We start from the raw sequence: 54120 nt of genomic DNA, 5'->3' as shown, positions 1-54120 counted from the left end.
CACCAGTGCGCCGCCGACCGTGCCGGCACCGAAGGCGGCCAGGGCGAGGCCCCAGGGCGCGGCGCCGCCCAGTTCGTCCTCGGCCACCAGGGGCCCGTACACCGCCTCGGCAGCTCCCACGACCGCCACGACCACCGAGAACTGCAGCACGATGCTCCACAGCCAGGGCCGCCCGATGACCTCCCGCCAGCCTTCGCGCAGATCGGACAGCATCCCGCCGCCCGGCTCGCGGGGCGCGATGTGGCTCACGTCGAGGAAGGCGCGCAGCGCGCCGGCGAGGGCGAACGCCGCCGCGTCGACGGCGAGGACCCAGCCGGGGGCCGACCGCGGCGATCAGTGCGCCGCCGAGCGCCGCGCCGCCAATGGCGGCGCCGTGCATGGCCATACGGAAGAGGGCGAAGGCGCGGTTGGCCTGCTCGCCGCTGACGCTGGACAGGAGCATGCCCTCGGCCGCCGGGTTGAAGAAGGCCTGGCCCGCGCCGCAGAGGCCGGTCAGGAGCATCATCTGCCACAACTGCGGGTCGCCCGTCAGGACGAGGAAAGCGAAGGCGGCCTGGGAAAGGCAGTTGAGGGCGTTGGCGGCCACCATCACACGGTGCCGAGGCACCCGGTCGGCTATCGCGCCGCCTATGAGGAGGAACAGGACGAGCGGCAGGGTACGGGCCGCGGCCACCAGACCCACGTCACCGCCGTCCCCGCCCGCCTCGAGGACCGCGAACGCCGCCGCGATCAACGCACCATGGGTACCCAGGTTCGTGACGATCGCGGCGGCGGTCAGCAATACGTAGTTACGGCCTGCCCATTCGGGGCGGCGGACTCGGCGGGGAGCGGCGGCAGGAGATGTCACTTCGGGACTATCGCTGTCGTCGCCCGCCATTGCCAAACCGGTCGGGCGACAGATTCCGGCCAGGATTCAGTCGGCCAGCCGGACGGTGCCGAGGATCCGCCTGATGGTCGCGTCGGGCAGTTCGTCCTTGACGCCCTTCGAGGTGAACAGGCTCCAGACGGCGAAGTCACCGTTGGCGTTCTTGAAGGCGAAGGCGATCGACTTGCCGTCGGTGTCGCACTTCTCCTTCTTCTTGACGCCCGTGACGGTCGCGACGGAAACACTGCCCTTGAGCCCGGACGTGGCGGTGAACGGCGTGGCCTTGGAGATCTTGAACGTGCCGGTCTCCTCCTGGTCGAACCCGGCGAAGACCCACCCGGCGGCCACGTTCTCGGCCTCGGGGCCCGCCTTGCCGGCGCCGTTCGCACCCCGCGTCCCGGCCGCGCCGAGCACTCCGTTGTCGCACCAGTCGGGCTTGAAGTACGCCGGTGCCGACATCCCGATGAGGGGCTTGTCCTTGTCGTCCGTGAAGCTGATGCTCAGTCCGGGCGACTTCACTTCCCAATCCGGCGGTACGTCGAAGCGAGTGCCGTGTTTCGGGTTGGTCACGACCTTCCAGCCGGGAATCGTCGGCTCGCTCTCCTCGACCGAGCCGCCGCGCGGATTCTCGGCGGGGGAGGGCGGAGCGGTGGGTTCCTCGGCTGTGGTGGTGGGCGACGACGATGTCTTCTGGTCGTCTGCCCGCGTGGTGCCGCCGCCCTTGTCGTCGTCCTTTCCCAGGACCGCCACCCCGGCGATCACGGCCGCCGCGACGACGGCGGTGGCCGCGACGATCGCGACGACGGTGGTCTTCTTCCGGTTGCCGTCCGGCGGACGAGGACCGCCCGGCGGCATCGGAGGCGCGTACTGCGGCCCGGTCGGCTGCTGGTAAGGGTTGGGCTGCTGGTAACCGGGCTGCTGGTATCCCCCCGGCTGCTGGTGACCGGCCTGCGGGTATCCCGGCTGCTGATGACCCGGCTGCTGGTACGGGTTCTGATGCGCGTCCTGCGGGTTCTGCTCGCCCCCGGGCGGCTGCTGTCCTGGCCACATGGCCAGTAACGATAGAGGTGCGTGGCCGCAGTCGCCGCGTCCGACCCCTGAGGGGATGGCCAAGCTTGCCTACTCGCGGGTAACCTCGCGCTTCATGAGCGCAGATCAGATGTCCGTCGGCGACATGCTCGTCGCCACGGTTCCCATGGCCCGTACCCTCAACCTCGAGTTCCTGGAGACCACTCCGGAGCGCGCCGTGGTCCGCCTGCCGGACCAGGCCGACTACCACAACCACGTGGGTGGCCCCCACGCCGGCGCGATGTTCACGCTCGCCGAGTCGGCGAGCGGCGCCATCGTCATCGCCGCCTTCGGCGACCAGCTGTCGCGTGCCGTGCCGCTCGCCGTCAAGGCCGAGATCGGGTACAAGAAGCTCGCCATGGGCGTGGTCACCGCTACCGCGACGCTCGGCCGCCCGGTGGCGGACGTGGTCGCGGAGCTCGACGCGGGACAGCGTCCCGAGTTCCCTGTCGTGATCTCCATCCAGCGCGAGGACGGCGCTGTGACGGGCGAGATGACGGTCGTATGGACCCTGCGCCCCAACAGCTGACCTGCCCGTGTGACGGGTGCGACCGTCCGGACGCCGTCACGGGGTGACGAGGTGCGGGTAGGCTGCCCGCCGTGTGCCACGGGGGCGCACGGGGCGGACAGCCCGCACCTTTTTTACGACGACAGGAACCGGCGTTGCACATCACGGAGTGGCTCGAGACCATCCCGGCGGTCAGCATTTACCTCCTGGTGGGGGTCGTCATCGGGCTGGAGAGTCTGGGCATTCCGCTGCCGGGCGAGATCGTTCTCGTGAGCTCGGCCCTGCTCGCCTCGCAGCACGGCGACATCAACCCGTACGTCCTCGGCGCGTGCGCCACGGCGGGCGCCATCATCGGTGACTCGATCGGTTACGCGATCGGGCGCAAGGGCGGCAGGCCGCTGCTGGCGAAACTGGGCCGGAGGTTCCCCAAGCACTTCAGCGAGTCCAACATCGCGATGGCGGAGCGTTCGTTCGAGAAGTGGGGCATGTGGGCGGTCTTCTTCGGCCGCTTCGTGGCGCTGCTGCGGATCTTCGCGGGGCCGCTCGCGGGCGTACTGCGCATGCCGTACTGGAAGTTCCTCATCGCCAACGTCTTCGGCGGCATCCTGTGGGCGGGCGGTACCACGGCGGTCGTCTACTCGGTGGGTGTGGTCGCGGAGGCGTGGCTCAAGCGCTTCTCGTGGCTGGGCCTGGTGGTCGCCGTAGCGTTCGGCCTCACCTCGATGCTCGTACTCAAGAACCGCGCGAAGAAGGCCGCCGCTCAGGCCGCCGCTCAGGCGGAGACGCAGCCGGAGGCGGCAGCAGAGGCGCGGTCCGAGGCCGCGGACCAGACGGCGGCCGCCGCACCGGAGAAGGTCGGGGCGACGGCCGAATGACGGCTCCACGCCGCGGTTAGTCCGCCGGTCCGCCGGGCCGCTGGTCGGCGTGCGCCTCGCGGTGGCCCTTGGCCAGCTCCAGGTACATCGCGGCGTTCAGCTTGATGCCCTCGCGCTCCTCGTCCGTCAGCTCCCGCTTCACCTTGGCGGGTACGCCCGCGACGAGCGAGCCCGGGGGCACGCGCATGCCCTGCGGCACCAGCGCTTGCGCCGCGATCAGGGAACCGGCGCCGATGTGCGCGCCGTTGAGCACCGTGGCGCCCATGCCGACCAGGACGTCGTCCTCGACCGTGCACCCGTGCAGTACGGCGTTGTGCCCGACCGAGACACGATCGCCGACCGTGACGGGGAAGCCCGGGTCCACATGCACCGTGCAGTTGTCCTGGATGTTGCTGTCGGCGCCGAGGACGATCGGCCCGCAGTCGGCGCGCAGCACGGTGTGGTACCAGACGCTGGCGCCCGCGCCCAGCGCGACGTCCCCGATCACGACGGACGTCGGCGCGGCGAAGGCCGACGGGTCGATCTTCGGCTCCTTGCCGCCCACGCCGGTGATCAAAGCCTGCTCTGCCATCGCGTGCTCCTTGGTGCTTCTGTGCCGGTCGGTCGCGCCAGGGGAACCGTAAGCGACGCCCTCGGCTCCCAGGATGCCGGGTGGGGCGAACGTCACAGCAGGCCACGGCGGGGCGCCCGCGTCCCGCCGACTACCGTGTGCAGGTGCCGAAGAACAGAAACACGTTCTCTGCGTTGTCTGCGTTGTCTGCGTTCTCCGCCTGTCGTCGCCGCCTGGTGAGCAGCGCCGTGCACGGCGGCTGGCGCTGGCTCCAGCAGGCCGGAGCGGTCAGCGCCGAGCGTCCGGGGCGGCTGCGTTTCGGTGCGATCGGCACCGGAACGAAGCTCGCCTTCCCGCAAGGCACTGTGTTCGGTGAGCAGTGGATCCACCTCGGCGACCACTGCATCATCGGCGAACAGGTCACGCTGACCGCCGGCATGATGCCCGGTCTCGACCTCGGCCCGGACCCGATCCTGCGGCTGGGCAACGGTGTGGTCCTCGGCCGGGGCAGTCATGTCATCGCCGATACGACGGTGAGCATCGCCGACGACTGCTACTTCGGCCCCTTCGTGTACGTGACGTCCACCAACCACAGTTACGACGATCCCGACGTCCCCGTCGGCAAGCAGTGGCCCCGCATGGACCCGGTGGAGATAGGCCCCGGCTGCTGGATCGGCACGGGCGCCGTGATTCTTCCGGGCGCCCGGCTCGGCCGTAACGTCGTCGTCGCGGCGGGTGCGGTCGTACGGGGCGAGGTGCCCGACCACGCGGTGGTGGCCGGGGCGCCCGCCCGTGTCGTACGCAGCTGGGACGCGGCGAAGGGCTGGCAGCCGCCGCTGCGGACGCCCCCGCCCGTACCGATCCCCGAGGGCGTCACTCCGGAGCAGTTGCTGGCGCTGGCCGAGCTGGAGGCGGAGAGCGCCGAGTGAGCCGCTCGGTCACCCGGCGGCGATGGCCGTGTCCTTCCCGCCCGTACGCTGAGACACCCAACACACCTCGCGGCGGCGGCTGTTAGCGTCGGATTCATGCGCACACCTCTCGGAGACTTCGCCGGCGCGACCCCGGCCCCCGACTGCCTCGACCAGCTCACCGCGCCGGTAGCGGACGCCGTACGCGCATGGAACAACGACGTACCCGCCGACCAGCTGATCTACGTCGACACCGACCCCGGGATCGCCGACACGGCGGCCTTCGTCGAGCACTACGGCGCCGGGCTTCTCGACGCGTCGGCGAACTGCGTGGTCGTCGCCGGCAAGCGGGGCGGCGAGAGCACCCTGGCCGCCTGCGTGGTCCTCTCCCGTACGCGCGTCGACGTGAACGGCGCCGTCCGCAAGCAGCTCGGCGCGCGCAAGGCGTCGTTCGCCCCGATGGGCACGGCCGTCGGGGAGACCGGGATGGAGTACGGCGGCATCACGCCGATCGGGCTTCCCGCCGGCTGGCCGCTCCTCGTGGACTCCGCCGTCACCGGCGTCCCGTGGGTCCTGGTGGGCAGCGGCCGCCGCAGGGGCAAGCTCATCGTGCCCGGCAAGGCCTTCGCGGGCCTGCCTGGCGCGGTCGTCATCGACGGGCTCGGCGTCTGAGCCGGTCCGTCGCGACCGGGTCGTCCCTCAGCCGAGCCGGGGGATCTCGATCGCCGGGCAGCGGTCCATGACCATGTCCAGGCCCGCCGCGCGGGTGCGGTCGTACGCCGCCTCGTCGATCACCCCGAGCTGGAACCACACCGCCTTCGCGCCGATCGCCGCCGCCTCGTCCGCGACGCCGCCCGCGAGGTGGCTGTTGACGAACACGTCCACGACATCGACCGGGAACGGGATGTCGGCCAGCGAGGCGTACCCCTGCTCGCCGTGGACCGTCTCGGCCTTGGGGTGTACCGGCACGATGCGCTTGCCGTAGCGCTGGAGCACCTCGGCGACGCCGTACGCCGCCCGCGCCCGGTTGCCGGAAAGGCCCACCACCGCCCACGTGTCGCCGGACTGCGTGAGGATCTTGCGGATGGTCGCCGGGTCGCCGTACACGCCCTGCCTCCTGGAGTCGAAAGGTCACTGCTTGTGACCCTGACCAACAGGAGGTGTCGTACGGGCATTCCCGGGAGGACGCGCGAACTGTTCAGACGCGCGTTGTTGTTCAACGTTGTACTGATGTGTATCGTCGCGACGTGTGACTTGAACTTTCAAGTAATGCGCCCGTCCCCCAACAGGCAACAGGAGAGAGCCCCTCACATGACTCCCCCCACCAGCACCCTCGGTGTACCCGTCATCAGCAGTGCCGCAACCGGCCGTACCCCCTCGCTTCACGGCTACGACGCCGGCCTCCTCGTGCTCCGTCTCGCCCTCGGCCTGACCATGGCCGTGCACGGCGCGCAGAAGCTCTTCGGCTGGTTCGGCGGCGGCGGGATCGAAGGAACCGGACAGTTCTTCACCGCGAGCGGCTACCCGGCCGGTGAGGCGATGGCCGTCGTGGCCGGTCTCACCGAGACCCTCGGCGGTCTCGGGCTCGCGCTCGGCCTGCTCACCCCGCTGGCCGGCGCGGCCGTCCTCGGCACCATGGTCAACGTGCTCGCGGTGAAGTGGGGCGGCGGCTTCTTCGCCCCCGAGGGCGTGGAGTACGAAGTGCTCCTCACTGCGGGCGCCGCCGCGCTCACCCTGGCGGGTCCCGGCCGGTACGCCGTCGACCGCTTTCTGCCCGGCCTGCGCACCCACCGTCTCGCGTACGGCGTCACCGCCGTGGTGACCGGCCTGGTGGTCGCGGCCGTGATCCTGCTGATCCGGAAGTAGCCCGCCACGGCCTGCGCATAGGGTGGGCCGAATGCAGGAGCAGTACCGGACCGTCGCCCGCGCGGGCGTGCACGAAGCCGAGATCAACAGGTCGCGCTTCCTCTGCGCGCTCGCGCCCGCCGCCACCGAACGCGAGGCGCAGGACTTCATCGCGCGCGTCCGCAAGGAGCACCCGACGGCGTCGCACAACTGCTTCGCGTACGTCATCGGCGCGGACGCCTCCGTGCAGAAGGCGAGCGACGACGGCGAGCCGGGCGGCACGGCGGGCGTACCGATGCTCCAGATGCTGATGCGCCGCGAAGTCCGGTACACCGTCGCCGTCGTCACCCGCTACTACGGCGGTGTGAAACTCGGCGCGGGCGGACTGATCAGGGCGTACGGGGGAGTGGTCGGCGAAGCCCTGGACGCCGTCGGCACGATCACCAGACGGCGCTTCCGGCTCGCCACCGTCACCGTCGACCACCAGCGGGCCGGAAAGCTGGAGAACGACCTGCGGGCCACCGGTCGCGCGGTGCGCGACGTCCGGTACGCCGATGCGGTCACCATCGAGGTCGGACTGCCGGAGGCCGACGTCGAGCCGTTCCGCGCCTGGCTCGCCGACACCACGGCGGGCACGGCGGGGTTCGAGGTCGGCGGAGAGGCGTACGGCGACGCCTGAGACAGCCATGGCAAAACCGAGGTCCGTGGTGGGCGAGGTGCCGGGCGGCGCTAACGTGGTCGGTGCTGACAGTGCTGAGAGTCAGGTCCGCGCCGATTTGGGTGCGGGCTCAGGGGCGGAGGAAGTAAAAGTGCAGGTCGGAGCCGTCTCTTGAGGATTCTGCACACGTCGGACTGGCATCTGGGGCGCTCCTTCCACCGGGTGAACCTGCTCGACGCCCAGGCCGCGTTCCTCGACCACCTGGTGGCGACGGTCCGCGAGCGGGACGTGGAAGCCGTACTCGTCGCGGGTGACGTGTACGACAGGGCGGTGCCGCCGCTCGCCGCCGTCGAGCTCTTCGACCGGGCCCTGCACCAGCTCGCCGCCGCCGGTGTGCCGACGGTCATGATCTCCGGCAACCATGACTCGGCCCGCAGGCTGGGAGTCGGCGCCGGGCTCATCGACCGGGCGGGAATCCACCTGCGTACCGACCCCGCCGGTTGTACGACGCCCGTCGTACTGCGAGACGCACACGGCGACGTCGCCTTCTACGGGCTGCCGTATCTGGAGCCCGCCCTGGTGCGCGAAGAGTTCAAGGTGACCAAGGTGGGCCACGAGGCGGTCATCGGAGCGGCGATGGAGCGCGTACGGGCCGACCTCGCCGGGCGGCCCGAGGGCACCCGGTCGGTCGTTCTCGCGCACGCCTTCGTCGCGGGCGGCGAACCGAGCGACAGCGAGCGCGACATCACGATCGGCGGCGTGGCCTCCGTACCCGCCGGAGTCTTCGACGGCGTCGACTACGTGGCGCTCGGCCACCTCCACGGCTCACAGTCCATCACCACGAGGGTGCGGTACTCGGGCTCCCCGCTCGCGTACTCCTTCTCCGAAGCGGATCACCGCAAGACGATGTGGCTGATCGATCTCGGGCCCGGCGGGGAGATCGAGGCGGAGCGGCTCGACTGCCCCGTGCCGAGGCGGGTCGCCCGGATCCGGGGACGCCTGGAGGAACTCGTCGAAGACCCTTCCCTGGAACGTCACGAGGACTCCTGGATCGAGGCGACGCTCACCGATCCCGTACGTCCCACGGAACCCATGGCGCGGCTCTGCGCCCGCTTCCCGCACACCATCAGTCTCGTGTTCGACCCCGAGCGGGCCCCCGAGGACCCCCTCGCGTCGTACGCCCAGCGGCTCAAGGGGCGCGACGACCGGCAGATCGCGGCGGACTTCGTGGCCCATGTGCGCGGCGGCAGCGGACCGGACGAGCGGGAGCGCACGGTGCTGTACGAGGCCTTCGACGCCGTACGCGTGGACGACATGACGCGTGAGGTCGCCCGGTGAGACTGCACTCGCTGGACATCACGGCCTTCGGGCCCTTCGGCACCACCCAGGAAATCGACTTCGACGCGCTCAGCGCCGACGGGATCTTCCTGCTGCACGGACCGACCGGCGCGGGCAAGACGTCCGTCCTGGACGCCGTCTGCTACGCGCTGTACGGCGCCGTGCCCGGCGCCCGGCAGAGCCCCGGCGCCTCTCTGCGCAGTGACCACGCACCGCACGACCTGCCCACGGAGGTACGCCTCGAACTGACGGTGGGCGGACGGCGTCTGGAGGTCACCCGACGGCCCGCACAGCCGCGCCCCAAGAAGAAGGGCACCGGCTTCACCACGGAGAAGGCGCAGAGCTGGCTGCGCGAGTACGTACCCGACACCGGGTGGAAGGCGCTCAGCCGCTCCCACCAGGAGATCGGTGAGGAGATCACGCAGCTCGTCGGCATGAGCCGGGAACAGTTCTGCCAGGTGGTGCTGCTGCCCCAGGGCGACTTCGCGCGCTTCCTGCGCGCCGACGCGGAGGCACGCGGCAAGCTCCTCGGCCGACTCTTCGACACGCGCCGCTTCGCCGCCGTCGAGGAACGGCTCGCCGAACTGCGCCGCGCCGCGGAGCAGCAGGTGCGCGCGGGGGACGAGCGGCTCCTGGCCGTCGCACAGCGGATGGCACAGGCGGCGGGCGACAGCGCGGACGCGCGAGCCTGGCCCCTGCCCGACGCGCAGCCGGGCGAGCCCGGGCTCGCCGAAGCCGTACGGGAATGGGCCGCGATCGCGCGCAGCGGTGCGCGCGAGCGCCTGGACATCGCGGAGTCGGCGGTCGCCGCGGCGGGAAGCCGGCGGGCGGCGGCCCGGCGCACGCTGGAGGACGAGCGCGAACTGGCCGCCCTCCAGCAGCGTTACGCCGACGCGCGGCGGCGCGCCGACGTACTCGAAGCGCGGCGCCCCGAGTACGAGCGGCTGCGTGAGCGGCACGAGCGCGCCCGCCGGGCCGAGCGTGTCGCCCCGGCCCTGTCACTGCGCGACGACGCCGAGCGGGAGCACCGCGCGGCGAGCGGCGCCCGCGAGCGCTCGCGTGCCGAACTGCCGGCGGACCTCGCCGACACCGGAGCCGAACAACTCGCCGCGCTGGAACGCACACTGCGCCAGGACCTCGGGGGCCTCGAAGCCGCGCGCAGGGCGGAGCGGCGGAGCGAGGAGATCGGCCGGGAGCGGGCGGCGCTTGAGCGCCAGGCCCGCGACGACGACGAGCTGCTGCGGGACGCCGCCGACTGGCTGGGCGGCTGGGACGCGACCCGCCGCCGCTGCCAGGAGCGCATCGAGGCGGCGCAGGACGCGGTGACCCGCGCGGAACACCTGGCGGGCAAGCTGGAACCGGCCCGCCGCAGGCTCGACGCCGCGCGTCGGCGCGACGTACTCGCCGAGCAGGTCACGACCGCCGAGGACCGGCTGCGGGCAGTACGCGACGGGGCGGCCGCGGCGCACGAGAGGTGGCTGGACCTGAAGGAACGCCGGCTGCGGGGCATCGCGGCGGAGCTGGCGGCGGGCCTGCGCGACGGTGAAGCGTGCGCGGTCTGCGGCTCGCAGGAGCACCCGCAGCCCGCGCGGGCGGCGGCGGACCAGGTGGACCGTACGGCGGAAGAGGCGGCGTACGAGGCCCACACGAACGCCGAGGCGGCGCGTGGCAGGGCGGAGCGCGCGCTGGCAGCGGTACGGGAGGACCACGCGGCGGCCCGCGCCGAGGCGCGCGGCTCCGACGCCGACAGCGCGCCCTCGGAGGCGACGAGGCCCACCGCGCGGACCGGCGCCGGGGGCGCCGGCACCGCATCCCACATGGGGCCGGCATCCGGCTTCGCGGCGGCTGGCGCGGGCGCGGGGCCGGCCGGCGGGGCGGCCTCCGCTGCCGTGCCTTCCCCGACATCCTCGGTGGAAGACCCCACCGGGACGGCGGCCGCCCGGCAGGACGCGTCCGGAGCCCGAACCGGCGCGGCGGACGACCGTGGCGCGGCGGGCGCGGGCGCGGGGGCCGGAGACGGGGCTCGGGGGGCGTCCGGCTTCCTGGGCGGGGTGGCGGGCCGCAGCTCTGGACGGGACGGAACGGGAACGGCCGGCGTCGGCTCCGGCGTCGGCTCCGGCGTCGGCGTAGAGGCGGGCTCCGGCTTCCCGGACGGGGAAACTGGCCGTACAACTGGGCCGGACGGGCCGGGCCGAGAGGACGCCGGGGCCATGGAGGCCTCTCGCGGGGCGGGCTCAAGCTCCCCGGGCGGGGTAGCGGGCCGGTCCGCCGGGCTGGATGGGCCGACCGGAGACGGCGACGCCGGTGCGCGCCTCGAGGGCTCGCAGGAGGCTGGGCCCGGTATCCCGGCTCAGTACGCGGGACCGGCGGCGGAGTCGGACCCGATGGATGAGGCGTGTGACGGCTCGGCGTTCGGCGGAGGTACGGCCCCGCGCGCGGCCCGCCCTCGTGACGTGAGCGTCCACGAACTGGCCTCCCTCGTCGAGGAGTTGCGCCGCGAGCACGCAACAGCGCGCACCACCGCCGCCGGTCTGCACGCCGCCCGCGAGGCGCTGGACCGTGCCGAGCGCGAGTACGCGCGACGCGTCGACGCGCAGCAGCAGGCCGAGCGCCGGGCCGCTGCCCGTACCTCGCAGCGTGAAGCACTCGACCGCGAGCAGGCCTCCCTCGAAGCGGAGTTGACCGCCGCCCGCGGCGAAGCGCGCAGCGTCGCCGAGCATGCCGCGCTGCTGGAGCGCCGCGTTCGCGTGCTCGGTGAGGCCGCCGAGGCCGTGCGCGCGGTCGAAGCCACCGCGCAGCGCCTCAAGGAGGCACACGACCGGGTCGCCGACGCCGCGTTCAAGGCCGGGTTCGACACCCCGCACGCCGCGGCTCAGGCGCTGCTCGGGGAAGCGGAGCAGCGCGACCTCCAGCACAGGATCGACGACTGGCAGCGCGAACAGGCCGCCGTGGCCGACCGCCTGGCGGAGCCCGAGACCGCCGCGGCCGCCCGCCGGCCCCAGGCCGTACCGCAGCAGGCCCAAGCGGAATTCGATGCCGCCGAGCGTCAACTCCTCGACGCCGCCTCGGCCCTCGACGCCGCCCGCGAGCGCAGCGCGGCGCTGGCAGCACTCTCGCAGCAGGCCGCCGAGGAGACGAGGCGCCTGGGTCCACTCCGCGAGCAGTACGAACGGGTGGCGCGCCTCGCCTCCCTCACCGCCGGCACCTCCGCCGACAACGAACGCAAGATGCGGCTGGAGTCGTACGTCCTGGCGGCACGCCTTGAGCAGGTCGCGGCCGCCGCCACGGCCCGCCTCCAGCGCATGTCGTCCGGCCGCTACACGCTTGTCCACTCCGACGCCAGGTCCGGCGGCCGCGGCCGCTCGGGGCTCGGCCTGCACGTCGTCGACGCCTGGACGGGCATCGAGCGCGACACGGCGACCCTGTCCGGCGGCGAGACGTTCTTCGCCTCGCTCGCCCTCGCGCTCGGCCTCGCCGACGTGGTCACCGACGAGGCGGGCGGCGTACGGCTCGACACGCTCTTCATCGACGAGGGCTTCGGCAGCCTCGACGACCAGACCCTGGACGAGGTCCTCGACGTACTGGACTCCCTGCGCGAACGGGACCGCAGCGTCGGCATCGTCAGCCACGTCGCCGACCTGCGGCGCCGCGTCACCACTCAGCTTGAGGTCGTCAAGGACCGGCACGGCTCCGTGGTGCGCCACCGTACGGCCTTCGGTCAGCGGCTGAGCGCGCGCCGGGGCAGTGGCGAGGAGTAGACGACGCTGGTGGTGACCGAGCCGAGCGTGCCGATCCGGCCGGCCACCTCTTCCAGGTGCTTCATAGAACGGGCCGCGACCTTCAGTACGAAGCAGTCGTCGCCCGTCACGTGATGTGCTTCCAGCACCTCGGTCGTCACTTCGAGCAGGTCGTGGAACGGCTTGTAGTTGCCGTGCGGATAGCGCAGCCGTACGAACGCCAGGATGGGCATGCCCAGCCGCTCCTGCTCGACGACGGCCGTGTATCCCGAGATCACCCCGGCCTCTTCGAGCCGCCGCACCCGCTCCGTCACGGCGCTCGCGGACATGGACACGGTGCGCGCCAGCTCGGCGAAAGTGGCCCGGCCTTCGCGCTGCAGGGCTTCCAGGATGCGCCAGTCGGTGGCGTCCGGTGAATATCCGGTCATGCCGACGAGACAACAGGGAATCCACCGGCAGATCAAGAGAAGAGCCGGGGAATCTCACTTCAGCCGAATGATCAACGGCCGTAGATTTTCACCCATGACGACGACACCGCTCACCACCGCCCAGACCCCCGCCACCAGCACGAACGCCGTTCTTCGCGTCCCACCGGCCGCCCCCGCGGTGGCCGCCGCGTACTTCGCCGCCAGCCTCGCCTTCCACGCCGATGTGTCCGACGTCGCATCGGCCCTCGCGTCCGGTGAGGACCCCGGCTTCGTCCTGATCGACTCCCGCTCGACCGAGTCCTGGGACCAGGGCCACATCCCCGGCGCCCTCCACCTTCCGACTGCCATGATCCCCGCCCAGGCGGAGCGGCTCCTGGACAAGGCCGTGCCGGTCGTCACGTACTGCTGGGGCCCCGGCTGCAACGGCGCCACCCGCGCCGCCCTCGCGCTCGCCGAACTCGGCTACCAGGTCAAGGAGATGCTCGGCGGCATCGAGTACTGGATCCGTGAGGGCTTCGAGGTCGAGACCTGGGAGGGCCGGGAGCGGCGCGACGCCGACCCGCTCACCGCGCCCGTCGGCTCGGACAACTGCGGCTGCTGACAGCCGGTCTCACTGTACGACGTGACGCACGGGCCGCAGGAACCGCGCGTCCCGCGCCCCCACCTCGGCCGCCGGACGCGCCGCCCGCAGCACCACATCGAGCGCGGCGTCGCTGTCACACGCGTAATGCCCGCTCGCCCAGGCGGCGTTGGCCTCCACGACGGCCCACCGCCCGTCGACCGTACCGACGTCCACGACCACGGCGCTCGGCAACGGCGGCACGCCGGGCGCGAAGAGCAGCGCCGCGAAGTCCAGCACCTCACCGTGGAGTGCGTCCTCCTCCAGACGTACGACGTCGAGCGCGCCGCGCACCGCGTAGCGGCTGCCGGTGACGACCTCGCCGTCCAGCAGGTACAGCCGGTACTCGGCCGTGAACGCGACGATGTCGCTGACCAGCACCGGAGTGTCGTCGTCCACCGCGTCGGGGCCGGGCAGGCCACTGCCGTCCGGGTAGACGCGCGCCGGGAAGCTCTTGTCGTTCGGCGGCTTGACGAAGGCGGGACGGCGCAATGCGCGGGCCTCGGCGACCGTGGTGGACTCGATGCCCCGCCAGGTGAGTTCGTACGGCAGCTCCGCGAGCCAGCCCGCCGGGGCCTCCAACAGACCGAGCCCGAGCCCCCCGGCGACCGCGTCCGCGAACAGCGGACCGGCGTACAGCGAGCCGATCCCGCTCGGCCCGTCCGGCGCACGCCACTCACGCAGCGTCTCGCACCCGAGCCCACGCCGGCGGGCGGCGGCGGCAAGCGGCGTGACCGGTCGCGGTGACGCGCGGGGACAGGGCGAGCGTGTGTATGGGCGTGGGCATGGGGTGAGGGTGTCGCATCGTGGGGCCGCGCGGGTAGCGGTTTTTTGCGGGCGCGAGCCGCCGCGGTGGCATCGGCGGCGCGGCGGCATCGGGTGCGGCGCCCCGCCGCGTACGGCGCGGGCGTCTGCCTGCTCGGGCGGAGCCGAGAGCCCGAGGAAGAGTGACGGGCCAGGTCATCGACTCCGCGGGTGGTTTCCGGCGCGGGTGAGGGCGTCGAAGAGGGCGGACGCGCCTGCCGGGTCCGCTCCGGTGGGCAGGCCGCTGACCTGGCCGTCGCCGACCTCCACCACCCGCCACACCCCGTCCTCGCGCAGAGCGAGATCGGTCGTCACCCAGCGGCAGCCGAGCGCGCGCACGGCGGGGCGTACGGCGGCGAGGCCGGGAGCGGGCAGCTCGCCAGGGGAGTCGGGGTGCGCCGTGGTGAGTACGGACTCGCCGTCGACCCACCACACACGTGCCTCACCGCCCGGCACGAACGGCTCGTACTCCCGCACTACGAGGCCTCCCGCGAGCGAGCCCTCCTGAAGCTCGAAGAAGCGGCGTACGACGGCCGAAAGCCTCTGCGTGTCGGCAAGGGCAGGGACGAAGCATGCCTCGTCCCACTCGTGCTTACGCGATTTGACGAAGTCCTTGACGACGGCGGGACCGGGGCCCAGCGGAGCGGCGAGCGAGGCGAGTTCCGGTGGGGACGGCGGGGTTACCGGCGGCAGTGCGCGCCACACACTGCGTGGGGTGAGTCCCGCGAAGACGTCGTACCAGCCGGGGAGCTCATGCGCACGGCCGAAGTCGGACGGCGGCGTGAGCAGCTCACAGCCGCGCGCCCGCAGGCCGGCCGCCAGCTCCTCGTACCGCGCGACCGGGATCATCCATCCCCGGTACCAGTACGGACCGGTCCCGTGCGGCACCCGTGCGAGCGCCGTGCCCGTGTCCCCGGCGAGCAGGGCGTCATGGTCTACGAGCGCGACCTCCGCGCCCGTACGCCGCGCGAACGCCACCTCCGCGCCGAAGACCGGGTCGGGGCGTCTCGCTCCGAGCGGGTCGGAGCAGAAGAGAAAGCCGGTGCCCATGAGAAGGAACTCCCCGTCGTAATGGATGCGAGCCGCACGTTACGCGTGACGGCGGCCGGGGCCATGAGACTGGACCCGGCCGCCGTACCCGCGACGCGCGACGCGCGTTCGGATCAGAGCTTCGACAGCTCTTCCACCAGGTCGTCGAGGCCCAGCGAGCCCTGTGACAGCGCCGCCATGTGCCACGCCTTCGCGTCGAAGGCGTCGCCGTGCGCCTTGCGGGCGTTCTCGCGGCCCAGCAGCCAGGCGCGTTCGCCCAGCTTGTAGCCGATCGCCTGGCCGGGCATGGACAGGTAGCGGGTCAGCTCGCTCTCCACGAAGTCCGCCGGCCGCCCGCTGTGCATGCCGAAGAACTCCTGCGCCAGCTTCGGCGTCCAGCGCTCGCCCGGGTGGAACGGCGAGTCTGCCGGGATCTCCAGTTCCAGGTGCATGCCGATGTCCACGATGATCCGCGTGGAGCGCATCATCTGCGCGTCCAGATAGCCGATCCGGCGCTCCGCGTCGCCGAGGAAGCCCAGCTCGTCCATCAGCCGCTCCGCGTACAGCGCCCAGCCCTCGGCGTTGGCGCTGACCATGCCGACGGAAGCCTGGTAGCGGGACAGCCGGTCCGCGACGTGCACCCACTGCGCGAGCTGCAAGTGGTGTCCGGGAACGCCCTCGTGGTACCAGGTCGACGTCAGGTCGTACACCGGGAAGCGGGTCTCGCCCATCGTCGGCAGCCAGGTGATGCCCGGGCGTGAGAAGTCCTCGGACGGTGTGGTGTAGTACGGCGCGGCCGCGCTGCCGGGGGGCGCGATGCGGGACTCCACCTTCCGTACTCGCTCGGCGAGTTCGAAGTGCGTACCGTCGAGCGCTTCGATCGCCTCGTCCATCAGGCCCTGCAGCCAGGCCCTGGTCTCCTCGACCCCTTCGATGTGCGTACCGTGCTCGTCGAGCCAGGCCAGCGCCTCCCACGGGGTGGCCGCGCCCGGCCGGATCTTCTCCGCCTCGGTCTTCATCTCGCCGAGCAGGCGGTGGTATTCGGACCAGCCGTACGCGTATGCCTCGTCCAGGTCGAGGTCGGTGCCGTTGAAGTAGCGCGACCAGCGGGCGTACCGCTCGCGGCCCACCGTGTCGGGCGTGCCCTTCACGGCCGGGCCGTACACGTCGCGCATCCAGTCGCGCAGCGCCGCGACCGCCGCCGTGGCACCGCGGGCCGCCTCGTCCAGCTCGCCGCGCAGCGACTCGGGTCCCGCGGCCGCGAACTCCTCGAACCAGCCGCGCCCGTCGCCCGCCCACTCGGTCAGCTGGCCGGTGAACGTCTCCGTGGCGCGCGGACCGCCCGGCAGCCCCCGCTCCAGACCGAGCGCGAGCGACTCCCGGTAGCCCTCGAAGGCGCCGGGCACCGCGCGCAGCCGCTCCGCCACGGCCGCCCAGTCCTCGTCGGTCTCGGTGGGCGTCACCGTGAAGACGCCGCGGATGCTGTGCGCGGGGGAGTGGATGTTACTGACCGCCCGCAGGCCCTCGTCGGCCTCGTATACGGCGAGTTCGGCGGTCAGCCGCTCGCGCAGCAGCCTGCCGCAGCGGCGCTCGACGTCACTGTCCGCCCCGGCCAGGGCCTCCGCCTTGTCCAGCTCGGCGAGCGTGGTGCGGGCGAGCGCGGCCAATGCCTTCTGTCCCCCGGGGGAGAAGTCGGGCAGCCTGCTGGAGCACTCCCGCACTCCCAAGTACGTGCCGGTGATCGGGTCGAGGGCGATGAGTGCGTCGACGTACGCGTCGGCGACCTGGCGGGGGAGGGCGAGCTGGCTGCTCGGAGTGACTGACATGCGGAACATCCTCGTACGGGGAAGGGCTCCGAGTCACTACTGTCCGGACCGTCCGCGATCAGTGACCTGACCCCGGCGGCTTGATATCGGCGCCCCGCCGCGCCCCGGCGGCCGGAGGGAGCAGCGGTCCGCAGTCCCACGCCTGGAAGATCAGCCGGGTCTCCACGCGGGCCACCTCGCGCCGCGACGTGAACTCGTCCAGAACCAGTCGCTGCAAGTCCGCCGTGTCCGTCACCGCCACCTGGACGAGGTAGTCGTCCGGGCCGGTCAGATGGAAGAGCGCGCGCGTCTCGGGAAGCGCCCTGACACGCTCCACGAACGGGCCGATGAGCTCGCGCCGGTGCGGGCGCACCTGGACCAGCAGCAGGGCTTCGAGGCCGCGTCCGAGCTTGGCCGGGTCCAGGCGCAGCTGATGGCCGAGAATCACCCCGGAGCGGCGCAGCCGCGTCACCCGGTCCAGGCAGGTGGAGGGCGCGACCCCGACCTCGGCGGCCAGGTCGCGGTAGGTGGTCCGCGCGTCGTTCTGCAGAAGGCGCAGTATGTGCAGATCGACCGCGTCAAGTACGACAGATTCGGCCATGGGCCGAACGTAACACGGGATGCGGTGGCTACTTCCCGGTAGTTGTTCAGAGTCATGTCATGAACACCGATGCAGCGACCACACCCTGGGCCCTGGCCACCGAAGCCGTACACGCCGGCCGCGAAGATCTCGCGGCGCTGGGCGTGCACGCCGTGCCCCTCGACTTGTCGACCACCTATCCGTCGTACGACAGCCGGGGGGAGGCGGCCAGAATCGACGCGTTCGCCGCCACCGGCGCCCGGCCGGAAGGCCCACCCGTCTACTCACGGCTGGACAACCCGACCACCGCCCGCTTCGAGGACGCCCTCGCGCGGCTGGAGGGCGCCGAGAGCGCGGTCGCCTTCGCCAGCGGCATGGCCGCGCTCAGCGCCGTGCTCCTGGCTCGGGCGAGCGCGGGCCTGCGCCATGTCGTCGCCGTACGGCCGCTGTACGGATGCAGCGATCACCTGCTGAACGCCGGGCTGCTCGGCACCGAGGTGACCTGGGTCGATCCGGCCGGAATCGCGGACGCGATACGCCCCGACACCGGCCTCGTGATCGTCGAGACCCCCGCCAATCCGACGCTCGCCGAGGTCGACATCCGGGCGGTCGCCCAGTCCTGCGGGTCGGTACCGCTGCTCGTCGACAACACCTTCGCCACGCCCGTGCTCCAGCGCCCCGTGGAGCACGGCGCACGGATCGTCCTGCACAGCGCGACGAAGTACCTCGGCGGACACGGCGACGTACTGGGCGGGGTGGTGGCGTGCGACGAGGAGTTCGCGCGTCAGCTGCGCCAGGTACGGTTCGCGACCGGCGGCGTACTGCATCCGCTGGCCGGATACCTGCTGCTGCGCGGGCTGTCCACCCTGCCCGTACGGATGCGGGCGGCCTCGGCCACCGCTGCCGAGCTGGCCCGGCGGCTGGCCGCCGATCCGCGGGTGGCGCGCGTGCACTACCCGAAGCTCGGCGGCGCGATGGTGGCCTTCGAGGTGTACGGCGATCCGCATGCGGTGATCGGCGGCGTACGGCTGATCACGCCGGCTGTCAGCCTCGGCAGCGTGGACTCGCTCATCCAGCACCCGGCCTCCATCAGCCACCGCATCGTGGCCGAGGGAGACCGCCGCTCCTCGGGGGTCAGCGACCGGCTGCTGCGGATGTCCGCCGGTCTTGAGGACGTGGAGGATCTGTGGCGGGACCTGTGCGAGGCCCTCAGCGCTGCTGGGGCCGCCCGGCCGGTGTCGTCGTCTGTACCGGCGTCTGTACCGGCGCCTGCCCCTGTGCCTGTCCCGGTGTCGCTGCATGGGCGGGACGCGGCCGTACGGTCGGCTTCGCCGGCCGCGCGGTGACCACCAGCGTGCCCTCCTCGATCTGGTAGTCGAGGGGCAGGCCCAGGCCGCGCATGGCCGCGACCATGCCGGTGTTGGACGACTGGGTGACGGCGTAGACGCTCTCGCAGCCCGCCTCCACGGCGAGCGCCACCAGGCGTTCCAGCAGCTCGGAGCCGATGCCGCGGCGCTGCCATGCGTCCTCGACGAGCAGCGCCACCTCGGTCTCGTCGCCGTCCCACAGGAGATGGCCGAGCGCGACGAGGCGGCCGGACGCGGTCTGGACGGCGAGGGTGCGGCCGAAGCGCGGGCTGAGCAGGTGGCTGAGGTAGCGGTCGGCGTCGCCCACCGGGCCGTGGTAGCGCAGGCTCAGGGTGCGGTCGCCGCAGCGGTCGTGCATGGCGCGGGCGGCTTCGAGGTCGTCGAGTCCGGCCCTGCGGACGGTGATCTCGTTACCCTCGGGGAGCGTCAGGACGTCCTCGCTGCGGGGGATGCGCGGGCCGAGGCGGGCGTCGAGTTCGACGAGAGCGCGGGCGCGGGCGAACTCGGTCGGGGTGAACGGCAGGTAGTGGCGCTCAATGGTGATCACCCCGCCGGACGGGTCGCGGAGCTTCATGACCGTACCGTCGAGTACGCCTTCGACCGGAGCGCTCTCGCCGGTGGGCCGGCCGGTGAGGCTCGTCGCGGGCAGTGAATGGATGGTGCAGCGGCCCAGCAACTGGCGCAGGGCCAGCGGCAGCTCGGCGGCGTCGAGCGCGGTGCGCGTGGCGAGGCCGAGTACCCGGGTGGGGGCGTCGACCAGGTCGTGGGCGTCGGCCCGCTCCAGCCAGGTGTCGCTGCCGCCGGCGGCAGCGATCTCACGGCTGAGCAGGCCGGCCTGGAGGGCGGCGGGGGCGCGCAGCAGCAGTTCGTCGACGGTGCCTTCGGCGAGGGGGTGGGTCTGCAGGGTGAGGATGTCGACCTGGTGCCGGGCCAGGGCGGTGCACAGCAGCGCGAGGCTGCCGGGCTCGTCCTTGACGGTGGTACGCATTCGCCACAGGGCGGTTTCGGAGGCGGCCGCCGCGGTGTCTTCCTTGCCGCCGGTCTTCGGATCCGCGCTCGTACGGGTCGGGACCGGCGGCGGGGCATGGCTGTGCCGCCGGGCCCACCAGGTGTGGAACCCGGCCGTGGCGGTCAGCACCACGGCCGAGATCACGAGGAGGTACGGTCCGTCGGGTCCGTGCACGATCGTGTTCGCCACGGCGTCGGCGACGGCCACCGCGGTGAACAGTGCGGCGAGTTCGACGAGGTCCCGCCGCCAGTGGTGCGTACGGCGGGTCCTCGTCGAACTCGCCGCGGCCGCCGTCTTCGTCACTTCAGTCATGTCGGTCATGGCACCACTGTGACCGAGCGTTGTTGCGTGATCACGAACGCTTTGTGACTGACGGGTTAAGTGTGCTTCTGGGTATTTAGGGGTCATTTTCAATCACTTCAGAGGCTTACCCGACCCGGCTGAAGCACCTTGCTGAACAGCACCACGCCTCCCTCCGCCCGCAGTCGCACCGTCAGTTCACCGCTGCCGCCGTCGATCTCGGCCTCGCCGAAGTACTGCGGCGACTCCATGGGCGACACATTGGCGCGCGTCGGTGACTTCACGAAGACCTGTTCCGGGCCGAAGGTGGCGTCGAGCCGGCCCGCCGGGAAGCCGCCGGCGGCCAGCGGCCCGGACACGAACTCCCAGCAGGGCGCGAAGTCCTTGAACGCCGCGCGGGACGGGTCGTAGTGCTGACGGACGCCGTACGAAACGTTCCCTGGAATGGTTCCCCGGTGCGCCGGGGATCGTCGGGATCAGCGAGAGTGACCCGGTAGTGCACCTGCTCACCGGCGGGCAGGCCGCGCAGTGACGTCGTCCCGGTGAAGTCCGTACCGGGGCCGAGCAGGGGGCCGTGCCATCGGCGCGAGTGGCGGAAGGACTCGGTCGCGGACGTTTCCACGATCATGCGGGCCGGGCGGTCGGAGCGTACCCACACCAGCCCGGACGACGAGGTGACATCACCCGTCTGCACGCCCCACGCGGCGCGCGGACGGCCGGAGAGTGCCTGGGCGGGCGCCGCGGCGGCCGCGCCGGCGCCGACCGCCGCGGCGGGCAGGGCGAGTGCGGCCGAGGCGGCCAGTGAGCCGCGCAGGACGGTGCGTCGGTCGGGCGACTGGCTCTGCGGTCGGCTCTGCGGTCGGCGGTACGGCATCGATGCGCCTCCAGTGACGGTGTGGTCCGGGCGTGCGACGCCATGCCTAGTGGCCGGTCACGGCAACCACACGAACCACAAGTGAACAACTGGCCCCCGTTCCGGGGAACCGGTTCGACGCCCTCCGCTACGGCCGCGCCGCACCCGCCATCAGACGCACCCCGTGAGCGATCGCGGACGGCGCCAGATGCGCGTACCCGAGCACCAGCCGTACGCTCCCGTCCTGCGACCCACCCGTCGCGCCGTAATCGCTCAGCGCGCGCACCGCCACCCCCGCGCGGTCCGCGCGTTCCAGGAACGCGGGCTCGGGCCCGTACCGTCCGGGCAGCCTGACGATGGCGTGCAGTCCCGCCGCTATGCCGCTCACCTCGGCACCGGGGAAGCACTCCGCGAGGGAAGCGGTGAGCGCGTCACGCCGCTCCCGGTAGGCGCGCTGGCAGCGGCGCAGTTGCCGGTCGTAGCCGCCGCTCCTGACGAACGCGGCGAGCACTGCCTGGTCGATGGCGGGATTGCCCAGGTCCATGGTCCGCTTGCACTCGACGAGTTCGTCCATCAGGTGCGCGGGTACGAGCAGCCGGCCCAGCCGCAGGCCGGGAGCCAGCGACTTGCTCACCGATCCCGTATACGCCACGTGTTCGGGATCGAGCCCCTGCAGGGCGCCGAGCGGGCGACACTCTTCTCCGGACTGATCCCCGTGGCGGCCGCGATGACCGCACCGCTCGTCGGTACGGGCACCTACGGCGCCGCGCAGATCGCGGGGAGCGTGCTCGTCGGCGCCGGGGTCGGCCTGGGCTCCGGGGTGTTCGGGGGGCGCGCCCCCCGGCGTGTCAGCTGCTCGTGTCGAGGATGACCCGGGCCACCAGCGCGGGGTCGTCGTTCATCGGAACGTGGCCGCAGCCGGGCAGCCTGACCAGCCGGGCGCCGGGGATCACGCGCTTGGCCCTGACGCCCTGGCGGCGCAGCAGCAGCCGGTCACGGCTGCCCCAGGCGACGGTCACGGGTATGCCGGGAAACGTCGTCGTCGAACAGGACGGAACGGCCCGCCGAGAGAGTCTCGGCGAACCCGGTCGCCTCGCGCAGCGCGAGGGTCTCCGCGACGACGGCTTCCGGTGAACGCCACCCGGGGCGCGCGTAGATGGTGCTCGTGAGCGCGGCCCGGCCGGCGGCCGTGCGCGCCAGGCGCTCTATGACCGGCAGCGGGAGCGTCTGCGCTCCGAACCGCATCCCGCGCAGCGTGCCGAAGGCGTAGCGGCGCTCGCTCTGCGTCCAGAAACCGGCCGGCGAAAGCGCCGTCACCGACCGTACGAGCTTCTCGTGGCCCAGCTTCAGGGCGAGCAGGGCGCCGAGGGAGTTCCCCGCGACGTGCGGGCGCTCGATGCCCAGCGCCTCGCACAGCGAACCGAGTACGGGAACGACCGTCGACAGGTCGTAGGCGAACCCGTCGGGCAGCGCGGCCGACCGGCCGAAACCGGGCAGGTCCACGGCGATCACGTCACGTTCGGCGGCCAGCGCGGACATCACGGGCTGCCACGCCTGCCAGTGATGGCCTATCCCGTGCAGGAGCAGGAGCGGTTCGCCGGCGCCCGCCCGTTCGTATGCGACGGAGAGCGTGTGGCTGCCCGTGGGGGACTCGATGCCGAAGGAGACCTCTGCGGCCATGCTGTTGCTCCCTGGGGTGGGGTCGCGCTAGACAACGTGTCAGCAACAATTACCGCTGGGTAGCTTGGAGTTCAAGGGGCCGGGCACCTCCGGCTGTCGCCCGTTTCCCTCGATGTGCTGGGATGGAGGGGTGACTGCCGACACCGCGACCGAGGTCTTCGAAGAGCACCGCCCCCTTCTGACCGGGGTGGCGTACCGGATGCTCGGCCGGGTCGCCGACGCCGAGGATGTCGTCCAGGAAGCGTGGCTGCGCTGGTCGGGCCGGCCGCGCGACGACGTACGGGAACCACGTCCCTATCTGGTGCGGATCACCACCAGGCTCGCCATCGACCGACTGCGGCACGTGCAGGTGCAGCGCGAGGCGTACGTCGGACCGTGGCTCCCGGAGCCGCTGGAGACCGACTTCGGTCCGACCGTCGAAGACACCGCGGAACGCGCGGTGCTGGCCGACTCCGTCTCGCTCGCTGTTCTCGTCGTTCTTGAGTCGCTCTCTCCGCTGGAGCGCGCGGTGTTCGTACTGCGTGAGGCTTTCGGCTTCCCGTACGGCGAAATCGCAGCCACCCTGGAACGTTCGGAATCGGCCGTACGGCAGCTCTCGGCACGCGCTCGGCGGCATGTCGCGGAACGCAGGCCTCGCTTCGACGTGAACCCCGCCGAACAGCGGGACCTCACCGAACGGTTTCTCGCCGCCGCGTCGGGAGGAGACCTGGACGCGCTGCTCTCGCTGCTCGCGCCGGACGTCAGGCTCATCGGTGACAGCGGCGGCAAGGCGAAGGCGCCCGTGCGCGTCATCGAGAGCGCCGACAAGGTGGGGCGTTTCCTGTTCGGGGCGGCCAGGCGGCCCATTCCCGAGAGCGAGTTCCGGTTCGTGGAACTCAACGGCGCACCCGCCCTGCTGGTCCTGTCCGGCGGAAAGCCCGACGCGGTATTCCAGCTGGATGTCGCGGACGGCCTCATCCAGTGCGTCTATATCATGCGAAACCCTGACAAACTCGCCTCACTCGCCCCGTAGAGCCGACATCTGTCCTGCGTTGATTGGTCTTGACCAAGGCAGACCCCGGACTTATGGTCGCAGAGTTAGTGCAGGAACCTTTAATAAACAAGGGCGTGGAAACTCGCCCGGGACCAGGCCGATTGCGGAGGATCAGGGTGGGGACCACGCAGCTCGATACGGTGCCGGAGCCCAAGTACTGGCACCTCAAGACCGTGCTCAGCGAGGCACTCGACTCCGATTTCGCGGTCGGTGAGATCCTGCCCAACGAGCGTGAACTCGCCGCGCGCTTCGGCGTCGCGCGCGCCACGCTCCGCCAGGCGCTCGAACAGCTGGAGCTCGAAGGCCGGTTGCAGCGCCGTCGCGGCGTGGGCACCACCGTCGCCCCGCCGCGCATGGGCGTGGACGTCGGGACCTCGCAGCACGGCTGGCCGGGCGCTGCCGGCGACACCTGGCAGCCCGTCGACTGCACGAGTGCCGTGCCCCCGGCGGCGGTGGCCCGCATGCTCGGCGGCGACAGCGGCAACTCCGGCGACGAGGTGCACGCCGTGCGCCGGATCCGCGTCACGCACGGCCAGCCGGTCGCCGCCGAGCTGCTGTACGTCCCGGCCGCGTCCGTGCCGGACCTCGCGGCCATCGAGTCGCCCTCAGGGGCGGCCCGCGCGCGCAGCGTGCTGCGGGAACTGCAGCGCCTCGCCATGGAGGGTCAGGACCGCGCCGTCGAGCTCGGCTCGGCCCGCGCGGACGACGCGAAGGAACTCGACCGCCTGCCGGGCGCGCCCGTCCTCGTCGTCACCACGCGCTACTTCGCCGAGGGCGGGACCGCCGCCGTCTCCGTGGCCACCTACCGGGCGGACACCTGCCGGCTCACCTTCGGTGACTCGGGCGACCTGGAGATCAGCCACCACACCCAGGAGCGCAGGGCCTCCTGATTCCCCGCGTCGTACGGTACGGCCCGTCGCACTCAGCGGCGGGCCGTCACCGTTCCCTCGACGGCGAACAGCTGCTCTTCGACGTGGTCGAGAGCGAGGCGCAGCGCACCCGTCGCCACGGCCGCCTCACCGAGCAGCGACAGCGCCACCTGCGGCGGACGCAGACAGTACCGCGCCAACTCGCCGCGCAGCGGCTCCAGTACGCCGTCGATCCCGGCCGCCCACCCGCCGATCACGACCAGTTCGGGGTCGAGCGCCAGGACCAGCGCCGCCACATCGTGCACCAGCCGCTGGATGAACCGCTCGACGGCCTCCTGCGCGGCGGAGTCACCCTGCCGGGCGCGCCGGAAGACGGTGGCCACCGCTTGCTCGTCCAGTGGCAGCACCGGCTCGTCCGTCGTCGACAGCAGCGTCTCCGGTGTGACCTCGCGGCCGAGCAGGTGCAGCGCTCCGATCTCACCGGCCGCGCCGCCGAATCCTCGGTGCAGCCGCCCTCCGATCAGTGAGCCGGCGCCGGGGCTCAGTCCGGCCAGTACGAACACGATGTCGTCGGAGTCGACGGCGGCGCCCTTCCAGTGCTCGGCGACCGCCGCCGCGTTGGCGTCGTTCTCCACCAGCACGGGGCAGCGGAACGACCGGCGGAGCCGTTCACCGAGCGCCAGACCGGTCCAGTCGGGAAGCGCCGTCCCCAGCCGTACGGTCCCGTCGGCCTCCACGATGCCGGGTGCCCCGACCCCGACGGCGCGCAGTGAACTGCGCGGGACGCCGGCACGGCGCAGTACGTCGGCGACCGTGGCCCGTACCCGCTCCAGCCGCTCGTCCGCCGAGGCCGTCTCGGACACCGTGCGGGAACCGGCGCCGATGACGCGGCCGTCCAGACCGGACAGCAGGGCGGCGATGCGGTGCGGACCGATCTCGACGCCCAGCAGATGCCCCGCCTCCGCGCGGAACCGGAACCTCCGCGCCGGCCGTCCCTGCCGCCGCGTCTCGACATCCTCGGGCGGGGCCTCGACGACGATCCCGGTCTCCATGAGGCCTTCGACGGCACCCTCGACCGTCGGCCGGGACAGCCCGGTCACGCGGGTCAGGTCGGTGAGGGTGGGGGAATCCGCGCCGCGCAGCGCGTGCAGCACCACCGCGGAGTTGATCCGCCGCAACAGAGAGGGGTCCCCGCCGGTCAACCGCCCCACGGTGTGTCCTCCCAGCTCGTGCGCTTGTTCTGCCGGATCGTACTCGCTGGTTCGGACCACTGCGAGCCGCGCCCGGGGCCACGGATGCGCCGGGCGCCCGTCAGCCGGGAGAGACGAATCCGGACTCGTACGCGGCGATGACCGCCTGCGTACGGTCGCGAGCGCCCAGCTTGGCCAGCACCGCGCTGACATGCGACTTCACCGTCTCCGTGCCGACGATCAGCTGTTCGGCGATCTCCGCGTTGGACAGACCGCGGGCCATCAGCCGGAGCACCGCCTCCTCCCGTTCGGTGAGCGCGGCCCGGTCGAGATCCGCACGTGCCTTGTTACTGCCGTACTCGGCGGCCAGGGCACGGACCGCCGCGGGGAACAGCAGCGACTCGCCCTCGGCGATCAGCCGCACCGCGTTCACGATCTCCGAGGGCCGGGCCCGCTTGATCAGAAAACCGTCCGCTCCTGCCCGCAGCGCCTCGTACACGTACTCGTCGTTCTCGAAGGTGGTCACCACCAGGATCTTCGGCGGCGAGTCCACGGTGCGCAGCACCAGCCGGGTCGCTTCGATGCCGTCCATCAGTGGCATCCGTACATCCATGGCGACGACGTCGGGCCGCAACCGGCGAACGAGAGGTATGACCGCGGCGCCGTCGGCGGCCTCGCCCACCACCTCGATATCGGGCTGTGCCTCCAGGACGGCGCGCAGACCCGCGCGCACAAGAGGCTCGTCGTCGACCAGAAGCACGGTAACCGGCATCCAATCAGCGTATTCGGTCCAGCGGCAGGCTCGCGTGCACCACCCACTCGCCGTTGTACGGGCCGGTCTTGGCCTTGCCGCCGAGCAGCGCGGCCCGCTCCCTGATCCCGCGCAGACCACTGCCGGCGCCGGGAGAACCCGCCGAGGGGCACAGCGGATTGGACACCTCGAGCTCCAGCCAGTCGTCCGCGACGGACATCCGGACCCGGACCGGGACGGCACCGGAGTGGCGCAGCACGTTGGTGAGCGACTCCTGGAGGATGCGGTAGCCCTCGCGCGAGACCGGCCCGGGCACCTTCGCCAGGGGTCCTGCCGCGCCGATGTCGAGTTTCACCCCCGACGCGCGGGCCGAGTCGAACAGGCGGCTTGCTTCGACCAGGGTCGGCCGCTGGGTGGACGGCGTCCGCTGCTCCCGCAGCACGCGCAGTACCCGCTCCAGGTCGTCCAGCGCCTCACGCCCGGTTTCCTCGATCGCTGTCAGCGCCCGTTCGGTGAAGTCGGGGTCGTTCGCCGTTCGCGCGGCCGCCGCCTGGACAACGGCCACGGTCAGAGCATGCCCGATGGAGTCGTGCAGTTCGCGCGCGATGCGATTACGTTCCAAGAGCTGCTCGGTGCGCTCCTCCAGGGCCAGCAACCGCTCCTTGGGGGACGGCCCCAGCAGCCGACGGGCAATGGCGGTGACCAAGTCACCGAGAGCCGGCATGCAGGAGAGCATGACCAGGACCGGCAGCGGCGCGAGCAGCGCGTACCACCAGTGCGGTTCAAGGTGCGTCAGCAGTCCGACATCTCCCCCGGTGTCCTGGGACAGCGTGAGCAGATCAATGGTCATGACCGGCAGCCACACGGTGATGACCGTGGCCACGGCCGAAAGGGCCAGCCGCACCTGGATCCAGAGCACCACTCGCCGACGCTGGGCCCACGTGGCGGACGCCGCGGCAGCGATCCCCGCGTCGGACCGGCCCCGTTCCTCGGGAGTGAGCAGCAGCTGGGCTTGCAGCCCTTCTTCCAGCCGAACCGCGGGGATCAGTCCCACCGGCAGCATCACGAGCGCCGGCACGTACCACGTGTCGACAGAGATGAACATCCACACGCTGAAGATCAGCACCGGGATGCAGAGGTGCAGCCATCGTGTGTAGGTGACCCCGTGGGTCAGCCGGCGGAAATAGCGGAGCATGCGGCCATCGTGCCAGGGGGCTGCCCCGCAACGGCTCCCTCGCACGGGGGAGATGATCCCCACGGATGGGGGAGGTCACGGATGTGGGTCCAGAGCCAGTCTGGACCCATGAACAGCATCGACGTCCAAGAACTGACCAAGGAGTACGGCACCAAGCGCGCCCTGGACCGGCTCACGTTCAGTGTGCTGCCCGGCCGGGTGACCGGCTTCCTCGGCCCCAACGGCGCCGGGAAGTCCACCACGATGCGGCTCGTCCTCGGCCTCGACCGTCCCACCTCGGGCACGGCCACCATCGGCGGGCGCCCCTACACACACAGCGAGAATCCACTGCGTGAGGTGGGAGCACTGCTCGACGCACAGGCCGCCCATGGCTCGCGCACCGCTCGCAACCATCTGCTGGCTCTCGCCGTCAGTAACCGCATACCCGTGCGCCGAGTCGACGAGGTGCTGGAAGAGGCGGGCATCGCGGAGGTAGCGGGCCAGCGGATCAAGACCTTCTCGCTCGGTATGCGCCAGCGGCTCGGTATCGCCGCCGCGCTGCTCGGCGACCCGAAGGTGGTGATGCTCGACGAGCCGTCGAACGGCCTCGACCCGGAAGGCATCATCTGGATCCGCGAGTTGTTGAGGCGGCTCGCCCATCAGGGCCGCACGGTCCTTGTCTCCAGCCACCTGATGAACGAGACCGCGTCCTTCGCCGACCACCTCGTCGTCCTGGGCAAGGGCAGGCTGCTTGCCGACACTCCCATGCGGGAGTTCCTCGACGCACGCAGCCGCCCCCGGGTCCGGGTGCGTACCACCGAGTCGAGCCGACTGGGCGAGGTCCTGACGCGCAGGGGATACACGCCGGTTCGTGGCGACGACGGCCGCTGGGTCGTCGACGGGGTGAAGGCCGAGGAGATCGGCGTGATCGCCGCACACGAAGGCATTCCGATTCTCGAACTTTCCGACGAACAGGCCACGCTGGAGCAGGCCTATCTCGATCTCACGGCCGAGGAGACAGAGTTCGCGTCCGCCGCGGCCTCTGTTCCCCCGGCCACTCCCTCGACCACCGGCCAGGAGGCCTGAATCATGTCGACCACCGCAGTCCTCCACTCCGAGTGGATCAAGATCAAGTCGGTACGGGCCTCAGCCGGTTCCCTCGTAGCCGTCTTCGCGGTCACACTCGCCATCACGGTGCTCGCCTATGCCACCGTTGGCCAGGCCGAGGCAGACAACGACGGATATGACCCCGTCTTCGGGGCGTTCTATGCCCTCAACTTCGGTCAGCTGGCCGCCATAAGCTTCGGAGCTACGGCGCTGTCCTCCGAGTACCTCAACGGCGCCCTGCGGATCTCGCTCTCGGCGGTGCCGCGCAGAGGCCTCTTCTACTCGGCGAAGATGGCGGTCGTCGGCGGGCTCGCGCTCGCCGTCGGATTCGCCACCAGCTTCGCCTCCTTCCTGACCGGGCAGGCCTTCATGGGGGAGTACGCCATCGGCCTCGGCGACCCGGGCGCGCTGCGCGCCTGCGTCGGCAGCGGTATCTATCTCGCGCTCATGGCGCTCCTCGCCGCGGGCCTCACCGCATTGCTGCGCAGCGGCGTCGCCGTACTGAGCCTGCTCATCCCCTTCATCCTGATTGTCTCGTTCGTGGTCGGGGACATAGCCGGCGGAGTCGCCCAGTACCTGCCGGACCGCGCGGGGCAGCAGGTGCTGCACCTGCACCCGGAAGGTGACCTCGGGGCGTGGTCGGGGCTCGCCGTGACTACGCTGTGGGCGGCGGCCGCGCTGCTGGCGGGCTGGTGGGCCGTGCGCCGCCGCGACGCCTGACAGACGGCCAGTTGTCAGTGCCGGGAGGTTTACTGACGACATGAGCACCGCACGGTATCTCGCCCTCATAGACCTGCTGCGCGCACAGGAGTTTCCGGCACAGCGCGGCAGGTCGGACACCGGCTTCAGCGGGCCCGGCTATCACACCGCGGAGCTGAGCGCGGCCGATCAGCTGGGGGACGACGACGCCGCACAGGTTCTGGAGATGCGGGAGCAGTGCGTGGCCGAGCACGACGCGCTGCTGGCCGTGCTCGGGGCGAAGTGGGGCGAGCCCCAGGTCTTCAGCCTCTGGAGTCTGCTGGAACGGAGCATCGCGGGAGAGGAGATACCGGCGCCCTGGGAGGAGTTGAGCGCGAAGTTCGACAGCTTGCACATCTGGCGGGCCGACGGCAGATGGATCGCGCTGGGACTCGCGCTCGGGGAAGCGGAAGGGCCGTCGTACGAGCTGATGGCGGTTGTCACCGAGGTCGACCCGCCATAGCCGCTGACACCTGACCGCTACTGTCGACCGTGACTTGTGACAGCGGTCTTCCGGGACCGGCTCTCGGCGCCGCTTCCGCTAGCCGCCGGCTTCGGGCACCGGGCCACCGGTCTCCGACACCGCCCTCAACCGGGCGTACTCCTCGGCCATGGTCTGCGCGGTCCAGTGAGCGTTGAGACCGCTCGGGTTCGGCAGGACCCACACGCGGGTCTCACCGATCGTCCGTTCCTGCGGCCCGACGACTGCCTTCTTCTCGCCGAAGGCCGTGCGGTAGGCGGTGATGCCGACCACCGCCAGCCACTTCGGCCGGAGCAGTTCGACCTTCGCCGTCAGGAGCCGCCCGCCCTCGCGGAATTCCTCGTCGCTTATCTCGTCCGCCCGCGCGCTCGCTCTGGCCACCACGTTGGTGATGCCAAGGCCATAGGAAAGGAGCTCGTCCTGCTCCGCCGGCTTCAGCTGCCGGGGAGTGAAGCCCGAGAGGTGCAGCACCGGCCAGAAGCGGTTGCCCGGGCGGGCGAAGTGGTGGCCCGTCGCGGCCGACATCAGCCCGGGGTTGATGCCGCAGAAGAGCACGCGCAGGCCACCCGCCACCACGTCGGGGACGAGGCGGTCGCGGGCGGCCAGGACTTCTTCGGGCGTCATGCCGTGCGGATCAGAGGATCGATCCGGGGGTGTACCCGGCGGCGTCGGGGTGCTGCTTGGCGATCTCCTCGATGCGGGAGACCACGACGCCGACCTGCTGCGCCGCCGCTCCCGTGAAGGACAACTTGTCGGCCATCAGCTCGTCCAGCTGCGCCCGGTCGAGCGGAATCCGCTCGTCGGCCGCGAGCTTGTCCAGCAGCTCGTTGCGCTCGGCGCCCTGCTCCCGCATCGCCAGCGCGGAGGCGACGGCGTTCTCCTTGATGGCCTCGTGCGCGACCTCGCGGCCGACCCCGGCCCGTACCGAAGCCATGAGCACCTTGGTCGTCGCGAGGAAGGGAAGGTAGCGGTCCAGCTCGCGGGCCACGACCGCCGGGAAGGCGCCGAACTCGTCGAGCACCGTGAGGAAGGTCTCCAGCAGACCGTCGAACGCGAAGAACGCGTCGGGCAGCGCGACCCGGCGCACCACCGAGCAGGACACGTCGCCCTCGTTCCACTGGTCGCCCGCCAGCTCGCCCGTCATCGAGGCGTAGCCGCGCAGGATCACCATGAGGCCGTTCACGCGCTCGCAGGAGCGGGTGTTCATCTTGTGCGGCATCGCGGACGAGCCGACCTGGCCGGGCTTGAAGCCCTCCGTCACCAGCTCGTGCCCGGCCATCAGCCGGATGGTCTTGGCGACAGAGGAAGGAGCGCCCGCCAGCTGCACCAGCGCGGTGACGACCTCGTAGTCCAGCGAACGCGGGTACACCTGGCCCACCGACGTGAAGGCCTGGGAGAAGCCGAGGTGAACGGCGATCCGCTGCTCCAGGTCCGCCAGCTTCCCGGCGTCGCCGCCCAGCAGATCCAGCATGTCCTGGGCGGTGCCGACCGGGCCCTTGATCCCGCGCAGCGGGTAGCGGCCGAGCAGTTCCTCAAGACGCCCGTACGCCACCAGCAGCTCGTCGGCCGCCGTCGCGAAGCGCTTGCCGAGCGTCGTCGCCTGGGCCGCGACGTTGTGCGAGCGGCCCGCCATGACGAGCTCCGCGTACTCGGCGGACAGCTTGCCGAGCCGGGCCAGCACGGCGACCGTACGGTCGCGCATCAGCTCCAGCGACAGCCGGATCTGAAGCTGCTCGACGTTCTCGGTGAGGTCGCGGGACGTCATGCCCTTGTGGACCTGCTCGTGGCCCGCGAGCGCGTTGAACTCCTCGATCCGCGCCTTCACGTCGTGACGCGTGACCTTCTCGCGCTCGGCGATCGACGCCAGGTCGACCTGGTCGAGCACGCGCTCGTAGTCGGAGATGGCCTCGTCGGGCACCTCGATGCCGAGGTCCTTCTGAGCGCGGAGCACGGCGAGCCACAGTTGGCGCTCCAGCTTCACCTTCTGCTCGGGGGACCACAGGACGGCGAGTTGCGCGGAGGCGTAGCGGCCGGCCAGGACATTGGGGATGCGAGGCTTCGCAGGAGCAGCAGTCACGTGACCAGATTCTACTGGCGGTTTCTGCAGGCCAGCGCCGCGGCCCCCCTTGTGGCTTGCTACGAAGAGCGAACGATCAGCGCGACGGTCCGCGAACGACCAGCGCTACGGCAGGGGAGCGTCGTACGGCAGCAGCTCCGGGCGCTTGGCCGGCCGCCCGTCGCCCGACGACCGCCCCGTGGCGCGTCGCCCGATCCACGGCACCAGGTGTTCGCGCGCGAACCGCAGGTCACTCCCGCGCCGCGCCGCCCATCCGGGCAGCACGCCGGGTGCCAGCGGCGTCCGCCAGTCGTCCTCGGCAGCGAGACCCAGCGCCTGCCACACCGCCTCGGCGACGCGCCGGTGCCCCTCCGCCGTCAGATGCAGCCGGTCGACATGCCACAGCCGCGGGTCACCGAGTACGGGGGTGCCGTACAGATCGACGACCAGGGCGTTGTGCCGCGCCGCCAGCTCGTCGATGAAGGCGAAGAGCTCCTCCATCCGCGGCCGGAAGCGCTCCATCACCGGACCGTTGCGGCCGGGACTGCGCATCAGCACCAGCTGCTTGCAGGAAAGTGCCAGCTTCCCTGCCGCCTCTTCCAGGAGTCCGCACACCCTGCCCATGTCGACCTTCGGCCGGAGCGTGTCATTGAGCCCGCCCACCAGCGTCACAACGTCCGCCTGCATGGCCGCCGCGACATCGACCTGCTCGGCGACGATCTGGCCGATCAGCTTTCCGCGTACGGCGAGGTTCGCGTACCGGAAACCGGGTGTGCGCGCCGCGAGCCGGGCGGCGAGCAGATCCGCCCAGCCGCGGTACGAGCCGTCGGGCAGGGCGTCCGACATGCCTTCGGTGAACGAGTCGCCGACCGCGACAAGACTGGTGTATGTGGCATTCAGTTCCATGGCGGAGCGATCGTATCCCGGCAGGGAGTGACGCCAGTGCGCGGCGGCCGACGCGCGGACCCCCTGAAGGGACCGCGCGCCGTCGAGCGTGTCCGCCGACGTGTCCCGCCGCTGCCGGTGCGGGCGTCAGTTGACGAAGACGGCCGGGTTTCCGCTCTGGCTCATGTCCCGGACCGGCCCGTACGTGGCGGAGAAGTAGCCGGGCGAGAAGCAGGAGCTCGGGCCCGAGGAGCGGGTGAACTGCTGGTTGCTGAAGGAGATCGTATTGCCCTGGTTGTCGGCGTTGCCGCTCATGCTCGTCGCGCGGTATACGCAGGTGATGGGACCGATCCAGCTGTTGAGCCGCGCGGTGATCTGCATCGGCGATCCGCTGATCACCACGGGGTTTCCGGCGGAGTCGCCGACCGACATGGAGTAGGGCAGGTTCTCGATCGTGATGCTCTGCACGCTGGTCGTGCCGCTGACGTTGGAGGTGCAGTTGCCGAGGGTGTGTGAGGTGACCGAGCCCGTGGCGGTGCCGGGTGCGGTCGGGTTCGACGTGACAGTTGCGCTGAAGAAGGAGGTGGAACAGCTGACGCCGGTCGTGCCGGTGGCGCTGGAGAAGAAGGTCGCCTTGGTTCCCGTGACGAGCGAGGCGGACACGACGTCACCGACCGCCACGGCGCTGCCGCCGGCACTGCCGTGAGTAAGGACGGGAACCGCGGCGGCCGGTGCCGGTGCGGAGGCGCCGGTGGCCAGTAACGCGGCGGTGACGGCGGCGGTGACGGCGGTGGCGACCGATGCGGACCGGGAGAGGGCGGAGCGGGAGACGGCGGACCGGGAGGCGGCGGAGCGGGGCGTGGCGGTGAGGGAGGTGGTGGAGCCCGACGTGGCGGAGCGGGAGGTGAACGAGCGCATGGCATGACCCTTCTAGGGATGTGGCTTTCGCCTCAGGGTGTGCACTGGAAGACGCCGGGGCGGGGGACCCGGCGCGCTGCGGCTTCCGGCGAACGACGGTGCGGCCGAGGCGCCCCGGCCGCATGTTCCCGCGCCATACTGGGAACGCCGGGCCTCCTCCCGCATCGCTGGACAGGGAGGCCAACACGCGGCGCTGCCTTGGACATTGAGCGGGCGGCGACGCCGAATAATAGGAACTCTTCGGGGTTGTAAACCCGTTGGAGTTGCAACGTCAAGGGGGTTCGGTACGTGATGGCGCAATTGCGGCCGGGTCCGCCGGAGTCACCGTTCCCCTGCCCGCTCCCCGGCGCACGCGAGGGCCGGGACCCCGCCCGCGCCATCAAGCGTGGTCCGAGCCGCGTCCCCGCCGAACTGGTTGCCGCTACGCAGCGGGACCGGCTGTACGACGGCCTGGTCCACACCGTGGCCGAAAAGGGCTACGCGAACGCCCGCGTGACAGACATCTGCCAGGCGGCCGGAGTCACCCGACCCGTCTTCTACGCCCTCTTCGACGGCAAGGAGGACGCCTTCCTGGCCACGTACCGGCATGGCACCCATGTCCTGCTGCGCATGATGGACGCCGCGTACGACGCCGCCCGTGACTGGCAGCAGGGAGCGCTGGCGAGCCTGGGCGTACTGCTCGAACTCCTCGCCCGCGTCCCCGCGTTCGCGACGATGGCGCTCGTGGAGATCGACGCGGTAGGTCCCCGGGCCCGCGAGGAGCGCGCCCGGCTCCTCCGGCACTTCCACCACTTCTTCGCCCAGGCACCCATCCCACCGCCGCCGGCCGAGGCGGACGAGCTCATCTCGGCGGTGGTCGGCGGCATCTATTCCACGCTGTGCGGGTACGTCGCCGACGGCCGTACGGCCGAACTGCCCGGGCAGCTGCCGCACCTCAGCTTCTTCCTTCTCGCCCCGTTCCTGGGCCCGGCCGCCGCGTCCGCTGCCCTGTTGTCGGACAGCGGCGCGACGGCCCAGGCACCCTAGGACTGCTTCTGGTCAGGCCGCCCCACCAGCTCGCGGAGTACGTCCTCCATGGTGACCAGACCGGCCGGGTTGCCGTCGTCGCCCAGCACCGCGGCCAGGTGTGTCCGGCTGCGCCGCATCGCTGTCAGTACGTCGTCGAGCGGTGTGGACGCCCGCACCCGGGCGATCGGCCGGAGCGCCGAGACCGGGAACGGTACGTTGCGCGGCGCGGCGTCCAGCGCGTCCTTCACGTGCAGGTAGCCGAGGATCCGCAGGCCCTCGAGTACGGGGAAACGGGAGAATCCCGACTCGGCAGACAGCCGCTCCAAGTCCTCCGGCGTCGTCCCCATCTGGGCGAACACCACGCGTTCCACCGGCATCACCACGTCCTGCACCGGGCGCCGGCCCAGCTCCAGGGCATCGTGCAGCCGCTCCGCCGCGCGATCGTCGAGCAGCCCGGCGTGGCCCGCGTCCGTGACCAGCCGCGCCAGCTCGTCGTCCGTGAACGTCGCCGACACTTCGCTCTTGGCCTCGACCCGCAACAGCTTGAGCAGGGCATTGGCGAAGGCGTTGATGGCGAAGATCACCGGCCGCAGCGCACGGGCCAGCGCCACCAGCGGCGGCCCGAGGCGCAGCGCGGTCCTGACCGGCTCGGCAAGCGCGATGTTCTTCGGCACCATCTCACCGAAGAGCATGTGCAGATACGTCGCCACGGCGAGCGCGATCACGAAGGAGATCGGGTGCGTCAGCCCGTCCGGCACTCCGAGGGCGTGGAAGACCGGCTCCAGCAGATGCGCGATGGCCGGCTCGGCGACCACACCGAGGACCAGGGTGCACAGCGTGATGCCGAGCTGGGCCGCCGCGAGAAGCGCCGCGACGTGCTCGAGTCCCCACAGGACGCTGCGCGCCCGCCGGTTGCCTTGTTCCGCCTCGGGCTCGATCTGGCTGCGGCGTACGGAGATCAAAGCGAACTCCGCGCCGACGAAGAAGGCGTTGACGACCAGCGTGAGCAGGCCGATGAGCAGTTGGACCGCGGTCATCGCCCGGCCTCCCTGTCCCCGGAGCTGAAGGAGTCGGTGGCGCGGAAGGAGCCGGTGGAGTCGGGGGAGCCGAGGGAGCCGGGGGAGTCGCCCGGCAGGGGCGCGTGCAGCAGCACACGTGCCGCGCGCCGTCCCGTCGCGTCCACCACGTCCAGCTGCCACCCGGCCAGGTCGATGCGGTCACCCACGGCCGGGATGCGTCCCAGCTCGTGGGCGACCAGCCCGGCGAGCGTCTCGTACGGGCCCTCGCGCAGCCGCAGCCCGACCCGCTCCAGCTGGTCCGTCCTGGCCGCGCCGTCCGCCGACCACAGCACCCGCCCGTCGGCGTCCTCGCCCGCCGGTACGAGGTCCGGTGTCTCGTGCGGATCGTGCTCGTCGCGCACCTCGCCGACGACTTCCTCGACGATGTCCTCCAGCGTCACGACGCCCGCGGTCCCGCCGTATTCGTCGATGACGACGGCCATGGTGCGCTTGCCCGACAACCGGTCGAGGAGCCGGTCCACGGTCAGCGTCTCCGGTACGAGCAGGGGTTCGCGCAGCAGAGACGCGACGGGGTACGACGGCCTGCGTTCGGCGGGCACGGTCAGTACGTCCTTGATGTGCGCGATGCCGACGACCGAGTCGAGGCTGCCCCGGTAGACGGGGAAGCGCGACAGGCCGGTCGCGCGGGTGGCGTTCGCGACGTCCTCCGCGGTGGCCTGCACGTCCAGTGCGGTGACCTGCACCCGCGGGGTCATCACGTTCTGCGCGTTCAGTTCCGCCAGATTGAGCGTCCGTACGAACAGCTCGGCGGTGTCGGCCTCCAGCGCGCCCTCCCTCGCGGAGTGCCGCGCGAGGGCGACGAGCTCCTGGGGGCTGCGGGCGGACGCCAGTTCCTCGGCGGGCTCCATGCCCAAGCGCCGCACGATCCGGTTCGCCGAGCCGTTGAGGTGGCTGATGAGCGGGCGGAAGGCAAGACTGAACATCCGCTGCGGGGCGGCCACGACCTTGGCCACGCCCAGCGGCGAGGAGATCGCCCAGTTCTTGGGCACCAGCTCGCCGACGACCATCAGGACGACGGTGGACAGCGCCGTACCGATGGCGAGAGCCACCGACGACGACGCCGCGGGGGACAGACCGACCGCCCTGAGCGGGCCGCGGATCAGCTTGCCGACGGACGGCTCGGCGAGCATGCCGACGAGGAGGTTGGTCACGGTGATGCCGAGCTGGGCGCCGGAGAGCTGGAACGTAAGGCTGCGTACCGCCTTCAGGGCACTCGCCGCGCCCCGCTCGCCGCGCTCCACCGCGCGTTCGAGGTCTCCGCGCTCGATCGTGGTCAGCGAGAACTCCGCCGCGACAAAGGCTCCGCAGGCGAGCGAGAGCAACAGGGCCAGGGCGAGCAGAAGCACTTCGGTCATCGGTTCACCTCCGTCCCATGACCGGGCAGGGCGGGGAGGAGTGCGCGATGTCGACTGGGAGGCTCGCCCATGGGCGGACGCTCACACCTTTCAAAAAAAGGGGGTGAATGATCCGCCCATGGTAGAGGGACGAGCGAATTGCGACAGAAGTCAGCCCAAATGTCACCCTGTGAGCGGCTTGACCCACCGCCGCCACTGCTCCTCCGGGGCGTACCCCGCGGCGCGCCAGGCGTGGTCAGCCAGGATCAGCGAATCGGGGTCGCGGGCGACCAGCCGCTCGACGCCCGCGCGGTCGTCGCTGATGCTCGTTCCCTCGGCGGCCTCCTTCCAGAAAGCCAGCACCGCGTCGAGGTCGTCGGGCGTCGCGGCCCGTATACGAAGATCATCCATGCCTGGGCATCCCACCACCCCGCGCGTCACCGCGTCGACCCTTTTCTCACCCCTTGTCGCGCCCCCCTTGCCGGTGCTAGCGCCGCCGCGCTAGCTTGGTGGTGTGGCAAAGACTCAGCTGAACGTACGGGTGGACGAGACCACCGCCGAGGCCGCGCGACAGCGCGCCCTCCAGCGGGGGATGAGCGTGAACCGCTACATCGAGGAGCTCGTCAGGCAGGACGCGGGGGAGGTGGGACGTACCTTCGTCGAGGCCGCGTCCGACTTCATGAAGCAGTACGAGTCGGTGTTCGCGGAGGAGTTCGGCACGGAGCGCGAAGGCAAGCGTTGACTCTCAAGATCGACCTCGCCTGGCTCCTCATGATCGCCGAACACAAGACTCCGGGTGACCCGCAGGTCGTCGACTGGGGCGCGCTCGTCGCCGCCGTGGCCCGGCACGAGGCGGAGATATTCGGGATCCCCGTCTACAGCGATCCGGCCGCCCGCGCGGCCGCCCTGCTCCAGCTGCTGCTGCACGTGCCGGCGCTGGAGCGCTCGAACGCGATGTTCGCCTCGGCCGTCGCGTACGGCTATCTCGTCGCCTGCGGGCTGAAGGTCGTGACCTCGCCCGAACAGGTGCGGGACCTGGCCAGGCTCGTCAAGGAGGGCAAGGCGGACGTGCACGTGATCGCGGACGAGCTGCGGCAGTGGAGCCTGTGAGCGCGACGGCCCAGCGGCCGGCTTCCGGAAGCTCCGGGCTCTATGGGATCTCCGGGGTTTACGGGACGTCCGGCCTCTACGGGAACGGCCTCTACGGGACCTCCGGGATGTCCGGAGCCTGCTGCCGGGTCTCCGAGTTCTCCGGAGGCCGGTGCGCCACGCCCAGCACGCACGGCGACGACGGCAGCCTGGGGCCCTTCTCCGGTATGAACAGCCGCCGGTACGTGCCGATGTCGAACCCCGCCGCCGCGATGCCCGCCAGCGGGTCGCGTGCGGTGTGACAGCCACCGAAGAGCACCGGCCACACAGTGCGGTCCAGCACCCGCTGGGCCGTCACCATGGCCCTGCCCTCGCCCCTGCCGTGCTCGAAGAAGCGCAGCTCGCCGCCGGGCCGCAGGACGCGCCTGATCTCGGAGAGGGCGCGCGGCACGTCCCGTACGCTGCACAGCACCAGCGACACCACCGCCGCGTCGAACGCCTCGCTCTTGACCGGCAGTGCCTCCGCGGCGCCCGGCACCACGTCCACCGGGACCCCGGCGTCCAGGGCGGCCTTGACGGCCAACCGGCGCAGGCTGCGCTCCGGTTCGATGGCCACGACCTCCGAGACGGCCGACGGGTAATGGGCGAAGTTCAGCCCGTTGCCCGCGCCGATCTCGATGACCCGGCCCGAGAGGCCGGACAACAGCTCCGCGCGATGCGCCGCCACCCCGCCTCTGAGGTCGGCCGCCACGCTGAAGCGGGCGTAGAAGCGTGCGAAGAGCGGGTGGTGCACGGCGTCCCGGGGAATCTTGCTGCGGCGCTCGGGCATCGCGGACCTCCTCCGGTGGGGCGTACGGATACCGCGATACTTACCCCGTCGGGCGGCTCACGCCGCTCACGAAGCAGAACTCGTTGCCTTCCGGGTCCAGAAGCACCTGGAAGGAGCCGTGCTCGTCGGTGACGATGCCGCCGGTCCTGGTCGCGCCGAGGCGCTCCGCCTCGGCACTCGCCGTGTCCAGATCGCCCGCGTCCAGGTCGAGATGCAGCCGGTTCTTGACGGCCTTCCCCTCCGGTACGCGCTGGAACGCGACCCGGGTCCAGTCCGGCGGGTCGACGTACGACCAGTCCGGACTCCGGTCGACCGGTTCGCCGCCCAGCAGGGCGGCCCAGAAGCGGACCAGGGCGGCCGGGTCCGCGCAATCGAAGACGATCTCGTCGATACGTGCTCGCATGGCAACGACCATACGGGCGTTACGGGTGTTACGGCTGCCAGGTCCCGCCCAGCGGGGGCGCGAGCCAAGTCGTGGCGCGGGTACGGAATTCAGCCGGGGCCAGGGCGCCCGCGCCTTCGGGGACGGCGCCGAGCAGGGGGGCTCCTCCGGCTGCCTCGGGCAGATCGATCACATTGCACCGTTCCGCGAGGCCGGGAGCGCTGGGCCAGCTGCCGATGACGACTCCGAGCAGCTCGATTCCGCGGGCGCGCAGGGCCTCGGCGGTCAGCGCGGTCGAATTCAGTGTGCCGAGGGAGGCCGGGGTGACGACGAGGACGGGCGCGTCGAGGAGGCGGGCGGCGTCGGCGAGGGTGGCGCCTTCGTCGTCGAAGCGGACGAGGAGGCCGCCCGCGCCTTCGACGAGCACGAGGTCGTACTCGGTGGCCAGTTTGGCCGCCGCCGTGGCGACGTCGTGCGGCCGTACGGGGGGCAGGTCCGCTCGGCGGGCGGCGGTCGCGGGCGCCAGTGGCTCGGGGAACCGGGCGAGTTCGACGCCGGTCACTCCGTCGCCCGCCAGCCGCACGACCTCGTCGGCGTCCCCCGGCTCGCCCGGGGCGAGCCCGGTCTGGGCGGGTTTGAGCACGGCGACGGTACGGCCCTGGGATCGGGCGACGGCTGCGAGGGCGGCGGTGACGACGGTCTTGCCGATCTCGGTTCCGGTGCCACTGATGACGATGACGGCCATGCGGTGTGTTCCTGCCTTACGTAGTGCGTGTCTGGCGCCTGCGGCGGGCCTTTCCCCACCCCGCCCCTTCCCGAACTGGGGCTCCGCCCCAGACCCCGGTCCTCAAACGCCGGACGGGCTGGGGTGGGCCGGGGGTTGGTGGGGCGCTGCCCCAGACCCCGGTCCTCAAGTGCCGGACGGGCTGGAGTGGGCCGGGGGTTGCTCGGGCTCCGCCCCAGTCCCCGGTCCTCAAGCGCCGGAGGGGCTGGAAGTTGCCCAGGGGGCAACCATCCAGCCCGTCCGGCGTTTGAGGACACGCCCGGAGGGCGTCCGGGGTCTGGGGCTTGCCCCCACGCGGCGGAGCCGCAAATGTCACAGCCGGGAAGGGGCGGGTCGGGGAAAGAGCCACTTACGCGCCCGTCGATGCCGCTGCCGCTCGTACCGCCCCGCAGATGCGGGCCAGGTCCGCGTCGTTCGTGACGTACGGCGGCATCGTGTAGATCAGGTCGCGGAACGGGCGCAGCCAAACGCCCTCCCGTACCGCCGCCTCCGTCGCCGCCGCCATGGCGGCCTCGTCGAGAGCGCGGTGCAGCTGTACGACGCCGATCGCGCCCAGCACCCGTACGTCCCGTACCCCCGGCAGTCCCGCGACCTCCGCCAGGCCGTCGCCCAGCCCCGCTTCGATGCGCTTGACCTCGCCCTGCCAGTCCTGGGCGAGCAGCAGATCGATCGAGGCGCAGGCCACCGCCGAAGCCAGCGGGTTGCCCATGAACGTCGGGCCGTGGGCCAGGACCGGCACCTCGCCGCGTGAGATGCCGTCGGCCACCCCGGCCGTGCACAGCGTCGCCGCCATCGTCAGATAGCCGCCGGTCAGCGCCTTGCCCAGGCACAGGACATCGGGCGAGACCGACGCGTGCTCCGAGGCGAAGAGCGTTCCCGTACGGCCGAAGCCGGTCGCGATCTCGTCGAAGATCAGCAGTACGCCGTGCTTGTCGCACGCCTCCCGCAGCACCCGCAGGTACTCGGGCGAGTGGAAGCGCATCCCGCCCGCGCCCTGTACCACCGGCTCCACGATCACCGCCGCCAGCTCGTCCGCGTGACGGGCGATCAGCTCGCGCAGGTGGTCGGCGTACGCCGCGTCGTACTCGGCCGGCGGCGCGTCCGCGAAGACCTGGCGCGGCAGCACCCCCTGCCACAGCTCGTGCATCCCGCCGTCGGGGTCGCACACCGCCATCGGCTGCCAGGTGTCCCCGTGGTAACCGCCGCGCCACGTCAGCAGCCGTTGCTTGCCCGGGCGGCCCACCGAGCGCCAGTACTGGAGGCACATCTTGACCGCGACCTCGACCGACACCGAACCGGAGTCGGCCAGGAACACGTGCCGCAGCGGCTCGGGAGTGATCTCCACCAGCTTCGCGGCCAGGCGCACCGCCGGTTCATGGGTGAGCCCGCCGAACATCACATGGCTCATCCGGTCGAGCTGACCGCGCGCCGCCTCGTTGAGGACCGGGTGGTTGTAGCCGTGGACCGCCGACCACCAGGACGACATGCCGTCGATCAACTCGTCCTGCCCGTGGGCGGGCTGAGCGAGGCGAAGGCGTACGCCGGACGCCGAGTCCACCAGCAGCGGCTCCGCCCGGCCCGGCATCGGACCGTACGGATGCCACACGTGCTCGCGGTCGAGCCGGAGCAGCTCGGCGGGGGAGAGGGGCTGCTCAGGCATTGGGCGCGAGGTCCGTCCCGGCGCCCCGCCGTCGTACCGACACGAGGTCCGTACGGGCGGCCGGAATTTCCGGGGACGCATCCTCGTCGGCCGCCGGCTCGCCGCACGCCGACGCGCAGCCGCCACCGCCGCGGTGCTCCGGCAGGGTCGTCGTGTCCGTCCCCTCCACCTCGAAACCGGCGTCGGCGATCATCTCCAGATCCGCCTGGCCGGCCTGGCCCTCACTGGTCAGGTAGTCGCCGAGGAAGATCGAGTTGACCAGGTGCAGCGCCAGCGGCTGCATGGTCCGCAGGTGCACCTCGCGCCCGCCCGCGAGCCGCACCTCGACGTCCGGGCAGACGAACCGCACCATGGCCAGAATGCGCAGCGCCCGCTGCGGCGTCAGATTCCACTCCTTGGCGAGCGGCGTCCCCTCGAACGGGATCAGGAAGTTCACCGGCACCGAGTCGGGGTCGAGCTCGCGCAGCGCGAAGACCACGTCCACCAGGTCGGCGTCCGTCTCACCCATGCCCGCGATCAGGCCCGAGCACGCGGACATGCCCGCGGCCTGCGCCTGCTGGACCGTCTCCACGCGGTCGGCGTAGGTGTGGGTGGTGGTGATGTCCCCGTACGTCGCCTCGGACGTGTTCAGGTTGTGGTTGTACGCGTCGGCGCCCGCCGCCCGCAGCCGCTCGGCCTGTCCGTCCGACAGCAGGCCGAGGCAGGCGCACACCTCGACGTCCTCGTTCTGGTCCTTGATCGCCTCGATCGTCTTCGAGACGCGGTCGACGTCCTTGTCCGTCGGCCCGCGCCCGCTCGCGACCAGGCACACCCGCTTCGCCCCGCCCGCGACCCCCGCGGCCGCTGCCTTGGACGCCTCGTCGGGCTTCAGCCAGGTGTACTTCAGGATCCCGGCCTTCGAGCCGAGCCGCTGCGAGCAGTACGAACAGTCCTCGGGGCACAGGCCCGACTTGAGGTTCACCAGATAGTTGAGTTTCACCCGCCGTCCGAACCACTGGCGGCGTACCTTTCCGGCCGCGGCCACCACATCGAGCAGCTCGTCGTCGGTCGTCGCCAGCACGGCGAGCGCCTCTTCGCGGGTCGGCAGCTCGCGCCGCAGCCCCTTCTCCACCAGCGTGTTCAGCAGGTCCATGGAGCCGATCCTGACCTACGGCGCCGCCTGCCGCCAAGGAGGAACCGCACAAGAGCGGCCTCACGAGGTGTGGGTATTGCCACACCCTGCCCTCGCACGAGCCCGGCTAGTGTCTGTGGGCTGCCTACAAAAGGGACTCTTCCATGCCCCAGGGACCATTCGACCCGTTCGACTGGATCGACGAGCAGGCGGCGGTACGTGCCAGGGCCGGGCTCGTCAGGACGCTGCGCCCGCGCCCCGCCGAGTCCGCCCTGCTCGACCTCGCGAGCAACGACTACCTCGGCCTCACGCACCGCCCGGAGGTCACCGCCGCCGCCGCGGACGCCGCCCGCCGCTGGGGCGCCGGCGCCACCGGGTCGCGGCTGGTCACCGGCAGCACGCGGCTGCATGCCGAACTTGAGCGGGAATTGGCCGATTTCTGTGGCTTCGAGGCGGCCCTGGTCCTCTCCTCCGGTTACGCCGCCAACCTTGCCGCCCTCACCGCGCTCAGCGGCCACGGTTCGATGATCGTTTCCGACGCCCTCAACCACGCCTCGATCGTGGACGGCTGCCGGCTCTCGCGCGCCACGACCGCTGTTGTGCCGCACGCCGACCCCGACGCCGTACGCAAGACGCTCGACGCGCACGACGGCCGCGCCCTCGCCGTCACCGACTCGGTCTTCTCGGTGGACGGCGACGCGGCGCCCCTGCCCGAACTGGCAGCCGCCTGCCGCGCGTACGGCGCCGCCCTCCTCGTCGACGACGCCCACGGCCTCGGGGTGCTCGGTGACGGAGGCAGGGGCGCCCTGGACGCGGCGGGCCTGGCGGGAGCGGGCGGCGTCGTCGCCACGCTCACCCTCTCCAAGTCGCTCGGCAGTCAGGGCGGAGCGGTCCTCGGCCCGGCCCGGGTCATCGACCACCTGGTCAACACGGCTCGTACGTTCATCTTCGACACCGGCCTGGCACCGGCCGCGGCGGGCGCGGCGCTGGCGAGCGTACGGCTGCTGCGCCGCGAACCGGAGCTGGCCGCGAGGGCCCGTACGGTCGCCGTGTCACTGCACCGCGGGCTGACGGACGCGGGTCTTTCCGCCGTACGTCCGGACTCCGCCGTGGTGTCGGTCCTGGCGCCCTCGCCCGAGGAGGCGGTGCGTTGGGCCGCCGACTGCCGGGCCGCCGGTCTCGTCGTGGGCTGTTTCCGTCCGCCGTCGGTGCCGGACGGGATCTCCAGGCTCAGACTGACCGCTCGCGCGGACCTGACGGACCCGCAGGTCGAGGAAGCGGTGGCCACGGTCGTGCGGACCGCTCCCACCGCCGCCTTCTGACGCTTGATCGCTCAGCCGGTCAGCTTCGGCTGCCCTGGCCGAGCGCCTCGTCGCGCACGGCGGACAGGAAGCACGTCCATGTGTCCGACCCGAACAGCAGGGCGGGCCGGGTGACGTTCTTGGAGTCGCGCACGGCCAGCAGGCCGTCGTTGAGGCGGGCCGCCTCGACGCAGTTGTTCATCCCGGTGCTGCGGCTGCTGCGCCGCCACCGGGCTCCGTGCACGAGAGTGCTGGAAGGTAAGTTCGCAAGAGGTGCGGACACGGGGCCTCCCTACCGGCCATCACTGATACGCGTGATGAGAGCGGATGATTCCTCTGGTGAAAGAGCCTGTTCCTGAAGCGCGTTGAACGCGGCGTCGTACGCCTTGAGGTCTTCTTTCCGTTCCAGGTAGAAGCTACTCGTCAAGTGGTCGATAACAACCACATCCAGATCAGCAATGTTCGGAAAGGAGAAGATAACGAAAGGGCCCGTGAGTCCAATGTGCGCTCCGAACTCGAACGGCAGGACCTGTAAACGGACATGAGGCGATTCTGCCACCGTCAGTAACTGCCGTAACTGCTGTTTCATGATCTGCCGGCCGCCCACCGGCCGACGCAGCACCGCCTCGTCCAGCACCGCGCTCAATTCCAGCGGCCTTCCCGAACCCAGCACTTCCTGACGGGTGATCCGCACCTCGACCAGCGAATCGACCTTCGCCGCGGGCAGGCCCGCGAGCGCCGCCCGCGTCACCGCCCGTGCGTAGTCCGGGGTCTGAAGCAGCCCCGGCACCACCGTGGTCTCCAGGGTGCGCGCCGAACTCGCCTGTGACTCCAGGCTGATGAGGTCCCGGTACTGGGGCGGCAGCAGACCGCGGTACGCATGCCACCAGTGCTTGCCGTCCTCATGGGCCGGTGGGCTCGTGAACGCGTTGACCAGCTCCCTCAGTCGGGGGTCGGTGACTCCGTACGCGTCGAGCAGCCGGTTCACGTCGGACGGCTTCACGGCGCTGCGACCTGTCTCGATCCTGCTCACCTTCGACTGGTGCCACCCGACCAGGCGGGCGGCCTCGGGGCTGGTGAGCCCGGCCTTGTCGCGCAGTCTCCGCAGCTCCTCTCCGAGCTTGCGCCGACGTACCGCGGGACTCTGCCGCATGTCCGCCTCCTTCCAACCGGCGAGGATGCGCCGGTTCGAGCCCGAATACGGTCTCGCGTAGCAGAGTTCACCGCATCGAGCGACAGATATATGCATATCTTGGGTGATCAGGCCCTATCGGAGCACCATGAGTGGCACTCTGGCGACGGAGCACAATCCGAGGCCGTCCTCGAAGTTCATCCGCTACGAGTCGGAGTCCGGCCCCGGTGGGAAAGGGACAGCGTCGCCATGGCAGACCACCAGGAAGCATCCGTCACTCTGCCGAGCGAGCCAGCCTCGGTCTCCGCCGCGAGGAGATATGTCGCGGAGATTCTCGGCGAGTGGGGCATGCCCCCGGGATCCGACGCCGCCGATACCGTACGGCTGATCGTTTCGGAGCTGGCCACCAATGCCGTTCAGCACACTTTCGGGCAGTCGCCGACGTTCACCGTTGACGTACAGCTCGACCGGGACGAGCAGTTGCGCATCGGCGTCACCGACAGCCACCCCCGCTGGCCGAAACGGCTTCCCGCGGCCGTCCAGCAGGACAACGGGCGCGGCATAGTGATCATCCGGTGTCTCACCGCCGAATGCGGTGGGCGGGTCTCCGTCCAGCCCACCCGCCAAGGGGGCAAGACCGTGTGGATCGAACTGCCCTGGTCCGTTCCCGTGCAGCAGCCCGTCGCCCAGTAGAGGCACCCGTCGGCCAGGAAGAGGCATCAGGGCCGTCAGGATGCCCCGGCCCTGCCGAACGCGCCGCGCAGCAGCGCGCGCAGCGTGTCCGCCGCCGGGCTCGCCTCGCCCGGCCGGTGCGCCACCGAGATCGTGCGCCGCAGCCCGGCCGGCTCCAGCGCCCGTACGCCCAGCGGGGTCATCGCCATCGCGGCGACCATCTCCGGCACCACTGCCACCCCCAGCCCCGCACTGACCAGGGCGCACACCAGGGCGTACCCCGGCGACTCGCACACCACTGCCGGCGTTGCCCCCGCCGTGGCCAGCGCCGCCTCTACGCCCTGCCGGGGCGGATGCGAGGGCGCGCTGCTGATCAGCGGCTGCCCGGCGAGTTCGGCGACCGGCAGCCGCCCGGAGCCGCCGGCCAGCGCGTGGCCGGGCGCTGTCACCAGTACGAGCTCCTCGACCAGCAGGAGCTCCGCCGCGACTCCGGCGGGCAACGGTACGGGCGGCGCGGGCTCGTAGGCGTGGGTCAGCGCCAGGTCGACCGCGCCCGAGGCAACCGCCGAGACGCCGTCGGGCGGCTCGTAGTCGGCCACCGCCAGTTCCACGTCCGGATGGGCGCGGCGGAAGGCACTGAGCACGGGCGGCAGCAGATGGATCCCGGCCGTGGTGAACGTACCCACGCGCAGGCGTCCGCCGGACAGGCCCGCCAGCCGGGCGAGCTCGTGCCGCGCCTGGTCCATCTCGTCCAGTACGCGGCGGGCCCGCGCCGCCAGCAGTTCGCCGGCCGCCGTCAGGCGGGCCCCGCGGTGGTGGCGTACCAGCAGAGCGGCGCCCGCCTCCCGCTCCAGCTTCGCGAGCTGCTGGGACAGGGCGGGTGCGGTGTAGCCCAGGCGCGCGGCGACCCGCGTGATTGAACCGGCCTCGGCGACCGCCACCAGCGCCGCGAGCCGGGTCGGGTCGTACATCCGGCGGTCCCTCTTCTTTAAGCATTCCTTTAGGCAGACCCAGAAGATCGCAAGTACATGCTAAAGCCCTGGAGCGGCCAGGCTGGAGGGCATGGACGCACAGCTGGTCGCCTTCACGGGCGTCGCCGCGGGCATGGTCGCCATGCCCGGCGCGGATTTCACCGTCGTCGTACGCAACGCACTGGCATCCCGCCGGGACGGGGTGGCGTGCGCGGTAGGGGTCGCGGGCGGGCTCCTCGTCCACACGGCGCTGGCCGTGGCGGGACTCGCCGCCGTACTGGTCGCCGTGCCGGCGCTCTTCCGCGCGATCCAGCTGCTCGGCGGCGCCTACATCCTCTTCCTCGGCTACCGGGCCCTGTGGTCCGCGCTGCGCCCGGCGCCGCCGCGGAAGGAGGAACCGGAGCCGGAGGGGGGAACGGCCGGCGGCACCGGGCGCAGTCTGCGCCAGGGCTTCCTCACCAACGCGCTCAACCCCAAGGCGCCGGTGCTCTTCCTCAGTCTGCTTCCCCAGTTCGTGCCCGCGGACCAGCAGCCGCTGCCCAGGACCCTGTTGCTCGCCACGATCGTCGTCGTACTGGCGCTGCTGTGGTTCCCGGCCGTGGCCCTGCTGGTGGACGGGCTCGGCGCCTGGCTGCGGCGGCCGGGCGCGGCCCGCGCCGTGGAAGCGGTCAGCGGGATCGCGCTCGTCGTGCTGGGGGTGGCCCTGCTGGCAGGACCGGTGACGGCGGCCGCGTAACCGCCGGACCGCGGGCCACCCCGCACCCCGTCAGACGAGCCCGCGCTCCTCAGCGCTGCGCTCCACGCAGAACTCGTTGCCCTCGGGGTCGGCCATGACGACCCAGCCGAGACCGTCCTCGGTGCGACGGTCGCTGACGATCCGCGCACCGAGCGCGGCGAGCCGCTCCACCTCGGCATCCCGCGTGCCGCGCGGCGGCTGGATGTCGAGGTGGACGCGGTTCTTGACGGCCTTGCCCTCCGGCACCCGGATGAACAGGAGTCCGGGCACCTCGGGTTGTTCCGGATCGATCAGCACCTCGTCGTCGCCCGGCGCGTCCAGCAGCTTGTAGCCGGTCAGGTGGGACCAGAACTCGGCGACGGCGTACGGGTCGTGGGCATCGAAGGTGATGTGACGTACCGGATTCAGGAAGGTCATGGAGACGAACGTACCTTCCCGGATCGACAGTTTGTGCGGAGAATTCAGCGCACCCGGCCGTACCAGACGCTCTTGGACCAGATCTTCTCCAGCTTGACCACGGACCCCGACTTGGGGGAGTGCCAGATCTTGCCGCTCCCCGCGTAGATGCCCACGTGGTAGACGCTCCGCCCGGAGTGGAAGAAGACCAGGTCGCCGCGCTGGCGGCTGGAGGCGGAGATGTGCCGGGTCTTGTTGTACTGGGCCTGGGCGGTGCGCGGCAGGCTCTTGCCGACCTTCTTGTACGAATAGAGCGTCAGCCCTGAGCAGTCGAACCGGCTCGGGCCCGCTGCCCCGTACCTGTACGGGGCCCCCTTCTTCGACGCGGCGACGTTGAGCGCCTTCGTCGAGTGCGCTGCGGCGTGTGCTTCGGGGACGGCCCCCGGCGCCAGCATCGTGCCGCCGATCGCGGCGAGGGTGAGAGCCGAAGCGGCTCCGGCCCGGGACAGTACGGTCGGGACATTCCTGTGCGCGGTCATGCGCAACCCTTCGTCAGCCGCCTGTGAAGGATGACCTGTCGGGTTCGGACAGGCGAAGATGCCCGGCCGCGTGACGCGGCTTCACCCCGAGGGACGACCGTCTCCGGTCACCCCGTACTGCTTGGGTCCTCCACTCCTGCCGATGCACTCCTGTCGACCAGTCATCCGGGACGGCGGCAGGACTCAGCGTCCGCCCGGACCGCCCCGCCGCGGTGGCGGGGGCTTGTCGTCCCAGGGATCTTGACTCATGAACCACCGGATTTCCGAGCCGAAACGGCGTTTTGTGAGGCTGCTCACCGATGACCCGTTCGGGTGGACAGGGGAATTTGCGGCGCGGGGCGCGGGTGCCCGGCGATGGCCGTACCAGCGGCGGAATGCTCAATTCCGCCTGGCGCGTAGGCAGGTTGCGCAAGTTGGGCCGTACCGCTGTTCAGGTATTTCCTACGCCGTTTGGATGAGCTCTTCTCGTACGCCAATGGGGGGTAGGTGGCTGGCTGTGTGTCAACTCGCTGATACCGGCGGGAGGGTGACGCGGCCCGCCCGTCGCTCTCCGTCGAGCACGCGCAAGGCCCGCGCGAGCGTGGCGGCATGCACGCGCGTCTCGCCGCGTTCGTGCATCAGGGCGAGCGCGTCCCGCAGGGCGGCGGCCTTCCCGGCGAGGGCCTGTGCCGCCCGCAGGGCGCCGTAGGTGTCCGCGCCCCGTGCGGGGTTGATGCGTCCCATCAGGTCGAGGACTTCGAGGTAGCGGTCGACGAACTCGCACTCGGCGCGCGTCAGTGCGGGCAGCGGCGGCAGTTCGGGCGGCAGCATGCGCGGATTCACCTCGGCGAGGAAAACGTGAGGGAGGCCTTGCGGCTCTGTACGACGTGGTCCACCAGGCCGTACGCCGCCGCCGCTTCGGCCGTGAACACCTTGTCGCGCTCGATGTCCTCGTCGACGCGCGCCACGCTCTGGCCGGTGTGCCGCGCGAGGAGTCCGGTGAGCAGCTCACGCATGCGCGTCAACTCCCTTGCCTCGATCTCCAGGTCGGAGGGCTGGCCGTGCACGGGCCGGTCGATGGAGGGCTGGCTGAGCAGCACCCGGGCTCCCGGCAGCGCGAGGCGCTTGCCCGGCGTGCCGGCCGCGAGCAGCACGGCGGCGGAGGACGCGGCCTGGCCCAGGCAGATCGTCTCGACGTCGCAGGTGACGAACTGGATCGTGTCGTAGATCGCGGTCATGGCGGTGTGCGAGCCGCCGGCGGAGTTGATGTAGAGCGAGATGTCCCGGTCGGGGGCGGCGTGTTCGAGATGCATGAACTGCGCCATCACGTCATTGGCCGCGGTGTCGTCGACGGCCGTCCCCAGGAAGACGATGCGCTCGTCGAGCAGCTTCGAGTACGGATCGACCGTGCGGCTCCCGGTGCTCGTGCGTTCCGTGAACTCGGGCAGTACGTAGCGGGTGCTGTGGGCGGGGGGTCGGTGCATGGCGATGCCTCCGGGGTCTCTGTAAAAAATGTACAGGACGTACAGCTCGTACTATGGGGAGCATGGCCTACGAGATTCCGGTGACGCAAGCCCGGGCAGAGCTGGCAGAGCTGATCAACCGCGTCGTCTACGGCGGTGAACGGGTGGTCGTGACCCGGCACGGGAAGCCGTTGGTGGCGCTGGTCTCCGCCGCTGACCTGGAACGACTCGAGGGTGAGCAGGAAGCCGCCGAGGAGTCGGTGATCAGTTCGGTCTCCACGATCGGGTCGGCGTCGTCCGCTGCGGGCGAACGGCGTCGCTTCGGTATCGCCGCCGAGCACCGGGGCGAAACGCCCGGCAACTGACGCCTCCGCGAGGCGGGCGGCCCTCCGCGCCGTATACGACCCGGCCCGGCCCGTGAGTCAAGCGGGGGGGGGGGGGGGGGGGACTGAGCGCGTTGATGACCATGGACGTGCAAAGGCCCAGTTAACGCGTTGGAAAAACTTCCGCTCTAACGTGCAATGCCTGGCCGCGTGGTGAGAAAACGCAGGTCAACAGAGTGTTGAAGTTGGATATGGTCCCGCTGCGCCCGAGGTGGACGCCGTGGTTCCGTTCCCGTCCTCAGCCTCGCAGACGCGTTGGATTCCGCCTGCCCCCGGCCCGGGCGGCCTGGCGGCAGGACTGGAGGTAGCACGCGTGCAACTGACCCCGCACGAGCAGGAAAGACTGCTCATCCACGTGGCGGCGGACGTGGCGGAGAAGCGCCGGGCGCGCGGAGTGAAGCTCAATCACCCCGAATCGATCGCCCTCATCACCTCCCACATCCTCGAAGGCGCCCGCGACGGCCGCACCGTCGCCGAACTCATGTCGTCGGGCCGCAAGGTGCTCACCCGTGACGACGTCATGGAGGGCCTCCCCGAGATGATCCACGACGTGCAGGTCGAGGCGACCTTCCCGGACGGCACCAAGCTCGTCACCGTCCATGAACCGATCGCCTGACGGGAGAGCGGCGCGATGATCCCCGGGGAAATCCTGTACGCCGACGAGCCGGTCGCTCTCAACGCGACCTTGCCCGTCACCCGCCTGACCGTCCTGAACGCGGCCGACCGGCCTGTCCAGGTCGGCTCCCACTACCACTTCGCCGAGGCCAACCCCGGCCTCGTCTTCGACCGCGCCGCCGCCCGCGGCCTGCGGCTGAACATCGCCGCGGGCACCGCCGTGCGCTTCGAGCCCGGCATCCCCGTCGACGTCGAACTCGTCCCCGTCGGCGGCCGGCGCGTCGTCGCCGGTCTGCGCGGGGAGACCGGAGGTGCCCTCGATGCCTGAGCTGTCGCGCCCTGTGTACGCCGACCTGTTCGGCCCCACCACCGGCGACCGCATCCGCCTCGCCGACACCGACCTGCTCATCGAGATCGAGGAGGACCGCTGCGGCGGGCCCGGACGCGCCGGTGACGAGGCGGTGTTCGGCGGCGGCAAGGTCATCCGCGAGTCCATGGGCCAGGCCCGGACGACCCGGGCCGACGGCGCGCCCGACACCGTCATCACCGGCGCGGTGATCCTCGACCACTGGGGCATCGTGAAGGCCGACATCGGCCTGCGGGACGGGCGGATCACCGGCATCGGCAAGGCCGGCAACCCCGACACCATGGACGGCGTACACCCCGATCTGGTCATCGGGCCCGAGACCGAGATCATCGCCGGCAACGGCAAGATCCTCACCGCCGGGACCATCGACGCGCACGTCCACTTCATCTCGCCGACCGTCGTCGACCAGGCGCTCTCCTCCGGGATCACCACGCTCGTCGGCGGCGGCACCGGCCCCGCCGAGGGCACCAAGGCGACCACGGTCACGCCTGGCGGCTGGCACCTGGCCCGGATGTTCGAGGCGCTGGAGCACTACCCCGTCAACATCGGGCTGCTCGGCAAGGGCAACACCATGTCCCGCGACGCCATGCACGCCCAACTGCGCGGCGGCGCGCTCGGCTTCAAGATCCACGAGGACTGGGGCGCCACCCCGGCCGTCATCGACACCTGCCTCCGTGTGTGCGCGGAGACCGGCGCGCAGCTCGCCATCCACACCGACACGCTGAACGAGGCCGGATTCGTCGGTGACACCCTCGCCGCCATCGCCGGGCGCACCATCCACGCGTACCACACGGAGGGAGCGGGCGGCGGACACGCACCGGACATCATCACGGTCGTCTCCGAGCCGTACGTCCTGCCCAGCTCCACCAACCCGACCCGCCCGCACACCGTCAACACCATCGAGGAACACCTCGACATGCTGATGGTCTGCCACCACCTCAACCCGGCGGTGCCGGAGGACCTCGCCTTCGCCGAATCCCGGATCCGGCCCTCCACCATCGCGGCCGAGGACATCCTGCACGACCTCGGCGCCATCTCGATCATCTCCTCCGACTCGCAGGCGATGGGCCGCATCGGTGAGGTCGCGCTGCGCACCTGGCAGACCGCGCACGTCATGAAGAAGCGCCGGGGCGCCCTGCCGGGCGACGGACGCGCCGACAACCACCGTGCGCGTCGCTATGTCGCCAAGTACACGATCAACCCGGCCGTCGCACAGGGTCTCGACCACGAGATCGGCTCCGTCGAAAGCGGGAAGCTCGCCGATCTCGTGCTGTGGGAGCCGGCCTTCTTCGGCGTCAAGCCGCAGCTCGTCATCAAGGGCGGGCAGATCGCGTACGCGCAGATGGGCGACGCCAACGCCTCCATCCCGACCCCGCAGCCGGTCATGCCCCGGCCGATGTTCGGCGCGCTCGGCAGGGCTCCCGCCGCCAACTCCTTCAACTTCGTCGCCCAGGCGGCGATCGAGGACGGGCTGCCCGAACGACTCGGGCTCGGCAAGCGGTTCGTACCCATCGGAAACACGCGGCGGGTGACCAAGGCCGACATGCGAGAGAACGACGCACTCCCGCGCGTCGAGGTCGACCCCGACACCTTCACGGTGACGATCGACGGCGACGCGGTCGCACCCGCGCCTGCCCCGGAACTGCCCATGGCCCAGCGTTACTTCCTCTTCTGACCATGGACACATCCACGCGCAGTGAGCACCCGGGAGCGGCGCGGGCCGCCCTTCTCGTCCTCGCGGACGGGCGGTTCCCCGCCGGCGGCCACGCCCACTCCGGCGGCGCCGAGGCTGCCGTCAAGGCGGGGCGTATCCGCGACGCCACGGACCTCGCCGCCTTCTGCCGGGGCCGCCTGCACACCACCGGTCTCACCTCGGCGGCGCTCGCCGCCGCCGCGGCCGTCGGTGTCGACGCCCTCGCACTCGACGAGGCCGCCGACGCCCGTACGCCGTCACCCGCCCTGCGGGCAACGGCACGCAAGCTCGGCCGGCAGCTGATGCGCGCCGCCCGCGCCACCTGGCCGTGCGACGCGCTCGACGCGCTGGCCGCCGCGCGCCCGCGCGGCGCGCACCAGCCCGTCGTGCTCGGCGTCACCGCGCGGGCGGCGGGGCTCGGGCCCGAGGACGCCGCACACTGCGTCGCGTACGAGAGTGTCCGCGGCCCCGCCACCGCGGTGGTACGCCTCCTCCGCCTGGACCCCTTCGAGGCCACCGCCGTCCTCGCCCGCCTCGCACCCGAACTCGACCAGGTCGCGCGACGCGCC

Annotated in this window: 57 protein-coding genes, 5 pseudogenes and 1 riboswitch (1 of these 63 only partly in view); of the genes and pseudogenes, 27 read left to right on the top strand and 35 right to left on the bottom strand. The window is 71.4% G+C overall.

Features of this window, described 5'->3' with window-relative positions:
* Both J7E91_RS31130 and J7E91_RS31125 read right to left on the bottom strand, forming a co-directional pair.
* A pseudogene (locus tag J7E91_RS31130) lies at window positions 1–877 on the bottom strand (MFS transporter) (it extends 465 nt beyond the left edge of the window).
* Between the two features lie 36 nt (window positions 878–913).
* On the bottom strand, window positions 914–1915 hold the full coding sequence (locus tag J7E91_RS31125; RefSeq protein ID WP_214910197.1) for a hypothetical protein: 1002 nt from the start codon (window positions 1913–1915) through the stop codon (window positions 914–916).
* Window positions 1916–2024: 109 nt separating this feature from the next.
* On the opposite strand from J7E91_RS31125, the gene J7E91_RS31120 reads away from it, so the two are divergent.
* Both J7E91_RS31120 and J7E91_RS31115 read left to right on the top strand, forming a co-directional pair.
* Window positions 2025–2462, top strand: a complete 438-nt coding sequence (locus J7E91_RS31120; RefSeq protein ID WP_214910209.1) for a DUF4442 domain-containing protein — start codon at window positions 2025–2027, stop codon at window positions 2460–2462.
* A 134-nt stretch (window positions 2463–2596) separates the two neighbouring features.
* Window positions 2597–3316, top strand: a complete 720-nt coding sequence (locus J7E91_RS31115) for a DedA family protein (protein WP_214910195.1) — start codon at window positions 2597–2599, stop codon at window positions 3314–3316.
* A gap of 16 nt (window positions 3317–3332) precedes the next feature.
* On the opposite strand, the gene J7E91_RS31110 is transcribed toward J7E91_RS31115, so the two are convergent.
* Window positions 3333–3887: a gamma carbonic anhydrase family protein gene (locus J7E91_RS31110; protein WP_214910193.1), complete on the bottom strand. Its 555-nt coding sequence runs from the start codon at window positions 3885–3887 to the stop codon at window positions 3333–3335.
* Between the two features lie 143 nt (window positions 3888–4030).
* Here J7E91_RS31110 and J7E91_RS31105 point away from each other — a divergent pair, with 143 nt between their 5' ends.
* Both J7E91_RS31105 and J7E91_RS31100 read left to right on the top strand, forming a co-directional pair.
* The gene (locus tag J7E91_RS31105) at window positions 4031–4795 is read left to right on the top strand and encodes a DapH/DapD/GlmU-related protein (RefSeq protein ID WP_214910191.1); all 765 of its coding nucleotides are present in this window, start codon (window positions 4031–4033) and stop codon (window positions 4793–4795) included.
* Window positions 4796–4891: 96 nt separating this feature from the next.
* Window positions 4892–5446 (top strand): YbaK/EbsC family protein, encoded by a 555-nt coding sequence (locus J7E91_RS31100; RefSeq protein WP_214910189.1) that lies wholly within the window; start codon window positions 4892–4894, stop codon window positions 5444–5446.
* A 27-nt stretch (window positions 5447–5473) separates the two neighbouring features.
* Here the strand turns inward: J7E91_RS31100 and J7E91_RS31095 are convergent, their stop codons facing one another.
* Window positions 5474–5881: a CoA-binding protein gene (locus J7E91_RS31095; protein ID WP_214910187.1), complete on the bottom strand. Its 408-nt coding sequence runs from the start codon at window positions 5879–5881 to the stop codon at window positions 5474–5476.
* Between the two features lie 204 nt (window positions 5882–6085).
* Between J7E91_RS31095 and J7E91_RS31090 the strand changes: the two genes are divergently transcribed.
* The 4 genes from J7E91_RS31090 to J7E91_RS31075 all read left to right on the top strand — a co-directional run bounded on the left by J7E91_RS31090 (window position 6086) and on the right by J7E91_RS31075 (window position 12373).
* On the top strand, window positions 6086–6640 hold the full coding sequence (locus J7E91_RS31090; protein ID WP_214910185.1) for a DoxX family membrane protein: 555 nt from the start codon (window positions 6086–6088) through the stop codon (window positions 6638–6640).
* Window positions 6641–6671: 31 nt separating this feature from the next.
* On the top strand, window positions 6672–7298 hold the full coding sequence (locus tag J7E91_RS31085; RefSeq protein ID WP_214910183.1) for a YigZ family protein: 627 nt from the start codon (window positions 6672–6674) through the stop codon (window positions 7296–7298).
* 150 nt (window positions 7299–7448) lie between these two features.
* On the top strand, window positions 7449–8615 hold the full coding sequence (locus J7E91_RS31080) for an exonuclease SbcCD subunit D (RefSeq protein WP_214910181.1): 1167 nt from the start codon (window positions 7449–7451) through the stop codon (window positions 8613–8615).
* The gene (locus tag J7E91_RS31075) at window positions 8612–12373 is read left to right on the top strand and encodes an AAA family ATPase (protein WP_214910180.1); all 3762 of its coding nucleotides are present in this window, start codon (window positions 8612–8614) and stop codon (window positions 12371–12373) included. The genes J7E91_RS31080 and J7E91_RS31075 overlap by 4 nt, the downstream gene beginning before the upstream one ends.
* Here J7E91_RS31075 and J7E91_RS31070 read toward each other — a convergent pair.
* Window positions 12334–12780, bottom strand: a complete 447-nt coding sequence (locus J7E91_RS31070) for an Lrp/AsnC family transcriptional regulator (RefSeq protein WP_214910179.1) — start codon at window positions 12778–12780, stop codon at window positions 12334–12336. The genes J7E91_RS31075 and J7E91_RS31070 overlap by 40 nt on opposite strands.
* 94 nt (window positions 12781–12874) lie before the next feature.
* On the opposite strand from J7E91_RS31070, the gene J7E91_RS31065 reads away from it, so the two are divergent.
* The gene (locus tag J7E91_RS31065) at window positions 12875–13381 is read left to right on the top strand and encodes a rhodanese-like domain-containing protein (RefSeq protein WP_214910178.1); all 507 of its coding nucleotides are present in this window, start codon (window positions 12875–12877) and stop codon (window positions 13379–13381) included.
* A 9-nt stretch (window positions 13382–13390) separates the two neighbouring features.
* On the opposite strand, the gene J7E91_RS31060 is transcribed toward J7E91_RS31065, so the two are convergent.
* The 4 genes from J7E91_RS31060 to J7E91_RS31045 form a co-directional block, all read right to left on the bottom strand.
* Window positions 13391–13981: an ATP-grasp domain-containing protein gene (locus J7E91_RS31060; protein ID WP_374224808.1), complete on the bottom strand. Its 591-nt coding sequence runs from the start codon at window positions 13979–13981 to the stop codon at window positions 13391–13393.
* 378 nt (window positions 13982–14359) lie between these two features.
* Window positions 14360–15253, bottom strand: a complete 894-nt coding sequence (locus J7E91_RS31055) for an ATP-grasp domain-containing protein (protein ID WP_214910177.1) — start codon at window positions 15251–15253, stop codon at window positions 14360–14362.
* Window positions 15254–15366: 113 nt separating this feature from the next.
* Window positions 15367–17058, bottom strand: a complete 1692-nt coding sequence (locus tag J7E91_RS31050; RefSeq protein ID WP_214910176.1) for a DUF885 domain-containing protein — start codon at window positions 17056–17058, stop codon at window positions 15367–15369.
* A gap of 58 nt (window positions 17059–17116) precedes the next feature.
* Window positions 17117–17638 (bottom strand): Lrp/AsnC family transcriptional regulator, encoded by a 522-nt coding sequence (locus tag J7E91_RS31045; RefSeq protein WP_214910175.1) that lies wholly within the window; start codon window positions 17636–17638, stop codon window positions 17117–17119.
* Between the two features lie 59 nt (window positions 17639–17697).
* On the opposite strand from J7E91_RS31045, the gene J7E91_RS31040 reads away from it, so the two are divergent.
* Window positions 17698–18963: a PLP-dependent aspartate aminotransferase family protein gene (locus J7E91_RS31040; RefSeq protein WP_214910174.1), complete on the top strand. Its 1266-nt coding sequence runs from the start codon at window positions 17698–17700 to the stop codon at window positions 18961–18963.
* On the opposite strand, the pseudogene J7E91_RS31035 reads toward J7E91_RS31040, so the two are convergent.
* The 3 pseudogenes from J7E91_RS31035 to J7E91_RS31025 form a co-directional block, all read right to left on the bottom strand.
* A pseudogene (locus J7E91_RS31035) lies at window positions 18932–20305 on the bottom strand (N-acetyltransferase family protein); the annotation flags it as partial. The gene J7E91_RS31040 and the pseudogene J7E91_RS31035 sit on opposite strands and share 32 nt — an antisense overlap.
* Window positions 20306–20412: 107 nt before the next feature.
* Window positions 20413–21167: pseudogene (locus J7E91_RS31030) on the bottom strand (PhoD-like phosphatase N-terminal domain-containing protein).
* 127 nt (window positions 21168–21294) lie between these two features.
* A pseudogene (locus J7E91_RS31025) lies at window positions 21295–21834 on the bottom strand (aminotransferase class I/II-fold pyridoxal phosphate-dependent enzyme); the annotation flags it as partial.
* On the opposite strand from J7E91_RS31025, the gene J7E91_RS31020 reads away from it, so the two are divergent.
* Window positions 21799–22017 carry a hypothetical protein gene (locus J7E91_RS31020; protein ID WP_374224807.1) on the top strand — a complete coding sequence of 73 codons (219 nt, stop codon included), beginning with the start codon at window positions 21799–21801 and terminating at the stop codon, window positions 22015–22017. The pseudogene J7E91_RS31025 and the gene J7E91_RS31020 sit on opposite strands and share 36 nt — an antisense overlap.
* Here the strand turns inward: J7E91_RS31020 and J7E91_RS31015 are convergent.
* Window positions 21995–22685: pseudogene (locus J7E91_RS31015) on the bottom strand (alpha/beta fold hydrolase). The gene J7E91_RS31020 and the pseudogene J7E91_RS31015 overlap by 23 nt on opposite strands.
* A 271-nt stretch (window positions 22686–22956) precedes the next feature.
* Here J7E91_RS31015 and J7E91_RS31010 point away from each other — a divergent pair.
* On the top strand, window positions 22957–23838 hold the full coding sequence (locus J7E91_RS31010; RefSeq protein ID WP_214910172.1) for an RNA polymerase sigma-70 factor: 882 nt from the start codon (window positions 22957–22959) through the stop codon (window positions 23836–23838).
* Window positions 23839–23975: 137 nt separating this feature from the next.
* On the top strand, window positions 23976–24749 hold the full coding sequence (locus J7E91_RS31005) for a GntR family transcriptional regulator (RefSeq protein WP_214910170.1): 774 nt from the start codon (window positions 23976–23978) through the stop codon (window positions 24747–24749).
* Window positions 24750–24781: 32 nt separating this feature from the next.
* Here J7E91_RS31005 and J7E91_RS31000 read toward each other — a convergent pair whose 3' ends face one another.
* From J7E91_RS31000 to J7E91_RS30990, 3 genes are all read right to left on the bottom strand, one after another.
* Window positions 24782–25939: an ROK family protein gene (locus J7E91_RS31000; protein WP_214910168.1), complete on the bottom strand. Its 1158-nt coding sequence runs from the start codon at window positions 25937–25939 to the stop codon at window positions 24782–24784.
* Between the two features lie 100 nt (window positions 25940–26039).
* Window positions 26040–26690 (bottom strand): response regulator transcription factor, encoded by a 651-nt coding sequence (locus J7E91_RS30995; protein WP_214910166.1) that lies wholly within the window; start codon window positions 26688–26690, stop codon window positions 26040–26042.
* Window positions 26691–26694: 4 nt separating this feature from the next.
* Window positions 26695–27864: a sensor histidine kinase gene (locus J7E91_RS30990; protein ID WP_214910164.1), complete on the bottom strand. Its 1170-nt coding sequence runs from the start codon at window positions 27862–27864 to the stop codon at window positions 26695–26697.
* A gap of 108 nt (window positions 27865–27972) precedes the next feature.
* Here J7E91_RS30990 and J7E91_RS30985 point away from each other — a divergent pair, with 108 nt between their 5' ends.
* The 3 genes from J7E91_RS30985 to J7E91_RS30975 are packed head-to-tail and all read left to right on the top strand — an operon-like array spanning window position 27973 to window position 30151.
* Window positions 27973–28929, top strand: coding sequence for an ATP-binding cassette domain-containing protein (locus tag J7E91_RS30985; protein WP_214910162.1), 957 nt, complete (start codon window positions 27973–27975; stop codon window positions 28927–28929).
* Between the two features lie 3 nt (window positions 28930–28932).
* The gene (locus J7E91_RS30980; RefSeq protein ID WP_214910161.1) at window positions 28933–29670 is read left to right on the top strand and encodes an ABC transporter permease; all 738 of its coding nucleotides are present in this window, start codon (window positions 28933–28935) and stop codon (window positions 29668–29670) included.
* Between the two features lie 40 nt (window positions 29671–29710).
* Window positions 29711–30151: a hypothetical protein gene (locus J7E91_RS30975; protein WP_214910160.1), complete on the top strand. Its 441-nt coding sequence runs from the start codon at window positions 29711–29713 to the stop codon at window positions 30149–30151.
* Between the two features lie 78 nt (window positions 30152–30229).
* Here the strand turns inward: J7E91_RS30975 and mug are convergent, their stop codons facing one another.
* From mug to J7E91_RS30955, 4 genes are all read right to left on the bottom strand, one after another.
* Window positions 30230–30793 carry a G/U mismatch-specific DNA glycosylase gene (gene mug / locus J7E91_RS30970; RefSeq protein ID WP_214910159.1) on the bottom strand — a complete coding sequence of 188 codons (564 nt, stop codon included), beginning with the start codon at window positions 30791–30793 and terminating at the stop codon, window positions 30230–30232.
* A 10-nt stretch (window positions 30794–30803) separates the two neighbouring features.
* The gene (gene purB, locus J7E91_RS30965) at window positions 30804–32246 is read right to left on the bottom strand and encodes an adenylosuccinate lyase (protein ID WP_214910158.1); all 1443 of its coding nucleotides are present in this window, start codon (window positions 32244–32246) and stop codon (window positions 30804–30806) included.
* Between the two features lie 105 nt (window positions 32247–32351).
* A complete protein-coding gene (locus tag J7E91_RS30960; protein WP_214910156.1) occupies window positions 32352–33131 on the bottom strand; it encodes an SGNH/GDSL hydrolase family protein in 780 nt (259 codons plus the stop codon).
* A 126-nt stretch (window positions 33132–33257) separates the two neighbouring features.
* Window positions 33258–34028 (bottom strand): Tat pathway signal sequence domain protein, encoded by a 771-nt coding sequence (locus tag J7E91_RS30955; protein WP_251016511.1) that lies wholly within the window; start codon window positions 34026–34028, stop codon window positions 33258–33260.
* A 291-nt stretch (window positions 34029–34319) separates the two neighbouring features.
* Between J7E91_RS30955 and J7E91_RS30950 the strand changes: the two genes are divergently transcribed.
* Window positions 34320–35054, top strand: coding sequence for a TetR/AcrR family transcriptional regulator (locus tag J7E91_RS30950; RefSeq protein ID WP_214910155.1), 735 nt, complete (start codon window positions 34320–34322; stop codon window positions 35052–35054).
* On the opposite strand, the gene J7E91_RS30945 is transcribed toward J7E91_RS30950, so the two are convergent.
* From J7E91_RS30945 to J7E91_RS30935, 3 genes are all read right to left on the bottom strand, one after another.
* The gene (locus J7E91_RS30945) at window positions 35051–36073 is read right to left on the bottom strand and encodes a hemolysin family protein (protein WP_214910153.1); all 1023 of its coding nucleotides are present in this window, start codon (window positions 36071–36073) and stop codon (window positions 35051–35053) included. The genes J7E91_RS30950 and J7E91_RS30945 overlap by 4 nt on opposite strands.
* Complete coding sequence (locus J7E91_RS30940; RefSeq protein ID WP_214910151.1) at window positions 36070–37470, bottom strand: hemolysin family protein; 1401 nt, start codon at window positions 37468–37470, stop codon at window positions 36070–36072. Before J7E91_RS30940 ends, J7E91_RS30945 begins: the two co-directional genes overlap by 4 nt.
* Before the next feature lie 162 nt (window positions 37471–37632).
* Complete coding sequence (locus tag J7E91_RS30935) at window positions 37633–37860, bottom strand: hypothetical protein (protein WP_214910149.1); 228 nt, start codon at window positions 37858–37860, stop codon at window positions 37633–37635.
* A gap of 103 nt (window positions 37861–37963) precedes the next feature.
* Between J7E91_RS30935 and J7E91_RS30930 the strand changes: the two genes are divergently transcribed.
* The gene (locus J7E91_RS30930; protein WP_214910147.1) at window positions 37964–38191 is read left to right on the top strand and encodes an antitoxin; all 228 of its coding nucleotides are present in this window, start codon (window positions 37964–37966) and stop codon (window positions 38189–38191) included.
* Entirely contained in the window at window positions 38188–38559 is a 372-nt protein-coding gene (locus J7E91_RS30925; RefSeq protein WP_214910145.1) for a fic family toxin-antitoxin system, toxin component, read from the top strand. The genes J7E91_RS30930 and J7E91_RS30925 overlap by 4 nt, the downstream gene beginning before the upstream one ends.
* 91 nt (window positions 38560–38650) lie before the next feature.
* On the opposite strand, the gene J7E91_RS30920 is transcribed toward J7E91_RS30925, so the two are convergent.
* From J7E91_RS30920 to bioB, 5 genes are all read right to left on the bottom strand, one after another.
* A complete protein-coding gene (locus tag J7E91_RS30920) occupies window positions 38651–39367 on the bottom strand; it encodes a class I SAM-dependent methyltransferase (RefSeq protein ID WP_214910143.1) in 717 nt (238 codons plus the stop codon).
* Window positions 39368–39407: 40 nt separating this feature from the next.
* Window positions 39408–39770, bottom strand: a complete 363-nt coding sequence (locus J7E91_RS30915; protein WP_214910142.1) for a VOC family protein — start codon at window positions 39768–39770, stop codon at window positions 39408–39410.
* A gap of 28 nt (window positions 39771–39798) precedes the next feature.
* Window positions 39799–40494 (bottom strand): dethiobiotin synthase, encoded by a 696-nt coding sequence (gene bioD / locus J7E91_RS30910; protein WP_214910141.1) that lies wholly within the window; start codon window positions 40492–40494, stop codon window positions 39799–39801.
* A 388-nt stretch (window positions 40495–40882) separates the two neighbouring features.
* On the bottom strand, window positions 40883–42193 hold the full coding sequence (locus J7E91_RS30905; RefSeq protein ID WP_214910140.1) for an adenosylmethionine--8-amino-7-oxononanoate transaminase: 1311 nt from the start codon (window positions 42191–42193) through the stop codon (window positions 40883–40885).
* Window positions 42186–43325: a biotin synthase BioB gene (gene bioB, locus J7E91_RS30900; RefSeq protein ID WP_214910139.1), complete on the bottom strand. Its 1140-nt coding sequence runs from the start codon at window positions 43323–43325 to the stop codon at window positions 42186–42188. Before bioB ends, J7E91_RS30905 begins: the two co-directional genes overlap by 8 nt.
* A gap of 143 nt (window positions 43326–43468) precedes the next feature.
* Here bioB and J7E91_RS30895 point away from each other — a divergent pair, with 143 nt between their 5' ends.
* The gene (locus tag J7E91_RS30895; protein WP_214910138.1) at window positions 43469–44626 is read left to right on the top strand and encodes an 8-amino-7-oxononanoate synthase; all 1158 of its coding nucleotides are present in this window, start codon (window positions 43469–43471) and stop codon (window positions 44624–44626) included.
* A gap of 19 nt (window positions 44627–44645) precedes the next feature.
* Here J7E91_RS30895 and J7E91_RS30890 read toward each other — a convergent pair whose 3' ends face one another.
* Window positions 44646–44888 carry a DUF397 domain-containing protein gene (locus J7E91_RS30890; RefSeq protein WP_214910137.1) on the bottom strand — a complete coding sequence of 81 codons (243 nt, stop codon included), beginning with the start codon at window positions 44886–44888 and terminating at the stop codon, window positions 44646–44648.
* Between the two features lie 9 nt (window positions 44889–44897).
* On the bottom strand, window positions 44898–45758 hold the full coding sequence (locus tag J7E91_RS30885; protein ID WP_214910136.1) for a helix-turn-helix transcriptional regulator: 861 nt from the start codon (window positions 45756–45758) through the stop codon (window positions 44898–44900).
* A gap of 228 nt (window positions 45759–45986) precedes the next feature.
* Here J7E91_RS30885 and J7E91_RS30880 point away from each other — a divergent pair, with 228 nt between their 5' ends.
* A complete protein-coding gene (locus J7E91_RS30880) occupies window positions 45987–46430 on the top strand; it encodes an ATP-binding protein (RefSeq protein WP_214910134.1) in 444 nt (147 codons plus the stop codon).
* A gap of 35 nt (window positions 46431–46465) precedes the next feature.
* On the opposite strand, the gene J7E91_RS30875 is transcribed toward J7E91_RS30880, so the two are convergent.
* Window positions 46466–47380 carry a LysR family transcriptional regulator gene (locus J7E91_RS30875; protein WP_214910132.1) on the bottom strand — a complete coding sequence of 305 codons (915 nt, stop codon included), beginning with the start codon at window positions 47378–47380 and terminating at the stop codon, window positions 46466–46468.
* A 91-nt stretch (window positions 47381–47471) separates the two neighbouring features.
* Here J7E91_RS30875 and J7E91_RS30870 point away from each other — a divergent pair, with 91 nt between their 5' ends.
* A complete protein-coding gene (locus J7E91_RS30870) occupies window positions 47472–48116 on the top strand; it encodes a LysE family translocator (protein WP_214910130.1) in 645 nt (214 codons plus the stop codon).
* 30 nt (window positions 48117–48146) lie between these two features.
* Here J7E91_RS30870 and J7E91_RS30865 read toward each other — a convergent pair whose 3' ends face one another.
* The 4 genes from J7E91_RS30865 to J7E91_RS30850 form a co-directional block, all read right to left on the bottom strand.
* On the bottom strand, window positions 48147–48533 hold the full coding sequence (locus J7E91_RS30865; RefSeq protein ID WP_214910128.1) for a VOC family protein: 387 nt from the start codon (window positions 48531–48533) through the stop codon (window positions 48147–48149).
* 44 nt (window positions 48534–48577) lie between these two features.
* On the bottom strand, window positions 48578–49051 hold the full coding sequence (locus tag J7E91_RS30860; RefSeq protein ID WP_214910127.1) for a C40 family peptidase: 474 nt from the start codon (window positions 49049–49051) through the stop codon (window positions 48578–48580).
* 3 nt (window positions 49052–49054) lie between these two features.
* A riboswitch (cyclic di-AMP (ydaO/yuaA leader) is annotated at window positions 49055–49237 on the bottom strand.
* 315 nt (window positions 49238–49552) lie between these two features.
* Window positions 49553–49861, bottom strand: a complete 309-nt coding sequence (locus J7E91_RS30855) for a hypothetical protein (protein WP_214910126.1) — start codon at window positions 49859–49861, stop codon at window positions 49553–49555.
* A gap of 8 nt (window positions 49862–49869) precedes the next feature.
* A complete protein-coding gene (locus tag J7E91_RS30850) occupies window positions 49870–50514 on the bottom strand; it encodes an ATP-dependent Clp protease proteolytic subunit (protein WP_214910125.1) in 645 nt (214 codons plus the stop codon).
* Between the two features lie 62 nt (window positions 50515–50576).
* Between J7E91_RS30850 and J7E91_RS30845 the strand changes: the two genes are divergently transcribed.
* The 5 genes from J7E91_RS30845 to J7E91_RS30825 form a co-directional block, all read left to right on the top strand.
* The gene (locus J7E91_RS30845; RefSeq protein ID WP_214910124.1) at window positions 50577–50858 is read left to right on the top strand and encodes a type II toxin-antitoxin system Phd/YefM family antitoxin; all 282 of its coding nucleotides are present in this window, start codon (window positions 50577–50579) and stop codon (window positions 50856–50858) included.
* Window positions 50859–51189: 331 nt separating this feature from the next.
* Window positions 51190–51492, top strand: a complete 303-nt coding sequence (locus tag J7E91_RS30840; RefSeq protein ID WP_214910123.1) for an urease subunit gamma — start codon at window positions 51190–51192, stop codon at window positions 51490–51492.
* A 15-nt stretch (window positions 51493–51507) separates the two neighbouring features.
* A complete protein-coding gene (locus tag J7E91_RS30835; protein WP_214910121.1) occupies window positions 51508–51819 on the top strand; it encodes an urease subunit beta in 312 nt (103 codons plus the stop codon).
* Window positions 51812–53533, top strand: a complete 1722-nt coding sequence (locus J7E91_RS30830; RefSeq protein ID WP_214910119.1) for an urease subunit alpha — start codon at window positions 51812–51814, stop codon at window positions 53531–53533. Before J7E91_RS30835 ends, J7E91_RS30830 begins: the two co-directional genes overlap by 8 nt.
* 2 nt (window positions 53534–53535) lie before the next feature.
* Window positions 53536–54120: urease accessory protein UreF (locus J7E91_RS30825; RefSeq protein WP_214910117.1), on the top strand; the 585-nt coding region annotated here is incomplete at its 3' end.

It is taken from the genome of Streptomyces sp. ISL-99 (assembly GCF_018614005.1).
GTDB lineage: Bacteria > Actinomycetota > Actinomycetes > Streptomycetales > Streptomycetaceae > Streptomyces > Streptomyces flavidovirens.
This window is presented reverse-complemented; position numbering and strand designations above follow the sequence as displayed.

What these genes read in the sequence shown, in the direction of transcription:
- mug (WP_214910159.1), bottom strand. Translation starts at nt 30,793, where the DNA reads ATGACGCCCGAAGAAGTCCTGGCCGCCCGCGACCGCCTCGTCCCCGAC.
- J7E91_RS31085 (WP_214910183.1), top strand. Translation starts at nt 6,672, where the DNA reads ATGCAGGAGCAGTACCGGACCGTCGCCCGCGCGGGCGTGCACGAAGCC.
- J7E91_RS31065 (WP_214910178.1), top strand. Translation starts at nt 12,875, where the DNA reads ATGACGACGACACCGCTCACCACCGCCCAGACCCCCGCCACCAGCACG.
- J7E91_RS30905 (WP_214910140.1), bottom strand. Translation starts at nt 42,193, where the DNA reads ATGCCTGAGCAGCCCCTCTCCCCCGCCGAGCTGCTCCGGCTCGACCGC.
- J7E91_RS31120 (WP_214910209.1), top strand. Translation starts at nt 2,025, where the DNA reads ATGTCCGTCGGCGACATGCTCGTCGCCACGGTTCCCATGGCCCGTACC.
- bioB (WP_214910139.1), bottom strand. Translation starts at nt 43,325, where the DNA reads ATGGACCTGCTGAACACGCTGGTGGAGAAGGGGCTGCGGCGCGAGCTG.
- J7E91_RS31045 (WP_214910175.1), bottom strand. Translation starts at nt 17,638, where the DNA reads ATGGCCGAATCTGTCGTACTTGACGCGGTCGATCTGCACATACTGCGC.
- bioD (WP_214910141.1), bottom strand. Translation starts at nt 40,494, where the DNA reads ATGGCCGTCATCGTCATCAGTGGCACCGGAACCGAGATCGGCAAGACC.
- J7E91_RS31125 (WP_214910197.1), bottom strand. Translation starts at nt 1,915, where the DNA reads ATGTGGCCAGGACAGCAGCCGCCCGGGGGCGAGCAGAACCCGCAGGAC.
- J7E91_RS31070 (WP_214910179.1), bottom strand. Translation starts at nt 12,780, where the DNA reads ATGACCGGATATTCACCGGACGCCACCGACTGGCGCATCCTGGAAGCC.
- J7E91_RS30990 (WP_214910164.1), bottom strand. Translation starts at nt 27,864, where the DNA reads ATGCTCCGCTATTTCCGCCGGCTGACCCACGGGGTCACCTACACACGA.
- J7E91_RS31110 (WP_214910193.1), bottom strand. Translation starts at nt 3,887, where the DNA reads ATGGCAGAGCAGGCTTTGATCACCGGCGTGGGCGGCAAGGAGCCGAAG.
- J7E91_RS30880 (WP_214910134.1), top strand. Translation starts at nt 45,987, where the DNA reads ATGGCAGACCACCAGGAAGCATCCGTCACTCTGCCGAGCGAGCCAGCC.
- J7E91_RS30830 (WP_214910119.1), top strand. Translation starts at nt 51,812, where the DNA reads ATGCCTGAGCTGTCGCGCCCTGTGTACGCCGACCTGTTCGGCCCCACC.
- J7E91_RS30995 (WP_214910166.1), bottom strand. Translation starts at nt 26,690, where the DNA reads ATGCCGGTTACCGTGCTTCTGGTCGACGACGAGCCTCTTGTGCGCGCG.
- J7E91_RS30845 (WP_214910124.1), top strand. Translation starts at nt 50,577, where the DNA reads ATGGCCTACGAGATTCCGGTGACGCAAGCCCGGGCAGAGCTGGCAGAG.
- J7E91_RS30960 (WP_214910156.1), bottom strand. Translation starts at nt 33,131, where the DNA reads ATGGAACTGAATGCCACATACACCAGTCTTGTCGCGGTCGGCGACTCG.
- J7E91_RS30870 (WP_214910130.1), top strand. Translation starts at nt 47,472, where the DNA reads ATGGACGCACAGCTGGTCGCCTTCACGGGCGTCGCCGCGGGCATGGTC.
- J7E91_RS30865 (WP_214910128.1), bottom strand. Translation starts at nt 48,533, where the DNA reads ATGACCTTCCTGAATCCGGTACGTCACATCACCTTCGATGCCCACGAC.
- J7E91_RS30980 (WP_214910161.1), top strand. Translation starts at nt 28,933, where the DNA reads ATGTCGACCACCGCAGTCCTCCACTCCGAGTGGATCAAGATCAAGTCG.
- J7E91_RS30985 (WP_214910162.1), top strand. Translation starts at nt 27,973, where the DNA reads ATGAACAGCATCGACGTCCAAGAACTGACCAAGGAGTACGGCACCAAG.
- J7E91_RS30935 (WP_214910149.1), bottom strand. Translation starts at nt 37,860, where the DNA reads ATGGATGATCTTCGTATACGGGCCGCGACGCCCGACGACCTCGACGCG.
- J7E91_RS30940 (WP_214910151.1), bottom strand. Translation starts at nt 37,470, where the DNA reads ATGACCGAAGTGCTTCTGCTCGCCCTGGCCCTGTTGCTCTCGCTCGCC.
- J7E91_RS30885 (WP_214910136.1), bottom strand. Translation starts at nt 45,758, where the DNA reads ATGCGGCAGAGTCCCGCGGTACGTCGGCGCAAGCTCGGAGAGGAGCTG.
- J7E91_RS30850 (WP_214910125.1), bottom strand. Translation starts at nt 50,514, where the DNA reads ATGCACCGACCCCCCGCCCACAGCACCCGCTACGTACTGCCCGAGTTC.
- J7E91_RS31040 (WP_214910174.1), top strand. Translation starts at nt 17,698, where the DNA reads ATGAACACCGATGCAGCGACCACACCCTGGGCCCTGGCCACCGAAGCC.
- J7E91_RS31050 (WP_214910176.1), bottom strand. Translation starts at nt 17,058, where the DNA reads ATGTCAGTCACTCCGAGCAGCCAGCTCGCCCTCCCCCGCCAGGTCGCC.
- J7E91_RS31090 (WP_214910185.1), top strand. Translation starts at nt 6,086, where the DNA reads ATGACTCCCCCCACCAGCACCCTCGGTGTACCCGTCATCAGCAGTGCC.
- J7E91_RS31055 (WP_214910177.1), bottom strand. Translation starts at nt 15,253, where the DNA reads ATGGGCACCGGCTTTCTCTTCTGCTCCGACCCGCTCGGAGCGAGACGC.
- J7E91_RS30835 (WP_214910121.1), top strand. Translation starts at nt 51,508, where the DNA reads ATGATCCCCGGGGAAATCCTGTACGCCGACGAGCCGGTCGCTCTCAAC.
- J7E91_RS30945 (WP_214910153.1), bottom strand. Translation starts at nt 36,073, where the DNA reads ATGACCGCGGTCCAACTGCTCATCGGCCTGCTCACGCTGGTCGTCAAC.
- J7E91_RS30955 (WP_251016511.1), bottom strand. Translation starts at nt 34,028, where the DNA reads ATGCGCTCGTTCACCTCCCGCTCCGCCACGTCGGGCTCCACCACCTCC.
- J7E91_RS30920 (WP_214910143.1), bottom strand. Translation starts at nt 39,367, where the DNA reads ATGCCCGAGCGCCGCAGCAAGATTCCCCGGGACGCCGTGCACCACCCG.
- J7E91_RS30860 (WP_214910127.1), bottom strand. Translation starts at nt 49,051, where the DNA reads ATGACCGCGCACAGGAATGTCCCGACCGTACTGTCCCGGGCCGGAGCC.
- J7E91_RS30915 (WP_214910142.1), bottom strand. Translation starts at nt 39,770, where the DNA reads ATGCGAGCACGTATCGACGAGATCGTCTTCGATTGCGCGGACCCGGCC.
- J7E91_RS30950 (WP_214910155.1), top strand. Translation starts at nt 34,320, where the DNA reads ATGGCGCAATTGCGGCCGGGTCCGCCGGAGTCACCGTTCCCCTGCCCG.
- J7E91_RS31100 (WP_214910189.1), top strand. Translation starts at nt 4,892, where the DNA reads ATGCGCACACCTCTCGGAGACTTCGCCGGCGCGACCCCGGCCCCCGAC.
- J7E91_RS30875 (WP_214910132.1), bottom strand. Translation starts at nt 47,380, where the DNA reads ATGTACGACCCGACCCGGCTCGCGGCGCTGGTGGCGGTCGCCGAGGCC.
- J7E91_RS30895 (WP_214910138.1), top strand. Translation starts at nt 43,469, where the DNA reads ATGCCCCAGGGACCATTCGACCCGTTCGACTGGATCGACGAGCAGGCG.
- J7E91_RS30855 (WP_214910126.1), bottom strand. Translation starts at nt 49,861, where the DNA reads ATGCTGCCGCCCGAACTGCCGCCGCTGCCCGCACTGACGCGCGCCGAG.
- J7E91_RS30975 (WP_214910160.1), top strand. Translation starts at nt 29,711, where the DNA reads ATGAGCACCGCACGGTATCTCGCCCTCATAGACCTGCTGCGCGCACAG.